This is a genomic window from Alcaligenes pakistanensis, assembly GCF_014652815.1.
GTDB classification, from domain to species: Bacteria; Pseudomonadota; Gammaproteobacteria; order Burkholderiales; family Burkholderiaceae_B; genus Alcaligenes; species Alcaligenes pakistanensis.
The window spans coordinates 729,464-786,365 of record NZ_BMZN01000002.1 but is presented as its reverse complement, the minus strand read 5'-3'; the positions used below and the strand labels follow the sequence as shown (position 1 = coordinate 786,365).

Below are 56,902 nucleotides of genomic sequence, written 5' to 3'. Positions count from 1 at the left end.
GCATTGTCCATGCCGAAATCATGTTCGACCCCCAAACCCATACGGCACGCGGTGTTGCCATGGAAACCGTCTTTGCCGGTCTGGCCCGCGCCGCTCGGCAGGCCAAGTCTGAACTGGGTATCAGCAGCTATTTTATTTTGAGCTTTCTGCGCCACCTGAGCGAGGCCGACGCCTTCGCCACGCTGGAAGCCGCCCTGCCCTTACGCGAGCAATATGCAGACCTGTGGATTGCTATTGGCCTGGACTCCTCGGAAAAGGGCAATCCACCAGCCAAGTTCGAGAAGATCTATGCCCGCTGTCGCGAGCTGGAATTCCGGCTGGTAGCCCACGCGGGTGAAGAAGGCCCGGCCAGCTATGTGCGTGACGCGCTTCAACTATTAAAAGTAGAACGCATCGACCATGGCGTGCGCAGCCAGGACGACCCGGCCTTGATGCAGTACCTGATCGACCACGCCATTTCCCTGACGGTCTGCCCCCTGTCCAATATCAAGCTTAAGGTCTTTGACAGCCTAGACGAACACAATCTGAAGCACTTGCTGGATCGCGGCCTGAACGTGTGCGTAAACTCGGACGACCCAGCTTATTTTGGCGGTTATCTGCTGGACAACTATATGCAGACAGCCCAAGCGCTAAACCTGCAAGCCTCGGACCTGCGCACCCTGGCAGCCAACAGCCTGCGTTCTTCCTTCCTGCCCAAAGCACAACAGCAAGCCTGGCTGAACAAGCTGGAGAATGTGCCCTCGAATGACTGAACCTGCGCTTTACCTGCCAAGAGCGTTTTTTGCCCGTGATCCGCGCTACGTCGCCCTGGAATTGCTGGGCAAAACCCTGGTTTTGAATGACGAACGCGGCCAGCGCTGCGCCACCATTGTCGAGACTGAAGCCTATCTGGGTCCGCAAGATCAGGCGGCACACAGCCGACGCGGCCTCACAGAGCGCACCAGGCTGATGTTCGGCCCGGCTGGCTATGCCTACGTGTATCTGATTTACGGCCTACATCACTGCATGAATATAGTCAGCGGCGTGGAAGGGGATGGCACAGCCGTACTGCTGCGGGCTGCGGAATGGGTCTTGCCACAAAGCGGGCCCTCTTTGTCCGGTCCGGGTCGCCTGTGCAAGGGGCTGGAAATCGACAAGGGCTATAACGGCGCAGATGCCTGCACCGCCAAGCTGCATTGGCTGGATGCCCCCGCCCTGCCCCAAGAGCAAATCCAGATCGGCCCGCGTATTGGTGTGGACTACGCAGGCGCCTGGGCCAAGGCTCCATTGCGCTATGCCATTACCCATCATCCAGAGGTATCGGCCAAGCCAGGCAAAGCTATCAAAAAAGGCCATGCAAAGGGCCTTAAACGCCCCGCCTAGAACAGGTATTATTAATCCTTCAAGCTGAATGCTTCCCAGCTGCTTTTAAGGATTTTCCATGCGACTCTCCGTTCTACTTAGCGTACTTCCCGCCGTTTTGCTGGCCGCGTGCACTGCCACAGGCAATAGCTCACAAACTGGCTCGACTTCTTCGTTCAGCAATTCCTCGGGTGGCGTATGCAATGCAGATGCCTTGAGCCCAGCCGGTCAGACAGCCAGCCAAAGCCAGGTCGAACGATTGGTCAAACAAGCTGGTGCTGCACAAGCCCGCATACTGGCTCCAGACCGCATGTACACCACCGACTACGACCCGACCCGCCTGAGCATTCGAGTCGATGAACAAAACCAGATTATCTCTGTTTACTGCGGCTGATCAGAACATGACCCACGAACAAGCTCAAAACCTGCTCGATACGCTCTTCGCCCCCTGGGTGCAAGCGCTGAAGTTGCGCGTAGAACAGATTGCAGAGGACGGCGTGGTGCTGCGTCTGCCTTTTTCTGATCAGCTCACCCATGTAGCCGGAGTAGTCTGCGGTCAGGTTTATATGGCTGCGGCCGATACGGCCATGGTGCTGGCCGTCAGCCAGAGCCTGGGTGAGTTTCGCCCCATGACCACCGTTTCACTGAATACCAGCTTTGTGCGCCCGGTCAGCCAGGGAGATGTATTGGTTCACGCCCAGGTTCTGAAACGCGGCAAAAGCATGGTGTTTGGCGACATCAAGCTACAAGACGAGCAAGGCCGACTCGCCGCCCACGCCACCACCACCTACGCCCTGCTACCCGGCTGATCTTGCCACAGCCTATTTCTGGCCCGGCCAAGACAGACTCTGACACAAAACAAATGGTCGGGCGGTTTGTCATAGCGGGCTTGCCCCGACTATCATCGTCGTAGCACGCTAGCCGCAGGCAGAGTCCTGGGGCAGCGGCCTCATCCGATTCCTTGTTGATCGCATTTCTGGAGTAAATCAAATGGCAAAAGTCCTGGTTCTCTATTATTCCGCCTACGGCCATGTTGAAAAAATGGCTCAAGCGGTTGCCGAAGGCGCGCAAAGCGCTGGCGCTACGGTAGACATCAAGCGTGTCCCCGAACTGGTCCCGGAAGCTGTGGCCCAGAAAGCGAACTTCAAGCTGGACCAAGCCGCGCCGGTGGCTACCATTGCAGATCTGGAAAACTACGACGCCATTATTGTCGGTACCGGCACTCGTTTCGGGCGCATCAGCTCGCAGATGGCCAGCTTCCTGGATCAGGCCGGAGGCCTGTGGGCACGCGGTGCTCTCAATGGCAAGGTGGGCGGTGCCTTTACCTCTACCGCCACCCAACACGGTGGGCAGGAGCTCACGCTGCTGTCCATTATTCATAACCTGATGCACTTTGGCTTGATCGTCGTCGGCCTGCCCTACAGCTTTGCCGGTCAGACGCTGATCAACGAAGTGACTGGCGGCAGCCCCTATGGCGCATCCACCATTGCCGGTGGCGACGGTTCACGTCAGCCCAGCCAGAACGAACTGGATGGCGCACGCTTCCAGGGCCGTCATATCGCTGAAATTGCAATCAAGCTGAAAGGCTAAACGGAGTACACAGATGGGCATGATGATAGATGGACAATGGCATAGCAAAGAGCCTGCCAGCAACACGGCGTCCGATACGTTTCAACGTGCCCAATCTGTGTTCCGGGACTGGATTACCGCCGATGGCGGCCCCGGTCCCGACGGCCAGACGGCTCAACCCGCCCAGGCCAATCGCTACCACCTGTATGTCTCACTAGCCTGCCCCTGGGCGCATCGCACCCTGATCATGCGCGAGCTGAAAGGGCTGCAAAAACTGATTTCAGTATCTGTGGTCAACCCCATCATGGGAGAGCAAGGCTGGACCTTTGAGCCTGCGCAAGGCGTGGTCGCCGACCCGGTCATGGACGCCCAGTTCTTGTATCAGCTCTACGCCAAGGCGGACCCACAATTCACCGGCCGGATTACGGTGCCCGTATTGTGGGATAAGCAGCGCGGCACGATTATCAATAATGAGTCCGCCGAGATTATCCGTATCTTCAATACAGCTTTTGACAGCTTGGGAGCCAATAAGGTGAACATGGCTCCGGCTGATTCTCTGGCGCAAATTGACCAGATCAATGCCCATATTTATGACACCGTGAACAACGGTGTTTATAAAGCCGGTTTTGCCCGCTCACAGGCAGCGTATGACAGTGCTGTCCACGCCTTATTCGACAGTCTGGATGGGCTGGAGTCCCGTTTAGCCCAGCAACGTTATCTGACGGGCACACAATTGACCGAGGCGGACTGGCGTCTGTTCACCACTTTGATTCGCTTTGATCCTGTTTATGTCGGCCATTTCAAATGCAATCTGCGCCGTCTGATTGACTACCCTAATCTGTGGAACTACATGCTGGAGCTATATCAAATACCCGGCGTGGCGAGCACAGTCAGTCTGGACCATATCAAGACCCACTATTACGTCAGCCACCGGCACCTGAACCCAAGCGGAATCGTCCCGGCTGGCCCTGTTCTGGATCTGAACGGGCCCCACGGGCGCGGTCACTTGCCCGCCCAGCCAGGGCCCCTGCATATCGGTCTTCAGTAACCGGGGCGGTCGAAAATATCGGGGTTCAGCAGAATCGAGCGGTCGACCTGATTGATATCAGTACGACCGCAAAAGGCCATAGAAACATCCAACTCGTTAGCCATCAACTTCAGCAAACGAGCGACACCGGCCTGCCCTGCGGTTCCCAATGCATACAAGAAAGCACGCCCGATCATGGAACCTTGCGCACCCAATGCGCGTGCCCGCAACACATCCTGACCGCTACGAATACCGCCATCCACCAGAACTTCAATCCGGTCGCCGACTGCTTTGCTAATCGCCGGCAAGCAAGAAATTGAGGAAGGCGCACCATCCAGCTGACGGCCTCCATGGTTGGACACAATCAGGGCATCCGCACCGCTATCAACGGCGTAGCGCGCATCGTCCGCATCCATAATGCCTTTAACGATCAACTTGCCGCCCCAGGCATTCTTGATCCATTCAATGTCTTTCCAGCTCAGGCTCGGATCAAACTGTTCCGCCGTCCAGGTAGACAGGGAACGCAAGTCCGATACACCTTTGGCATGGCCGACAATATTGCCAAAGCTGCGACGCTGTGTGCCCAACATCTTGCGGCACCAGTAAGGCTTGGTGGCCAGATTCAATAAATTGGGAATTGTCAGACGGGGAGGCGTGGTCAGGCCATTTTTAATGTCTTTGTGACGCTGGCCCAAAACCTGCAAATCCAGGGTCAATACCAGAGCCGAACAATTGGCGGCTTTAGCACGTGCGATCAGGTTTTCAATAAAACTGCGGTCGCGCATCACATACAGCTGAAACCAGAACGGCGCACGAGTCGCCTGGGCCACATCCTCCAACGAGCACACGCTCATGGTGGACAAGGTGAAAGGAATCCCGAAATCGCGCGCGGCCAAGGCGGCCAGCATTTCACCATCGGCGTGCTGCATGCCGGTCAAGCCTGTCGGTGCAATCGCCAAAGGCATGGCCACATCCTGGCCCAGGAGCGTAGTCCTTAAGCTACGGCGATCAATATCTACCGCGACGCGCTGTTTGAATTTCAGCTTATGAAAATCCTGCTCGTTCGCATGGTAAGTGCCCTGCGTCCAAGAGCCGGAGTCAGCGTAGTCATAAAACATCTTGGGCACGCGGCGTTTAGCTGCCAAGCGGAAATCTTCAGTGCAGGTAATTTTCGACAGATCCATTACATTGGGCTCCAAAACAATGGCGTAATAATGCGACTTTGTTCCTCGGGGGGCAAGTCATCCGGCAAGGACTGTTTGAGGATTCGGCAATAAACCCATCTTGGCCGGCTCGGAGACTAGGCCTTGAGACAGACAGTGCCCTTGTCACGATGCCGCACCATCCGGCCGTCACCCTACCCTCTTCCTAGAAAAAAACATCAAAAACGACGATTTAAATGAAATAGTGAGGTATTTGGGTGACAAGTAAAAATAGCCGTGCTATAGTTCTACTTCTTTAGCGGCTGTAGCTCAGTTGGATAGAGTACTTGGCTACGAACCAAGGGGTCGTGGGTTCGAATCCTGCCAGCCGCGCCATATTTAAGATTGTTCTGTACGCAGAATTTTCTTCAAGACTTAAGTCTTGGCAAGTAAAAGCCACAATGAAATTCATTGTGGCTTTTTTGTTTTCCGCCCACCTGTCTGGCAGTCACTCCAGGCTAGCCCTCCTGAAACAAGTCTCTCCGGCCCGCAACACAAAACCAGCACTCTGGGTTCCTAGCAGCCGACAGCATTTAGACGATGCCCTGATACAAAAACAGATCAGCATCAGGACAATAAAAAAAGGCGCTATATAAAAGCGCCCTGCTGCCCTTCGTTCATAACAGCTATTTAAAACCGGACCAGCACACTCACCATCACATTACGCGGCTGACCGTAGACCAGCTCGTTATAGAAGCCGAGCTTCCCACCGCACAAGCCACAATAAAGACATTACAAAGTGTCAGGTTGAATAGAGCATTCACAGAGCACAGTCCCCTTCACAGGCTCAAGCAGCGCCATTTTCTGGGTTGTTTTGCATTTATTTGAAGAAAAATGCTTTTCAGGCTTGTCATCCTAATAAATAGTCTGCTATAGTCTCACTTCTTTAGCGGCTGTAGCTCAGTTGGATAGAGTACTTGGCTACGAACCAAGGGGTCGTGGGTTCGAATCCTGCCAGCCGCGCCAGATATTGCAAAAAGCCACTTCTTCGGAAGTGGCTTTTTCGTTGGCCGCTCTCTTATTACTGACAGGCCCAGTACCCACGATATTTCAAGATATCCCAGGGCAGATCACTTGCTCTTGCAGCAGCATTCTCTCTCAGGCCCTCCGCAGTAAAGAGCCGGCCACTCCGGCGATGATGGAATCACCTGATCACCCCCACTCATCTCTTTAACGCAAGCATCATGAAACTATCAATAAAAACTCGATGGCTCTCCGTGCTCATTTTAGGTTTGGCAGGGTGTGCCCATCAGCCGGTCAATGTGAAACCGTCTTATGTTTTAAGTACGGATACCGCTCGACTGCGAGTCTTTTCCAGCACCGATAACATTTACTTGTCCCCAAACTCCACCTGCGCAGGGACTTCAAATGGCTCCGGGCTGGTCTTAACAAGTCAAGGGGCAACGGTAGAAAAAGGATTTACCAATCGGTTTGACAACCAGATCGGGCCTAAGATCGGTATGCCGGACGTGGATATGAGCTTCATCAAGAATGTCACTAACTATGTATCTGAAACCGAAATTAATGCGAACCAGCCAGTCTCGCTCTTCTTTGTAGGGACAGGGACAGGATTCCCCCTAAAAGGCTCCCAAGCTTATGGTGTGACCTTCACTCCCAAAAAAGGCGACGACTACCTGTTCATCATTCAAACTAGCAACTTCCGAAATCACGCGAATTACGGCCAAACCACTCAGTGGAGTTTGTATAACATTTCTGATGGTGAGCTAACAAAGCTGGATGCGCGCCCCACAAAAAGCTGCGTCAACGAAAAGTGGTGAGCATTGGGCACCTGGCAACAGAAAAACGGCGATAGCCACCTTCCTGGGTCGTACACTTAACACCATCAAAGACCGGGGCCTATAAAACCTGGCTTTTTACGTCACTCAACGGAACTCACCATGTTTCAGTATTCGAAAAGACTGCTCTCTATCGCTACCCTTTTACTGATCAGCACAAGCAGCCAAGCCCAGGACAGCGGCCCTGCTACTCAGCTGGCTCAAATGGGAGGTGCGATGCAAGCGGCGGCTGAAGTGTGTGGCGATCGCAGCGAGGCACAATTGCAAGAGATGAAAAGACAGCAGAAAGTCTCTATTCAAAGCATGGGTCTGAATGAAGAGGATTTTGATAAGGCCTTTGACCAAGGTCTTGAACGTGGTCGTCAGGATCTGGAGAAAGCCAGCCCCGAGCAACGCAGCAAGATGTGCGAACAACTGCGCTCCGGCCCCAAGTTCTAAGTACGCCCTAAAAACAAGAAAGCGCTCTGGCCCGCAAGGAACCAGAGCGCTTTTTACTGTCAGCGCGACTAATTTATAGCGCTTTGACCATATCCTCGATGGCCTTTTTGGCGTCGCCAAACACCATCATGGTCTTGTCCATATAGAACAGCTCATTATCCAGACCGGCATAACCCGCCGCCATGGAGCGCTTATTCACAATCACGGTCCTGGCCTTATAGGCTTCCAGAATCGGCATACCGGCAATAGGCGATGCCGGGTCGTTTTTCGCGGCCGGGTTAACCACGTCGTTCGCTCCCAGAACCAGCACCACATCGGTCTGAGCAAACTCGCTATTGATGTCGTCCATTTCAAAGACCTGCTCGTAAGGCATTTCCGCCTCAGCCAGCAAGACGTTCATGTGCCCTGGCATACGACCCGCCACTGGGTGAATAGCGTAGCGCACCGTCACGCCCTGGCTGGTCAACTTGTCCGACAGTTCTTTCAAAGCGTGCTGAGCACGCGCCACGGCCAGACCATAGCCCGGAACAATCACCACAGACTCGGCATTGCTCATCATGAATGCAGCATCTTCAGCACTGCCAGACTTCACCGAGCGATTGCCCTGATCTGCACCACCAGCCGATGCTCCCGGATTGGCACCAAAGCCGCCCAGAATCACATTGAAAAAGGCACGGTTCATGGCCTTGCACATGATGTAGGACAGAATGGCACCGGAGGAACCCACCAGCGAACCGGCAATGATCAGCATAGAGTTATTCAGGGAGAAGCCAATCCCCGCTGCCGCCCAACCCGAATAGCTGTTCAGCATGGACACCACCACCGGCATATCCGCGCCACCAATCGGGATGATCAGCATCACACCCAGCAGGAAGGACAAGGCCAGCAACACGCCAAACGCCCACCATGCCTGGGTCATCACGAAAATAACGCCGCACCCCAAGGCCAGCAGTCCCAACAGCAGATTCAACCAGTGCTGACCTTTAAAGGTCACAGGAGCGCCCTGGAACAGGCGGAACTTGTACTTGCCCGACAGCTTGCCAAAAGCAATGACCGAACCGGAGAAAGTAATGGCCCCGACCAATGCACCTAGAGCCAGCTCTACGCGGTTGCCCATGGGCAGCGCGAACTCGGCCGAGCCTATGCCAAAAGCCACCGGCTCCAGCACCACGGCAATCGCAATTGCCACGGCGGCCAGACCAATCATGCTGTGCATGAAGGCGACCAGTTCCGGCATCTTGGTCATCTCGACACGGCGAGCCATGAGGGTGCCCAAAATGCCACCGATCACCAGACCAATCAGAACCCGCAACAGACCGGACAGCTCTTTGCCCGCAGGCGCCAGGCTATAGATCAGTACGGCAGTCGTTGCGATGGCCAACGCCATACCCACCATGCCAAACAAATTGCCACGTCGCGAACTGGCTGGATGAGACAAGCCCTTCAAGGCCTGAATAAAACACACCGAGGCCAGCAAATAGCACAAGGTAACGGTATTCATGGAAATCATGACTGCCCTTCCTTGGGCGTATTTTTAGCGCCCTTCTTTTTGAACATTTCCAACATACGTCGGGTGACGAGAAATCCACCAAACACGTTTACCGAGGCTAGGGCCGTGGCAATAATGCCCATCGCCTGTGCCCAGGGGCTTTCCGTCAAGGCTGCCGCCAGCATCCCGCCCACAATAATAATGGCCGAAATCGCATTGGTCACCGCCATCAAGGGTGTATGCAAAGCGGGCGTCACTGTCCAGACCACGTGATAGCCCACGTAGATAGCCAGCACAAAGATGATCAGGTTAATGACCAGGGGAGAAATAATATCCATGACCTCAGGCTCCCTGCTGTGGAAAGAGTCGTTTGCCAGCCTGTACCACCCGGCTGGCATTCACAATGTCGTCGTCCGCAGGGATATGCAGCTCGTCAGACTGATCCTTAAGCATCAAGCCCAGGAACTGTTGAATATTGCGTGCATACAAAGCAGACGCATCGGCTGCCACACGGGCCGGGAAGTTGGTCTCGCCCACTAGCGTCACGCCATGTTTTTCCACAATCTGATCAGCTTCGGTCAGGGCGCAGTTACCACCCCGTGCCGCCGCCAGATCCACAATCACCGAGCCGGGACGCATGGAGCGCACGACTTCTTCAGCAATCAGACGCGGAGCGGGACGCCCTGGAATCAAGGCTGTGGTGATGATGACGTCGGCCTGCGCACAGCGTGCTGCCACTACGGCTGCCTGCCGTTGCAGCCAGGAAGCAGGCATGGGCCGGGCGTAACCGCCTACACCTTGGGCCGCCTCGCGCTCCTCGTCCGTTTCGTAGGGCACGTCGATAAACTTGCCGCCCAGGGACTCGATCTGCTCACGCGCTGCCGGACGCACGTCAGAAGCCTCAACCACCGCCCCCAGACGACGCGCCGTCGCAATTGCCTGCAAACCCGCCACCCCTGCACCCAGTACCACGACACGGGCCGCTTTGACGGTACCCGCCGCGGTCATCATCATGGGAAAAAATCGGGGATATAAGGTGGAGGCTTTCAGCACTGCGGCATAACCCGCGATATTGGCCTGCGAGGACAGAACGTCCATGCTTTGCGCCCGAGTGGTGCGCGGAATCAGTTCCAAGGAAAAGGCCTGGCAGCCCGTTGCGGCCAGCCTGTCCAGCCCCTCGCTCTCGTACGGATCCAGCAGCCCGACGACAACATGCTCGGCACGCAAGCGGGCCGGATCGACATCTGCAGGACCGACTACCAGCAAGACCGTGGCTTGATAAGGATCACCTATCGTGGCCCCTGCTGCCTCGTAATCCGCATCCGAACTGGCAATACCCTGCCCGGCTCCCGCCTCGATAATCAAATCATGGCCCACCTTGCGGTAAGCCCTGACGGTATCGGGCGTGGCCGCTACCCTCTTTTCCCCGGTCCCCCGGGGGCTTAATACACCTAGTCGCATCTTCAATCTCCAGTTAATTAACTAACTTCTACGATCTCTGACGACATGCATTACCCGGATGTGGGTGGGTCTATCAACGAAACAAGGCGCCACGCCTTAACGGATGGACTAGCCAGTGGCACCGATCGGATCTAACCCAACAACCACTCCGGCCCGGCGTGTGCATCATCACAACACCGGAACACCATCTACAAATTCGGATGCGCAAATACAGGCGTGTTACACGCCTGATTAAATCGGATAGAAAGCTACCCTTTTGTACCCCTCTCCCATTCCTGCGCTCTGCAAGAATCTATCATTCTTTTTTGAACCCACTCTAGGGGCCTTTATTTGACACAAGAAAACCCGATCCGCACTAGACCGCTTTCGACGAAAAAGCAAGACACATTACTACCACCTGATTATCGCAATATGATGCTTGTCTTACGGAATTTTTTTGAGTGCTAAGGAGACAAGACCGGCCAGCCAAGCCTTTGCGTTGGACTTAGACGCCTGATAATTAAAACTACAAGCATTGGCCTGCTGCTAAGATAGCAACTTCTTATAAAACTTGTCATTAACTTGTAATTATTGTTTGTGCCTACGCCACAGTGACGTTTGCGTCGCTCGAGGCGCCAGAGCCACTTCTTTTTTAAGCCTAGGCAACCGCCCCTTGATGCGCGGTTTACCTGCACTATTCAGTCCCAGGCTGATCTATCTCCATGGCAGAAATCCACATCGATCACGTAGTTAAACGCTACGGCAGCAATACCATCATCAATGAACTGAGCCTGCAAATCCGGCATGGCGAGTTCTTCACCTTATTAGGGCCCAGCGGCTGTGGCAAAACAACTTTGCTACGCATGATTGCCGGCTTCATCATCCCCGATGAAGGCCGCCTATTTCTGGACAAAGAGGACATCACCTACCTGCCCGCGCACAAGCGCGAAACGGGCATGGTGTTCCAGGACTACGCCCTGTTCCCTGATAAAACCGTATTTGACAATGTGGCTTACGGTTTGCGGGTACGCAAAGTCAGCAGCAGCGAAATCAAGAAAAAAGTCAGCTACATCCTGGAGCGGGTTGAACTGGGCGGCATGGCCGAGCGCTACCCCGCTGAGCTGTCCGGTGGCCAGCGTCAGCGTGTGGCCCTGGCCCGCGCCCTGGTGATCGAACCACGCGTTCTGCTGATGGACGAACCCCTGTCCAACCTGGATGCCAAGCTGCGTATTCAAATGCGCCAAGTGATTCGCGAGCTGCAACAAGAGTCCAATATCACCGCTATTTTCGTGACACATGACCAGGAAGAAGCCCTGTCCATGTCGGACCGCATTGCTTTGCTGCGCCAAGGCCGTATCGACCAGCTCGATACCCCCGAAGCCATGTACGCCACTCCGCGTACCGCCTATGCCGCTGACTTTATCGGTGCCGCTAACCTGATCGACACCTTGGGCGTGCATGTAGAAGCTGACCACACCACCGTCAGCATTGCAGGCGGACATATTATGGTGAACAACCCGCCACCAAGCGGGCAGGTCCTGCTGGCTGCGCGCCCTGAAAATATCACCCTGCATACCCAGGCCCAAGCAGGCAGCATTCCGGCCCAAGTAGTGGCCCGCCAATATTTGGGTACTAAAACGGCTTACAGCCTGAAGCTGAGCGATGGCAAACAAATTATTGCCGACGTTGCCGCTGCCCTGGACCCGCATCTGTCTGCCGGCAGCTCGGTCAACCTGAGCTTTAGCCCTGAATGTCGTCTGGTCGAGGCGTAAGACCCATGGCTATCGCTGCAAGACCCCTGGCCCTTCGCTCCCCCTGGTTTCTGCCCGCTCTGATTTGTCTGGCGGTGCTGTTCTTTTGGGTTGTCTGGCCACTCGCCTCCCTGTTCTATCAAAGCATCATCGACCCTGCCACTGGCCTGCCCAGCCTGCACGGCTTTGAGACTTTCTTTAGCGACCCGCGTTACGTTGAAGCTTTCTTCAACACCATCAAGCTGGGGCTGATCTCCACCATTGGCACGCTGTTGCTGGGTGCTCCGCTAGCCTATGTCGTGGCGCGCTACGATTTCCCCGGCAAAGCCATTGTGGCCATCCTGCCCCTGACCACGATCGTGCTGCCAGACATCATCGTCTCGCAAGCCTGGTTGATGTTGCTGGGCAATAACGGGGTAGTACGGCTGGCCCTGGAAAGCATTGGTATTGATCTGCCCAGCTTTTACGGCTGGTTTGGCATGTCCTATGTGCTGATCCTGAACGATTACACCTATGTGTATATCGGCATGCTGGCTGCGCTGAAAGCCATTGACGGCACATTGGAAGAAGCCGCTGTGAACCTGGGTGCCAGCACCTTCAAACGGGCGATGAGCGTCACCTTCCCGGTGCTGATGCCAGCCCTGCTGGTCAATGCCATGATTGTGTTCACGCTGGCCGTGGACAACTTTTCCATTCCCATGATTCTGGGCGGTCAGGTCGATGTGCTGTCTTCGCTGACCTACACCACCTTCCTGTCCGAGATGAGCGGCAACCCCACCATGCAAGGCGTGCTGGCGGTGGTCTCCGTCATTCTGGTCGGAGCGGTGCTGTTTATTCAGAAACGGGTACTGGAACGCAAGACCTTCCAGATGCAGCAAGGCCGTGCGCCGCGTCCCATCCGCGCACAAGGTCTGGGCGGTATTTTGCTGACTATTGGTGCTGTGCTGTTTGTGACCTTTTCGCTGATTCCGGCCTTTATTGTGCTGATCGGTGCCTTCACCAAAGCCAGCGGCCCGGTCATGCAATACGGCACTTTCACCCTGGACAATATGGAGCGTGCCCTGCGCTACGCGCCTGAGCCCATTCTGAACTCGCTGATGCTGGCCAGCGTGGCCACGATTGCAGGCACCTGCTTTGCGACAGTATGTAGTTACCTGATCGTGAAAAAACGCCTGTTCGTGGTGACCGCTCTGGACTATATGGTGATGCTGCCCCTGGCCATTTCCGGCACTGTGCTGGGTATTGCCCTGATCCAGACCTACAACAGCGGCATGCTGGTACTGACGGGAACCTGGGTGATCATGGCTGGTGCGTACTTTGTGCGTAAGGTGCCCTTCTCCATACGCTCGGCCTCGGCCTCGCTCTACAACATTCCCGACTCTATCGAAGAGGCCTCCATCAATCTGGGAGTCAGTCCCTTCCAGAGCTTCTTCAAAGTTGTCCTGCCCTTGATGAAACCCGCTATTTTGGGTGCTGCCATCTTGATGTGGGTAACGTCACTGGCCGAAATTTCCGCCACTATTGTGCTGTATTACGGTGGTATGGAGACCATGCCTATCCAGATGTTCCGTCAGATCGATGCCGGCTTTTTAGCGCGTGCCTCGGCCTACGGAGTGATTTTGATGGTCGTGATTCTGTTGCCGATTTATCTGGCTATTCGTTTTCTCAAGCTGGATCTGTTTTCCAGCCGCTAATCTAAAAAGGCTCATTATGCTGACTACACGTTTTCTGAAAACTGGTCTGGCACTCTCCCTCAGTGCCGGCGCCCTGTCTCTGTCCAGCGCCGCTCTGGCCGCCAATGCCGTGATGTACACCCCTAATAATGTACAAACCATTGATACGGCTTTGGAGATCGCCCGCAAGACGGCTTCCGATCTGTCCATTCAACAAGTGACCTCGGGCGCTGGTGCCTTGATGAAGCGTATCGAAGCCGAAGCTCAAAACCCGCTGGGCGATGTGGTCTGGGGCGCTGCCTACGGCACCATGGCTGCTTTCCAGCAGAACTTTGAAGCCTACGAATCGCCCGAGAACAAAGCGATTCCCGAAGCGTTCCACGGCAAAGACAGCCTGTGGACCAGCTCCAATGCCCACGTCATGGTCATCATGGCCAACGAGCGCCAACTGAAAGGTCAGACGGCTCCCAAGACTTGGTCCGACCTGTTCGATCCGCAGTGGAAAGGCAAGGTCATTATTGGTGACCCCGCCTCTTCGGGCAGCGCTTACGACCAGGTTTACGGCATATACCAACTGTACGGCGCTGAAGGCCTGCAGAAATTGGCGGCCAACGTAATCGTGTCCAAGAGTTCGGGCCAGGTCTACAAAAGCGTAGCCAATGGTGAGTACCCACTGGGCGTCACCATGGAATACGCGGCTTACGCCTACGTGGCCGGCGGTCAGAAAGGGATCGAACTGATCTACCCTGAAGACGGCACGTTCATTGCCCCCGAAGGCGTGGCTGTGATCAAGAACCCCAAGAACGGTCAGGAAGCCGCCCGCAAGCTGGTGGATGTTCTGCTGTCCAAGGAAGTTCAGGAAGCCGAGCTGGTAGAAAACTTCCGCCGCCCCACTCGCAGCGACATCAATGTGGCCGAGCTGACCAAGTTGCCTAACCTGGATCAGATCAAAGTAGCCAACATTGATCCGTTGAAAGCAGCTGCAGAATACGAAACCGTGATCGCCGCCTGGAAACAAGCCTTGGCAACGGTTGGCAAGTAAGCGAATTAACGGCCTAGCCGTGGGCATTAGCTAGTGAGCCGTACCGGCCAGCCTGCCCAGAAAAACCCCTTGATGTCGGGAGATAATCCCGGTGCCTAGGGGTTTTTTTATAGGCCAGCCCCTCTTTGCTGCACACTCGGGAGCAAGAGTTATCATAGAACGCCCAAGCCCCACCGATGCAAAGCTGCTGCGCAATCAAGCCGCTGAAAAGCAGCCCATGTCTGTCCCGCCTCTTCTAAAGAACCATGACGAACAAAATCACTTGTATTCTTGCGGCGCTGTTAATGACGGGATGCTCTACGTACTCCGATCCCAGAATTTCCACTACCAAGCCAGCCTCAGGCTTGCTCCAAGGTCAAAGCAGCTATTTCTGCCAGCACGGCAGCTATGCAACTGAAGACAGCGTCTACCGGGGTGGCTACGTACTCTCGCATCTTCTTGGTTTCTGGACGGCACGAGAGGTAGAACTGGTCAGGTTCAAGGTCTTGTCCAAAGACGAATTCGCCAGCGAGTATCTGGACAAAAACCTGAATATCACGGGCTCCCGCCATTACTTGCGTGGACAAGACTATCAAGTAGGCAACGATGGGGCTCTGGAGATCAAAAGCGCCTCACAATGCGGCAGCAATGACAGCCCCGGCGTGGGCTGCTCCTGGGGTGGGATTAAGCTATTTCTGGATCAGACGGGCAATCTGGCTGTTATACAGACAAACAGTGGCGCGGGGCTGATCGGCATTGTTCCTGTCGCAAGCGGCTCAAAATATCTTTCCTTATTCCCACCTGTCGCAGGCTCGGCTGGCTCCTTGTCGGCGGGCCTGGCTCAGTGCCCCGAAAGCCATGCAGCACAAAGGCAAAGAGAAGCGGCAAAACAAAAAGTCCTGCCTAGCTTTGCGGTGGGGGATATCGTCACCCCATATCGCCACTATGACGCCACCCAGAAAGAGTTTTTACCGGGCCCCTATATCAGCGTGAAAGATACGCGCTGGCGGGTCAAAGAAATCACCGACCAGTATGTCAGGCTGGAGCTGATCGAAGGCGAGTACAAGCCAAGCTCCTCTAAAGCTCCCGTCTACAAAGCAGGGGAGTTCTCCACGACTTTCTTTTCCTCAGGCAACTACAAGGCCGCCCATCCCTACGCCGGTGGCCCTGGGCAGATATTTGAAGAGTTTAAAAAAGTGGAATAGTTGGGGCGGCTAGGCTCAGCCCCCAGCCACTACAGAAGAAAAGCTGGAACGGCAGGCTAACCGGGCCTGCACAAGCACGCCCGACCCAGACAAGCCAGCCGCGGCTCTTGCTTGTTTAGCCAAGAAGCCTAAGTCAAAGCCGCTTTAATAATTCTGTTTAAGCCCGTACACCATTAATCCACTGGATAGATTTGATCCTCACGCAGGCGCGGTCGATCTGCTTCAACTTCGGTCAAGGGCTCTACGCGCTGCATGGTTGCCAGCGAACGCTGCGCCAAGCGCTGATACATGCGAGTACCGAAGAATTTGCCATCAATGGCTTTCTGATCCAGCTCTTTGACCACCGTGGCCGGAGACCCTGCCACCAGACTGCGCGGTGGCACTTGCATGCCTTTTTTCACAAAAGCCATGGCACCAATAATGCTGTCTGCACCGATGTCCGCCGCATCCATCACCACCGCGTTCATTCCCACCAGCACGTTGCGTCCAATGACACAGCCATGCAAAACGGCACCATGCCCAACGTGCCCATCTTCATGCACGATCGTGTCCTGATAAGGCGTACCGTGGATGACACAGGTATCTTGAATATTGGAGCCAGCCTTCATGATGATGCGACCAAAATCGCCCCGCAAACTGGCCAGGGGGCCGATGTACACGCCCTCGCCAATAATGACGTCACCAATCAGTACAGCGGTAGGATGGACATAGGCCGTGGGATGAACCACCGGCACCACACCATCAATAGAATAAATATTTTGCATACCTGCCTCGTACAAAGCCTGCACCCAGCCGACCAAACGCCCGGCCAAAAATACGATCATAGCTGCTACAGACCGATATAATGCGCCGTCCTCTTTCTTTTTGCATCCTATGAGCATGTTGTATTACTGGCTGGCTTTTGCCCTGGGCATGGTGTTCTACGCTGCCTACCTGTCCCAGTCTTCTTTACTGTCGCAAGGCATGATCTACATGAAAGAAAAAGATCAGTCGCCTCCTTTATTCTGGCTGTTCACCCGCCTGATCAGCTTTATCCTGCGCGCTATTCCTGGCTTGCTGATGAGACCTGTGCCCCTGATTTTGTGGGTCGTCGGCATGGGCCTGACGGTGCAATATAGTTTTTCCCTGCCTCAAGCCTGACGCAAACACGTTTTCCTTCCTGCCGCGGCAAAATGCGGGTTTAAGTCGTGCCCTTAAATCCCGCCGCTTGCGTCTCCCAGTCAAAGACTCTGCGCCTGCCAGTCAATTCATTAGCCATTTACCCTCCTACACTGACACAAACCAAGAAAACCGGGCCCTCGAATAGGCGCGGACTCATGTGCAGGATCGCGGATACCGCGACAAGGAGGATATATGGGGACAAGGAAAATCGTCAGAGCCGCCGCCGTACAAGCGGCCTCTCCTAACTACGATCTGGCCGTCGGCGTAGATAAAACCATTGAGCTGGCACGCCAGGCTCGCGATGAGGGTTGTGACCTGATCGTGTTTGGAGAAACCTGGTTACCCGGCTATCCCTTTCATGTCTGGCTGGGTGCTCCCGCCTGGTCCCTGAAATACAGCGCACGCTACTTTGCCAACTCCTTATCGCTGGACAGCGCAGAATATCGACGCATTGCCGAAGCCGCACGCAGCTTGGGTATTTTTATCGCGCTCGGTTATAGCGAACGCAGCGGCGGCAGCCTGTATCTAGGGCAATGTCTGATCAGCGATAAAGGCGAGCTGCTATGGTCACGCCGCAAACTCAAACCCACGCATGTGGAGCGCACCGTTTTCGGTGAAGGCTATGCCCGTGACCTGATTGTGTCCGAGACCGATCTGGGTCGAGTCGGCGCCTTGTGCTGCTGGGAACACCTCTCGCCGTTAAGCAAGTACGCGCTGTACTCCCAGCATGAGGCTATCCACATCGCCGCCTGGCCCTCTTTTTCCCTGTATAGCGAGCAAGCCCACGCCCTGAGCGCCAAGGTTAATATGGCCGCGTCACAAATCTACTCGGTTGAGGGGCAGTGCTTTACCATCGCCGCCAGCAGTATCGTGACACAAGAGACGCTGGATATGCTGGAGGTCGGCGAACACAATGCATCTTTGCTGAAAGTAGGCGGTGGCAGTTCCATGATTTTTGCGCCGGACGGACGCACGCTAGCTCCCTACCTGCCACATGATGCTGAAGGCTTAGTCATCGCCGACTTGAACATGGAAGAGATCGCCTACGCCAAGGCTATCAATGACCCGGTTGGTCACTATTCCAAACCCGAAGCGACACGATTGGTTCTGGACTTCGGCCATCGTGAACCCATGACACGGGTACATTCAGAGAGCAAATACGTACAAGAAACACTAGACCAGCCTCTGCGAAACAAGGGCGTTCAAGCGCTGACGAATCCAGCTCAAGAAACGGAGAAATCGCTGCTGCAGGAACCGTCCTAAGTATCAAGATCGACAATGCCCTGGCGCTCGGTCAGTTCCAGGGCCGCTCTCTTTATTGCTCCACCGACACAGGACTTTTGCCCTGTTTTTCTGGTCGGAAAATATCATAGTTTGTCGTGCTTTCTGGTCTGGCCCAAACAATCGATCATGCCTGATACTTAGCCAATTCGGCGGACTGCAGGCCCTGCAATCCGCCTTCGGATCTGAGATGGAGAGCGTATCGATGGAGCAATGGTCAACCACGGCAATCCCCGCTATCCGGCGAGCCCCCTACTGGATAGAGGCCGTTAATCAGGCCTATGTGCAACTGGAATGTGCCGTACCCACTCGCTCCACAGATACCTTCTTTGGCGCAATTACCCGTCGTGAACTGGCAGAGGTGAACCTCTCACACATCAGCTCGACGGCGCAAACCGTGCTGCGTACCCCGCAGCAGATCTCTAAAGCATCAGAAGATGTCTTTCTACTCAGCATTCAAGTAGCTGGGGCCGGGCAACTGATTCAGGATGACAAGTCCGCCTATTTACGGGCCGGTGATCTTGCCCTGTACGACTCCACACGTCCTTATGAGCTCTTGTTTGACCAACATTTTGAGCAGTACGTGATTTCATTGCCCGGCTCTGTGTTACGCAAACGATTACGCAATGCGGAAGACATGACGGCCTGCAAGATTGCAACGGCGCAATCGGGAACAGCACGCCTGCTATCGCGCATGGTTACAGAGCTGATGATTAGCCCGCCGGCAGGTGGGCCGGTGGTGGACATGACGGTTGCCGACAGCCTGGTTGGCATTCTGGTGGCGGCGCTGGCAGAAAACCTGGGCAACTTATCCTTGAAGGATGATACGGCCTCACTGCGCTACGACAGGGTCAAAGCCTATGTGCTGGAGAACCTGCGCGATCCAGAGCTGAGTATTGGCAAAATATCTCAGCGTCTGGGTATCACGGCCAGCACGTTGCATCGTGTCTGGGAACACGAGTCCGACTCTCTCACTAACTGGATATGGGCGATGCGGCTAAAAGGGGCAGAGCAGGATCTGCGCCGTCTTGCCTGCACCAGCACGACTATTACAGAAATTGCCTATCACTGGGGATTTAGCAGCTCAGCCCACTTCAGCCGAACATTCCGACAACACTTTGGTGTCCCGCCCAAGGAGGCACGCGCAAGGATGCGGGTGCTTCCTCAGCCGGATACAAGGCTGACGTAATCAGGCAATCGGTTTGCCATCATTGACGGCGAGCAGCCCTTTGATCAAACGGTACAGGATCCAGACGCCGACAATTGCGATGGTCACAAAACCGACCAGAATGGTCATCAGGAGAAAGGACAGGCAAACCCCGACCAACCCCCACCAAAAGGTGCGAATTTGCCAGTCAAAGTGAGACTCCAGATACGTTCCCTTTACCTCGTCCCGTTTGACGTAGTTGATGATGATGGCCACCAAAGCGGTAATACCACCGAACAGGGACAGGATGTACAGCCCGTAAGTGATCAGAGTCAGGTTGCGCAGGTTCACCAGCTGATTTGTACCGCCGCCTTGTGGAACAGGGGTCAGATCGTCATTCATCCGTATTACTCCTTGGAAAAACAAACGGTAGCGTTACGTGTGCCATAACGCTACCGAAAAAAACCTGCTCAGGCCAGAGAATTAACGCAGCCCGATAAATGGCATGGCCGAACCAGGAACCAAGCTTTCTGGCAGCTTGCCGTCCCACTTCTCCACGGCATTCAAATTGACCAGGTTGGTATTTTGGGCAAGTGCCTGTGCCTTGGCGGAAATAGCTTTGGCTTCGGCTTCACCACGCAGACGAATACCGTCGGCCTCAGCCATGTAACGTTCGCGCTGGGCGCGGGCTTCGGCTTCAGCCTGAACCACCTGGATTTCAGCCTGGATGGAAGCCGTTTCTTTTTGTTGGCGGGTGGTTTCAATTTGAACCTGGGCCAACATACGGTTTTCAATCGATTGCTCGTAAGCTTTAGAGAACGACACCTCTTCAACCTGCACGCCCATCATTTGCAAAGGGGCGGATTCCAGGGTCACTCGCATGGCTTCGTTAATATCGGCACCCAGTTTTTCACGATTCTGAATAGACTGAGCCGCCGTATATTTACCAAACACGTTTTTGATGACGTCCAAGGCTTTACGTTCCAGCAAACGGGCCTCCAGCGCTTCCAGTGAACCATATTCCGAATACAGCTGGGCGACATCGGTTTCAGGAACACGGTATGTCACCGAGGCCACCATGGAGGCGGACTGCTGGTCGAAACTATACGCTTCCAGCTGCATGCGAACCGTGTGATCTCGTACCGAAATTTTGCGCACCGTATCAAAGAACGGCACTTTAAAATCCAGACCGGGTTCAGCCACACGGACCAATTTACCGTTACGCAGCACAACGCCACGCTCGCCCTGGTCTACCTGCAAAAACGAGCCCATCGAGGCCACGATCAGGATCAGGAAAATAATTACGGCACCACCCAAGAACGCGAGTCCTTTGGAAAAACCCGCGCCACCCTCTCGCTTGGTTCCTGTGGTCAGTTTGGTAATTGTGTTTTTATCAATGCTCATCACGGCTTCCTTTGCGTGGCTGTTGCGTCTCGTCTTTCCGTTGACGACGTTCAACCATCAGTTGCCGTATGCCTTTAGCAATCAAGTAGGCCAATACTGCGGCCCCCAACAAAATCAAGATGATACGCATGACGCTTCAGTCTTCCCACTAGATTTCAATTAGAGGGCAATTATCACCGATTCCTTCTGTCACGCTTTAAAAAGAAACGTCAAAACATCGCAAATGGACAGAATTGCTGGTAACAAATAATGAACAGACGCCATTGCAGCACCTGATACAACTGAAGGTCCTCTTTGCCGCTATTCCAGGGTTGCTATCGCCGCATCCAGGTCGCCTAAATGCGCTTGTACCGGAGGCACATCGCTACGGGTCGCAATCAAGCGCAAGATATGCGTTTTGCTCTCTTGAAAAGTGCGCAACAATTGTTCGAGCTCCGCCGTGGAATATTGACGTGTGTTATCCCGTAAAGCCACTTCCAAGGCATCCAGCTGCTCGTAGACCATATCGAGATCTTCCCGCTCTTGTATGTAAAGGCGGGTGAGCCAGATGTGCTGGCCCAGAGCATTCCATTGCTCCAGCCCCGCAAAGCCGTATTTCTGAGTCAAGTTGTTCAGTTGGCGATACAGCTCCGAGCCGCGTTCGACTTGGGCTAATTCCAGCAAGGGCGGCAGGCCATCAGCCAAGGCCCCATCCCAAACTGGTTCACTGCGCTCCACGGTTTGCAGAACAGGCAAGATCTCGCGCAGGCTTTGCACGTAACGAGTCACGACTTGCTCATCCAATGCCAGCTCAGACGAAGACGCCAAAAAAGGCAAGCCCATCAAGGCCATGCCGCAGATACAGAGGACTCGTTTAATCATCGCTCGCCCTAAAAAACAAGACTACCCGTCTTGAACGACGCAAAACACACGCTTCGATTGTAAGCACTAGGCTAACCAGATTTCTGGGGCTGTGCCAAAAACAACACAGCCTTTTCAATCCTCAACAGTCTTGAATTGAAAAGCCTTGCACTCTAGCAAATGAGTACGGTTAAAACTCACCTGAGCCGCTTGGCAGCACGCTCAAATCCAGCTGAGATGAGCGCTAATAAAGTAACAATTATTTATTTTATTCTGGTACTTGGAGCGGCACAGTCCCTATCCTGATGCCTCTCTGTGCCGATTTATTCATCAAACAAACAAGGCACGGATCATGAACGCTAGGTAGTGAACTCTATTCACAATGCGATAGGCAATAAAAAAGCCCTTGAAAGACAAGGGCTTAATTATTTCCAGCTGGCGGAGACGGAGGGATTCGAACCCTCGATACGGGTATAAGCCGTATGCTCCCTTAGCAGGGGAGTACCTTCAACCTCTCGGCCACGTCTCCAGCTCTAGGAAAGAAGCTACTATAGCATTTATAAAAAACCAATGCAAATAGCTAAATGGATTATTTTTCCTGATCCAGCTCGAAAGTCTTGTGCAGGGCACGTACAGCCAATTCCATGTACTTGTCCGCAATAATGACCGAGGTCTTGATCTCGCTGGTGCTGATCATCTGGATGTTGATGCCCTCTTCGGACAAGGCACGGAACATAGAGCTGGCAATACCAGCGTGGTTACGCATGCCAATGCCAACGATGGACACTTTACACACGGCTTCGTCAAAGACGATTTCGCCAGCGCCAACAGCCGGGCCCACCTGGTTCATCAACAATTCCTTGGTACGCAGCGCATCGTTGCGGCTGACGGTGAAGGAAAAGTCTGTGGTGCCTTGAACCGACAGGTTCTGCAAAATCATGTCGACTTCGATATTGGCCGCTGCGATGGGGCCCAGAATGGAATACGCCACACCGGGGGTGTCAGGTACGGCACGCAGGGTGAATTTGGCTTCATCACGGCTGAAGGCGATGCCAGAGACAACGGCAGCTTCCATTTTTTGATCTTCCTCGAAAGTAATCAGCGTGCCCGAAGACATTTCTTCTTCGAGCGGAATCATGGGGTCGGTCATAGAGGACAAGACACGGACAGGAACCCGGTACTTGCCTGCAAATTCTACGGACCGGATTTGAAGAACCTTGGAACCCAAAGAGGCCATTTCCAGCATTTCTTCAAAGGACAGCACTTTCATGCGGCGCGCTTCTGGCACCACACGCGGGTCGGTGGTGTAGACACCATCCACATCGGTGTAAATCAGGCATTCGCTGGCCTTCATGGCCGCTGCCACAGCCACCGCGGAGGTGTCCGAGCCGCCACGACCCAGGGTCGTGATGTTGCCTTCTTCATCCACACCTTGGAAACCGGTCACAACGACCACACGGCCTGCGTCCAGATCCTGGCGAATACGGGTGTCATCAATAGAACGAATGCGGGCACGGGTGTAGGCATTGTCGGTCTGCACAGGAACTTGCCAACCGGCATAGCTGCGGGCGGGAACGCCTTGGGCAGCCAAGGCCATCGCCAGCAAGGCGCTGCTGGCTTGTTCGCCAGTGGCAGCCAGCATATCCAGCTCGCGCGGATCAGGCTGAATACTCAGTTCTTTTGCCAGGCCTAACAAACGGTTGGTTTCGCCGGACATGGCCGAAGGAACTACCACCACTTGGTGCCCGGCGGCATGCCATTTGGCAACCCGACGCGCCACATTCTGGATGCGCTCGATCGAGCCCATCGACGTGCCGCCATATTTATGTACGATCAGGGACATCTTTTACTCTGCATCAAAGGGCTAAGGTCTGGGATAGACACAAAACCCAACTATTCTAACGACTTTCTGCGCCCCAAACGCAGGCTCAAACCTATGCCAGCGCAAAAAAACACATACTTTGTCGACTCAACACCATAGCCCACGCTCCTGCCACAGGCCACCCCAAACTACTCACTTGCTTGATCGGCTTTGAAGCCGTCGTTCTGATTGAGCAAATCTACAGGCTCAATCTGCACCCGACCACGCACACAGCGGATCAGATGCGGTCCATGTTTCCAGATCAAATTTCTGTCGTGCCCTTGGGCATGCACGCCGCGCAGCTGGCGCAAAAGCTCTGCCAGACGTGCCTGGGTCGGTAAGCCGGCATCCTGCTTTTGCAGCCAATAACGGATCACCATGCTTTGACGGGCCGGTTCCAGCTGACGCCAGGCGCTCAGACTAAAACTACGCCCTGCCTCATCCGACTCCAGCGTCTGCCAATCCTGGCTGGCCACACTGTCCAATACTTCCTGTGTTTCCCGGCTTAGCTGAGCCTGACGTTGCAGGAGACTCTGCCATCCCGGCCAGCGGGCATCCAGCACAGGCGTGAGCAGATCGCGCACAGCGCCACGGGTGTAATCGGGATTGATATTGGTGGGGTCTTGCACCGCGTGCCACGCCGTGGCGGCCGCAAACTCATCACTGGCTTGAAGAATACGAGCCCGGGGCTGATCCAGCCAAGGTCGCCAATAATTGAGATGATCGCGCTGCATATGGGGCGCCATCGCACCCAGGCCGGTAGTGCCCGTGCCGCGCAGCAAACGCATCAAGACAGTTTCAGCCTGATCATCCTGGTGATGAGCCAGCAGCACATGCTGCAAACCGACAAACTGCGCCAGTTGGGCCAGACCTTGATAGCGGGCATCACGCGCTGCCGATTCCATGCCATCGGCACTTAAGCTGCGTGGCTGAACCTGTACCCGCAAGCTATGACAGGGCCGCTGCAAACGAACCGCCAGATCATGCACGTGCTGCTGCCATTGATCGGCAATCGCTTGCAGGCCGTGATGAATATGAAAAAAATGAAGTGTGACTTGGCGGCGGCTGGCCCAGATATGGGCATGTACCGCCAGCATCGCCGAGTCCGCACCACCACTTAAGGCAATAGCGACGCTATCGCCGCTTTTAAAACTTAGGTGATGGTTAAGCGCCTCCAGCAGCGGGGGTGAGGGGCTAAAGCCCCCCAGCTGACTGGAAGGCAGAGGATCAGGCACGAACTTCCTGGTAGCGACCGTGGGCCAAGAGGCGGTCCATACGCCGCGCCAGCAGTTGCTCGGTAGTCAGGCCTGCGACCTGACGCAGGGCGTCAGCCAGCGCACGACCGAGCTGACGTGCCATCATGGTGGGGTCGCGATGCGCGCCACCGATGGGTTCATTGATAACGCGATCAACCAGACCCAGCTCGATCAGACGTGGGGCGGTAATAGCCAGCGCTTCCGCCGCCACAGGCGCTTTATCTGCACTGCGCCACAGGATCGAGGCACAACCTTCTGGCGAAATTACGGCGTAGGTGGAATATTGCAGCATGGAGACTACGTCGCCTACGGCAATCGCCAACGCACCGCCCGAACCGCCTTCACCAATAATGGTGGAGATGATAGGCACACGCAGCTTGGCCATGGCAAACAGGTTGTGGCCAATGGCTTCAGACTGACCGCGCTCTTCAGCACCAATGCCTGGGTAGGCGCCGGGGGTGTCCACAAAGGTAAAGACGGGGATACCGAATTTTTCGGCCAGACGCATCAAACGCAAGGCTTTACGATAGCCTTCGGGACGTGGCATACCGAAGTTGCGGCGAGCACGCTCTTTGGTATCACGGCCTTTTTGATGACCAATGATCATGCAGGGCGTGCCGTTGAAACGGGCCAGACCACCCACAATCGCCAGGTCGTCCGCATACATGCGATCGCCATGCAGCTCGTGGAAGTCCGAGAAAATCTGGTTTACATAGTCCAGTGTGTATGGACGTTGTGGATGACGAGCAACCAGAGCCGTTTGCCAAGGAGTCAGCTTGGCATAAATATTTTTAGCCAGAGTCTGACTTTTCTGCTGCAGACGGCTGAGTTCCTCTGAAATATCCACAGCGGAATCAGATTGCACATAGCGGAGCTCTTCGATTTTGCCTTCGAGCTCGGCCAAAGGCTGCTCAAATTCCAGGAATGTATTTCGCATGTTGGTTCTTAAGGGTTTAGGCCTAATTTAATATCGTACCGCAACTGTGTTCAGACTGCGCCACAGATGCCAGGTAGCCACCGTGCACCACGGTGCCCACGCTTGAGCAACTTCCCGCGCCTCGAACCGGGATACCGGCTCACCGCTGAAATAGTGCTGAGAGATTGCCTTGAGCAGGCCCGCATCATCCAAAGGGAGAACATCGGGTCTGTGCAAGTTGAAAATCAGAAACATATCTGCCGTCCAGCGACCCACGCCACGAATGGCGCACAAGTCAGCAATCACGGCTTCGTCAGACAGGGACTGCCATGCCTGGGGGTCAATTTTACGGGCATCAAAGTGTGCCGCCAAATCAACTATATATTCGGCCTTGCGTTTAGGCAGGCCCAGACCATTCAAGGCCTCGTAACCCAGCTCTAAAATAAGTTCAGGCGACAAGGCTTGCCCGCAACCCTCCAGCAGCTTGGTCCAGAGCAGATCTGCGGTACGCGACGCCAATTGCTGACCCACGATGGAGCGCACCAGGGTAGTGAAAGCGGGTGACTGGTGTTGCAGCCAATAATCACCGTGCCGGGGAATCAGCTTACGCAGGATACGATCGCGCTTCATCAGCTGGGCGCACGCGTCGTCCCAGTAATCAGGCTTGCCCACCAAACGTACTTGAGGGCCGGATTGAACGCCGCTTAGGCCCTGCGCCATTGTGTCGCTCCACCTGGCCGATCTTCCAGCTCAACGCCCTGCTCTTTAAGCTGCACACGGATGGCATCGGCGCGTGCAAAGTCGCGGTTCTGTTTGGCCTGGCCGCGTTCAGCCAGCAGTTCGTCAATCTGGGCGTCGCTCAGGGAGTCAGCCCCGGCCACGCTGACAGCCTGACCGAAGCGGGTGCTGGCACGCCAATAGACAGCGGGGTCCACTTGCAAGAGGCCGATGACCCCACCCAAGGCACGCATCAAACCGGCAGCCTGAGCGTCTTTGTCACGGTTGGCTTGGCCAGCCAGCTCAAATAAAACAGCAACCGCACCGGCAGTATTGAAATCATCGTCCATAGCCTGGGCAAATGCCAGAGCCGGGCCTTGAGTCCAGTCGATCTGAACATCAGCTGCAGAAACGTTCTGCAAAGTCTGGTACAGACGATCCAAGGCTTGCTGAGCATCGCGCAGATTGTCGGGCGCGTAGTTCTGCAAGCTGCGGTAATGGTTGCGCACAATAAAGAAGCGCAGCATTTCAGCTTCACGCGGATTAGCGGTATAGCTGCTTTCTTCGTCGGCCAAACCGTCGGGCGCGACGGTATCGCGGATGCGACGGAAATTACCCAGGGACTTGGACATTTTTTCCGAGTCCACCATCAGGGGGCCGCAGTGCATCCAGACATTGGCCATCTGGCCGCCAAAGGCACCTTCCGTTTGGGCGATTTCGTTTTCGTGGTGGGGGAACTTCAAATCCGGACCACCACCGTGAATATCCAAAGGCAGACCCAAGAGGGCCTTGCTCATGGCCGAGCACTCAATATGCCAGCCCGGGCGACCCAGGCCGTAAGAGGACTCCCATTTGGATTCGGTAGGCTCTTCATCTTTAGCCGATTTCCACAGCACAAAGTCCAGAGGGTCGCGCTTGGCGGAATTCAGGGCGACACGCTCGCCTGCACGCAGATCGTCCAGGGAGCGGCCCGACAGTTTGCCGTAGCCGGGGAACTGACGCACCGCGTAGTTCACATCACCGTCTTCGGACTGATAGGCCAGGCCGTTTTCTTCCAGCTTGGCAATAATGCCCAACATATCGGGCACGTGCTGCGTGGCACGAGGCTCCGAATCGGGGCTTTGCACACCCAATGCCTTTTCGTCGGCATGCATGGCATCAATATAGAAGTCAGTAACTTCAGACATGAGCTGCCCGCGCTCAACGGCACGGCGGATGATTTTGTCGTCAATATCCGTAATGTTGCGTACATAAGAGACGCCGTACCCGCTCGCTCGCAACCAGCGTTGAACAATGTCAAAGCTGACCAGCATACGGGCGTGTCCCAGGTGACAGAAGTCGTAGACCGTCATGCCGCAGACGTACATACGTACGTGGCCCGGTTCAACCGGAGAAAACACCTCTTTAGAGCGTGATAACGAGTTATAAATGCGCAACATGGCCTGTAATCGTCATAAAATCGGAACATTGCGCCAGAACGATTGCCCCTGGCTTATGTTCCGTATTTCCCGCCTGGCAAGAGGCAAGGTTAGAATGATGGTCAATAAGTATAGCAAGCAGACCTCGTTAAAGGCAGCAATCTACCAACCTTCCTGGTCTTCAAGCCAGATTTTATAGGCGCCCCCTCTGTGTTCAGTACACCTAGACGGACTCGGTTTCTCGCTCCTTGCACCTTGGCCCTTTTGCTGGCCCTCGGTCAAAACGTGAGTGCTCAATCCCTGCCCGATTTGCCCCCACCCAGTGCGCGGGTAAATGATCCGCTGTTGGATATTGCCCCCGAACCTGAACGCGGCTGGAAAGGTCTGGCCCGTGCGTTGGATGTGCTGGCCCCCAGTGCCGATACGTCTTTGCCGCTTAGCGCCGCTCAAGTCAGCCAGCGTATCAGCACCTTGATTGCCCAGGGCCGTCATGCTGATGCTTTGCAAGCGATCGACAAGCAGCTGGAGCAACGCAAGAACAGGGGCGAGCCCGGTGCGAATGTACAGTTGCTGTTTTTGAAAGCACGCGCATTAGCAGCCAGTGGTGACCACAATGGCGCCATCGGCATTTATCAAGACATGACCATGTATTATCCTGAGCTTCCTGAGCCCTGGAATAATCTGGCGGCTGAATACATTGCGCAAGACAAGCTGGATCTGGCTTTGGAGGCTTTGAAAATGGCCCTGACGGCAGATCCTTCTTATGCCTTGGCACGCGCCAATATGGGTGAAGTGCAACTGATGCTGGCTAATGACACGTACCGTCAAGCCGCCGCCAGCGGTGTGCCTAAAGCCGCCCAGCGTGCACAACAAACCGGCCAAATTCTGCAACAATAAGATTTTTCTTTGACGGGATTGCCCCTATCTTATGTTTGCAAGCACATTTCAATGGTGTGATCAGGCTCGCAGCTTGCGCACCCTGCTTATTGCTGCCTGTATGGCTATGCCTATGATGAGCAGCCCAGCTATGGCAGCAGATTCTTCCACTTCTTCTGAAGGCACTTCTATGAGCACCTCTCCACGCGTCCAACTGCAAACTAACCATGGCACGATCCTGGTTGAACTGAATGCAGAAAAAGCCCCTAACACCGTGGCCAACTTTGTAGACTACGTGTCCAGCGGCTTTTATGACGGCACCGTATTTCACCGTGTGATCAATAACTTCATGGTCCAGGGCGGCGGTTTTGAGGCCGACATGAAGCAAAAATCCACCAATGCTCCTGTCAAAAACGAAGCCGACAATGGCTTGAAGAACGAAAAGTACACGCTGGCTATGGCCCGCACGTCCGACCCACACTCGGCGACTGCCCAGTTCTTCATCAACGTGGCTGACAACGATTTCCTGAACTTCACAGCTCCTACGGCCAACGGCTGGGGCTACGCTGTGTTTGGCCGCGTGATCGAAGGCATGGATGTGGTCGACAAGATCCGTACCGTGCGCACGGGCAACAAGGGCTTCCACCAGGACGTTCCTGTTGAGGACGTCATTTTGGAAAAAGCGACGCTTGTCACCGAATAAGCTCACGCTTTCGGGCAATGTCTGGATTGCGGCGGACCTGCATTTGGGTCCCGACAATCCAGACACCGTCCAGGATTTTTTGCAGTTTCTGCACTCCGCCCAGCATCAAGCTCATAACTTGATTCTGGGCGGTGATATTTTCAATGCCTGGATTGGTGACGATCAAATCGCCCGCCCTGCTCCCTGGCTTACTCAAGTCAGCGAGGCTTTGCGGGCATTTTCGTCCTGTCATTCTTTATATCTGATGCGCGGTAATCGCGACTTTTTGCTGGGCGAGACTTACGCCCACCATGTCCATGCCACGCTCTTGCCTGATTACGTTGTACTCGATACGTCTGCCGGTTTAATTTTGATGTCTCATGGCGACGAGTACTGTCTGGATGATCTGGCTTATCAGCGTTTTCGCTATTGGGTACGCAAGCCCTGGCTGCAGAAGTTATATCTGGCCTGCCCCTTAAGTTTGCGTCAGCGTATTGCCGACTCTGCCCGTGCGGGTAGCCAGCGCGGCAAACAGTACAAGTCCACGGACATTATGGATGTGCAGCCAGCGGCTATTGTTGCGGCCTGCGAGGCACACTCTGTGCGGGCGATGGTGCATGGTCATACGCACCGACCTGCGGTACATGACATTCCTGGCTTTGATTCGATACGTCGTTGGGTGTTGCCTGATTGGGATTCTGAATCTTCTGACGGGGTTCGTCGCGGCGGCTATATCAGTATTGAAGGTGTGCAACTGTGCTTGCACCAGTGGGGGCAAGAGGATCAGTGTCAAGACACTGGGCGCTACATAAACTTGGCTTCTTCTTGAGGCTGACGGGATGGGCTGTGATCGACTCACATGGTCATTTCTCTGTAGCTAACTTCGCGATGTTGAGCGTCGACTGCTCATCATGATCAGTGCAGGGGTCAGCGGGGCTGCATAAGCATTTTTGAGGGGGCGGGAGTGGTCGACTTGTCGGGTCTCCGGCCCGCGCTGCGCACGGGTTCCCTGGTCTCTTGAAACATCCAGGCGCCCTGTGAACTCGCCGGGTACTTGGTCCCGCGGACCAAGTGCAAGCGTCCGGCTCAAACAGCACAGGGCTTGCATTCTGGATGTTTCAAGAGCCTGCGGCCAGAGCCCTGACTCGCCCCGTCGACCACTCCCGCCCCCTCAAAAACGCAAACGAGACAGTGGCTCTTGCCAACACAATATCCCAGCCATATTCCTCATCTACAGAAGATAAAACGAAGGTAGCTCGGCAGCGCGCTTGCCCTGTCCTCAACTTGAGCCTCTCGGTTGCTCTGCCCCGGTATCTGGGCGATTCAGACTGCTTGCCGCGGTCGGTGTTTTGAGCCGGGGTGCAAGCACTCTGCTGTTCGAGCCCGACGCTTGTGGTTTGTCCGGGGGACAAACCACCGGGCGAGTTCAGAGTGCGCCCGGATCAAGACACCGACAAGGGCACCGGTGCGCAGCACCGGCAAGTAGTCAGCCCGGATACCGGGGCAGAGCAATCGAGAGGCGTCTCAACAGAGCCCAACCCTGCTCCTAACAAAGCGCTTCCCCAACCTTTCGGCTCCTCACCTGCTTAAACAAACACATCACCAAGCCCTCATTAAATAAACTGGAACAAACGAGCAGATCCCATAGGCAGCAGACAAGAAAAATCCCCGCTGGCACAACAAAGTCCAAGCGGGGATTCCAAAACCTCTGGATGAGCAGAAAACTAGGTCATCAACCAAACAAACAATACCGCCCCCAAAGCAATTCGATACCAGGCGAAGGGCCGATACGTACGGCTGGAAACAAAACGCAGCACCGCCTTCACCAAGAACAGAGCACTGAAGAAGGCCGCTACAAAGCCGACAATAATCGCCGTGCCTTGATCGGCACTTAAAGACGCGCCATTGCGATACAAATCATAAACCGTTGCCGCTAACATCGTTGGCATCGCCAGAAAGAAAGAAAACTCCGTCGCTGTCTTACGCTGAATACCGGCCAGCATGCCGCCGATAATCGTCGCTCCCGAACGCGAAGTGCCTGGCACCATCGCAACACACTGGGCAAAGCCAACCACCAAAGCCTGCTTCCAGGTGATCTCCTCCAAAGCAAAAGCCGTGGCCTTTTGCGAAGTCGCCGTTTCTCCCTGATTAGCCTCAGACGTATTCTTCGCATATTGCGGCTTGCGCTCCACCCACAGCATCAGCAAACCACCCAGGATCAGCGTGAACACAAACACAATCTGATGATGAAACAGAGCTTTGACATACTGAATCGTCAAAGCACCAATCACCGCAGCGGGCAAAAAGGCGATCAGCAGATTACGAGTAAACATCATCTCGGTGCGATCACCCCGCAAGGTTCCCATGATCAGTTGAATCAAGCGGGCACGGAAAATCCAGACCACAGCCAAGATCGACCCGAACTGAATCACGACCTCAAACACCTTGGCATCACCCGAGGAAAAATCAATCCAGGAGCCTAGAATCAGCAAGTGTGCCGTGCTGGAGACCGGAATAAACTCCGTAATACCTTCGATAATCCCCAAAAACAGGGCCTTCAACAGATAGATAGTTTGCTCAGTCATGTTGCGTGAATCAAAGCCAATAAAAATTAAGATGCCAGGAACGGATCAATTTGTTCATCATCGTTGGGCACGCGCTCCAGGCTGACCTGGGAAATGCGACGCCCTTCCAGCTCTTCAACCTTGAAGCGATAAACCGCATCACTCTGTTCAAGAACACAGACATCACCTACCTTGGGCAACTGACCGAAACGCGTCAGCAGATAGCCTGCCAAGGTGGCATATTCTTCATCTTCATCCACCAGACCATCCACCCCCAGCATTTGCTCCAGGTGATGTAGGTCGGTAGAGCCGTCCAATAGCCAGTGGTCCTGGGACTCTTGGACAATATCGGGGGTTTCGTCCTCGCTGGGGAAGTCGCCGGCAATCGCCTCAAAAATATCCAGGGGCGTAACCAGTCCTTCAATCGTGCCAAACTCGTCGGTCACCATCACCAACTGTCCACGGCTTTGCTTGATGGTCTCCATCAAGTTCAGAATTTCAATGGACTCGTACACAAACACCGGCTGACGCAATTGGTCCAGACGGACATGACCATGAATCAGCAAATCTGCCAGTAACTCTTTGCTTCGACCAATGCCAATAACCTCATCGAGCGAACCGCGACACACGGGCACCATACTATGAGGTTCATGAGTCATCTTTTCGAGCAGAACCTCGGGCTCATCCTGAATATTGAGCCAGGTAATGGCATTGCGCGGCGTCATCACCGAATGCACAGTGCGTTCGGACAACGTCAGCACGCCACTGACCATATTGCGCTCTTCCTGACCAAACACCATTTGCGCACCACCACCGGGCAGATCAGGGCCAATCGCTGCGGCACCCGAAGCAGGACTCTTGCCCAACATGCGCAACACCGCCTCGGCCGTGCGTTCGCGCATAGGACGCCCCGCCTGCAAAAGCCGCAATTTGCGCCGCGCCAGCTGGTTGAACATTTCGATCAGGATGGAGAAAGAAATTGCCGCATACAGATAGCCCTTGGGCACATGCACACCAAAGCCTTCCACCAGCAAAGAAAAACCGATCATCAACAAAAAGCCCAGGCACAGGATCACCACCGTGGGCCGGCTGTTGATGTAAAGAGTCAGAGGTTTGGACGCCACCAGCATGATGCCAATAGCAATGACCACCGCCGCCATCATGATGGGCAGATGCTCCACCATACCCACGGCAGTAATCACCGCGTCGATGGAGAACACCGCATCGAGCACCACAATCTGCGCCACGATGACCCAGAAGCTGGCGTACATGCGAGAACCAGACGCGTGTGCGCTACGGTTCTCAATGCGTTCGTGCAGTTCCAGCGTGCCTTTGAACAGCAAGAAGAAACCACCCACGATCATGATCAGATCGCGGCCTGAAAAATCCAGGCTAAGGACAGACACCAAAGGATCGGTCAACTGCACCAAAAAGGACATGACCGTTAACAGGCCAAGGCGCATCAGCAGGGCCAAAGACAAGCCCAGCACCCGAGCCCGGTCACGCTGCGCCGGAGGCAGCTTGTCGACCAAAATTGCAATGAACACCAGATTGTCGATGCCCAACACAATTTCCAGAACAACCAGTGTGAGTAACCCAACCCAGGCGGTCGGGTCCATCAACCACTCCATCTCAGCTCCTTGGCGCTGTCATTAAAAGAACACCCCGGCGGTGCCGGGGTCTAGGTTCTTAATCTTGCATGTGCGACAACATCTGGATAAAGATCTTCGGACTGGCAGCAAGCACATTGCCCGTTTCTTTCCAGGTCTGCTCGCCTTCAAAGTCGCCCACCAGACCACCGGCTTCGGTAACCAGCAAAGTGCCGGCAGCCAAATCCCAAGGCTTCAGGCCAACCGCGCAGAAACCGTCCAAACGACCGCTGGCCACATAAGCCAGATCCAGAACCGTTGCACCGACGCGACGAACAGCCGCGCATTCGGACAGCATATCGGCAAAAGGAGAGGTGGTTTTCACGCCAGCGCCCGAATCAGGCACGTGAGCACCGATCAAAGCGTCGTGGTAACGGGTCTGACCCGAAACACGCATACGACGATCATTCAGGAAGGCACCGCCTCCACGGCTGGCTGTGAACAGCTCGTTACGCGTTGTGTCGTAAATAACCGCATGGGCGGTTTGGCCACGGTGCAACAGGGCGATGGAAATCGCATAGCAAGGAAAACCGTGAATAAAGTTGGTGGTGCCATCAAGCGGATCAATAACCCACTGGTACTCAGGGGTACCTTCACCTGCGGGCTCCAGCGGGGGACGCTCGCCGGTTTCCTCTCCAATGAAGCCATGGTCGGGATAGGCTTCGCTCAACACTTCAATAATGGCTTCCTCTGCTGCGCGATCCACTTCCGTGACATAATCTTTAGGGCCTTTACGCGCAACCGACAGGTGCTGGAGGTCTAGGCTGGCGCGAGAGATAATGGTGCCGGCACGGCGAGCCGCCTTGATGGCGGTATTGAGCATCGGGTGCATGGAAATTCCGTTTTTTTAACAATAATTGAGCCTGCCTGGCGTGCCCTGTTGCAGGGCAAAATCGCGTGAGCAGACACAGGAAGCGTAGCTTCAAAGTAGCTATTTTAAATGACTCAGACGCAAGCATCGGCATTTGATGATAATTTTCACCGGGTTCGCTTCATTATGGTGCAACCCAGCCACCCTGGAAACGTGGGCGCAGCCGCGCGAGCGATCAAAACCATGGGCTTTGGCGACTTATGTCTGGTCGACCCGCTGGACCCGGACGTTGCACAAAACCCTCAAGCGATCTCGCTGGCCAGCGGCGCAGTGGACGTTTTGGAGCGTGCAACGATTGTTCCCACGCTGGCACACGCGCTGGAACCCGTCACGCTGGCCTTTGCCCTGACCGCCCGCCCCCGCTACCTGGGGCCTCCTGCTGCCGATATACGACAGACGGCCGAACTCAGCCGCGTTCACCTGCGCGAACAGACCGGCACAGTCGCGATTGTGCTGGGCACAGAACGCGTGGGACTGACTAACGAGCACATCAGCCAGTGCCAGTATCTCTGCCATATTCCGGCCAACCCTGAATACAGCTCCCTGAATGTGGCCCAGGCCCTGCAACTGGCCGCCTGGGAACTGCGCTACGCCCTGCTGGCCGAAAGCGGTGCCAGCTTGCTGCCCAATACCGAGGGCAAAGCCGACCCTGGCAAAGAGCTGGCTCCACAAGCCAAGGTCAAAGCCTTGCTGCAGCACTGGGAACAGGCCATTGAAAGCGTCAAATTTCTGGACCCCAAGCACCCCAAAAAACTGGTGCCCCGCATGCAGCACCTGCTGGGACGCGCCCAGCTCAGTCTGGACGAAGTCGATATGCTGCGCGGTCTGTGTACCGCCATGATCAAGACCGCAAAGACCGCAGGCCACCCCATTCCTGAGCAACGCCAGGACGACTCGGCAGGTCCTGAGCGCCATTAAAGCGTGCCACCATCAAGCCTATGCCCCCGGCTCGCCACAGCCAACGGGCATTCGAGCTTGATGAGCGATCACAGAGTGGACACTTTGACGGCTGGCGTATATTCTTACTGAGTTACTTTTCGGTAAGCATTAGCTGTTTTCAAGCATGAACACTCCCGAGACCGTAGAACCGCAGGATCAGGCTGGGCCGCGTACATTGCAACGCGGCCTGCTGGTGCTCAAGACTTTGCAGAATCACCAAGGCAAAGGATTGAGTGTGACTGACCTGTCGCGCGCCACCCAGTTGCAGCGCCCCACTATCTATCGCCTGCTGGCCGCCCTAATCGATCACGGTCTGGTCCAGAACAGCAGCCATAGTCGCCGCTACAGCGCAACGCGCCAGGATCAGGGCCTGTTTGGACTGGACCCGCGTGTCACCACCATGCAACCCATCATGCAAGAGCTGGCGCAGCTAACTGGTGATGCGGTCTTTCTGGTGGGACGCGACGGCGACGACTCCATTAGCCTGTGGCGCGAGATCGGCCCCTATCCGGTACAGATTCTGGCCACCTATGTGGGCAAGCGCCAGCCTTTGGGCGTGGGCTCCGGTGGCATGGCTTATCTGGCCACGCTGGGTGACGAAGCCATCGAACAGATTATCGAGCGCAATGCGAATCAGCTGGATCAGTACGGCGGCATGACTCAGCGTGAAATGCGCCAGCTGGTGAGCAATACCCGTATTCGCGGCTATTCAGTCGTCGGCAACTACGCGGTGCGTGGTGCCCTGGGTGTAGGCTGCGCCCTATGTGATCACAAAGGCCGTCCTATTCTGGCCATGAGTGTCACGGCAATCACCGAACGCATGCCTGCTCCTCGTCAAAAAGAAATTGCCGGCTTGCTACGTGATGCACTGGATTCGGTAGCCGATAAGTTTTAAGTCTGGGCAATCGTCCGGCCCGGCTCTCTGCACTCAAACGACCCTGAAAACCCGCTAAAGCACACAGAATTTTCTGTGTGCTTTTTTGCGTCTCGGGCGATTGCCCACTCTTTCTTCCCATCCTTTACCCGTTAACTCAGGTCGAGCGACGAGCACCAGCCTACTAAGACTAAAACGACGATCCAACCATCGCCCGGTCCTCTACCAGTTCCACGTCTCAAAATCCTCTGATAGAAACCAAGTCCCCATTTTCAAACCGCGCCTTATCCCTGACTCGGACTGTTTCCCGAATCAGTTCGTTTTAGATAAATTCCCCCATCACTTAAAAACAGCCCGCTTTATATCTAAAGCCGCCGGTACACATGCCTGCACGCCCGTCTTCTCCTAGGGTTAACGCGCCATCGTTTCGCCCGGCGTAAATGAACACACATTTGCTTTATTGATCTGTGCCCGAGCCTATCGCTATCTTGTGGGCACAACGATAAGCCCACTAACGGCACACCATAAAAACAAGGAAGGCGAGATACAGGCAACAGTCATAACCGAGGAGTGCGCGCTAGCGGGACTGTGTATCCAGCATCCGAACCCAGAAGCCGACCCACTAGCCAGGTCGGGGAGACAAAAACAAGGATAAGTTCATTATGAACACCACTGCTACCATCACGGCCAAACCCAGGCCAAACTTGTTGACTCGTTTTACCAATATCTGCGTGCGTTACGTAGAAAAGTGGATGCCCGACCCCTATCTCTTTGCGGTCATCCTCAGTTTGCTGGTTGTTGGAATGATTGCCCTGTTCGTGGACGGCGCCACCCCCGGAGGAATGGTGGATGCCTGGTATCGCGGCGTATGGGGACCTAAAAGCATTTTCACCTTTGCCTTGCAAATGGTGCTGATTTTGGTGACAGGCTACACCCTGGCCGAAGCCCCCCCATTAAAACGCGCCATTATCTGGCTGGCGTCCCGCGCTCGTACTCAAGTTGAAGGTGCCCTGCTGTGCTTTGCCGTAGGGGCCATTTTCTGCTTGCTGAACTGGGGCCTGGGGCTGGTTGCCGGGGCCTTAGTCGCCCGTCAAGTGGCTCGCCGTCTGCCCAATGTGCATTTTGGTTATCTGATTGCCTCGGGCTATATGGGCTATCTGCTCTGGACTCAGGGCCTGTCCAGCTCCATTGCCCTGGCCAACACCGACCCCACCAGCCCCATCAACGTCATCCACCAACTGACCGGCATGACAATCCCTTTTAGCCTGACTATTTTCCAGCCTTATAGCTGGATACCGGTCGTGGCCCTGATCATTCTGCTGTTTCTGACCATCTGGCGCATGGAGCCGGACTACGCCCTGCCACCCGACCCTGCCGTCTTTGCCGATATTGAAAAAGACCTGCCCAAAAACAAGCCCACCACCCCGGCCGAAAAGCTGGAAAACCTGTGGATTCTGAATGTGCTGTTCTTTGCTGCGGGTATGTACTACTTCGTGCGCAGCGGCTTTGCACTGAACATCTCATCCATGATCATGCTGTTCACCGTCACCGGTGCCCTGCTGCACTGGACTCCTATCCGCTTTATCAAAGCCTTTGTCGAGTCGGCCAAGACCGCTGGTCCGCTGATTCTGCAATATCCGCTGTACGGCGGCATTATGGGTTTGCTGGCCTACATCCCCATGGATGGCGGCCGTGCACTGGAAGAAATTCTGTCCTCTGCGCTGGTCACTGGGGCCAATGAATACACCCTGCCCTTTTTGACCTTTATCGCGTCCATCATCATCTCGCTGTTCGTGCCTTCGGGGGGCGGACATTGGGGAGTGCAAGGCCCTATCGCTGTGCAGTCGGCTCTGGCGATAGGCCAAAACAGCCCTGCCTATCTGGGCCTGATGTCCATGGCGGTGGCCTTTGGCGAAGCAGTTGCCAATATGATCCAGCCCTTCTGGCTCCTGCCCGTGCTAGCCATTGCGCGCCTGAATGTGCGGCAGGTAATGGGCTTTACCGTTGTGGCCTTCCTGATTGGTACCGCCGTGTTGACGATTGCTATTTTTATTGCACCCTTCACGCTCTAAGGACCCACCATGTCTATGACTGATTTCGCCGCCCGAAACAAGACATCCAGCCAAGCGGCCGCAGAAGCCGCGCTTGCCCGCTACGAGCAAACTGAGGATCTGATTCAGGCCTTTGCCCATCTGGACAAAGAGCAAGTGCGGCGCGTCGCCAAAGATCAAGAGCAGAGCACCGGCCCCTTGAAGGGGCTGGTGGTTGGCATCAAAGACTTGATCAATACCGCTGATGCGCCAGCCACCTATGGCTCGCCCATTTATCAGGACAACCGTCCCACGCAGGATGCGGCCATTGTGCAGGCGCTGCGTGCGGCGGGTGCCGTCCCTTTCGGCAAAACCGTGACGACGGAATTTGCATTATTCAGCCCGCCCAAAACCCGTAACCCCTGGAACCTGGAACATACGCCGGGTGGTTCCTCCTCGGGGTCCGCTGCTGCCGTGGCCGCAAATGTGGTTCCCGTGGCCCTGGGTACCCAAACTGCCGGTTCAGTCGTGCGCCCGGCTACTTTTTGCGGCATTTATGGCTTCAAACCCAGCTTCGGCGCTCTGCCCACAGAGGGGCTGAAAACCATCAGCCCCTCTTTAGATACCTTGGGCATTCTGGGCCAACGTCTGGAGGACATACGCCACGTTTTCAATGCCCTGCGTACGACACCAGAAGTGCCGCACATCTTGCTGCAAGCGCCCTTGCGCCTGAGCTTTTTGCACACACCCTGGTGGCCAGACATTGCGACCGATTTACGTGATCGGCTGGAAACCGCCGTGGCCCATCTGCAAGCAGACAGCAGCCAGTTTGAAGTGGAAACCAGCGACAAGGACAACGCATTCGGTGCCCTGACTCATGCCCAACAGGCTGTGATGGGCGCTGAAGTTCTGGCCCACTTAAGCCAAGAGCGTCAACACCACGCCGCCCAGCTCTCACCCGTTTTACAGACTTATCTGGACAAGTGCGCCCAGACCAACCCAGCCGAACTGATCCAGGCGCAAAGCACCATCGATCACGTCAAGCGCCAACCTGATCTGCTCTTTGGAAATGCGGACCTGATTCTAAGCGCGGCGGCCCTGGGCGAGGCCCCCACACGCGACACCACTGGCGATCCGGTCTTGTGCCGGGCCTGGACTGCGCTGGGTATTCCATGCATCAACTTACCCATTGGCTTTGGCAGCCACGGCCTTCCCTTAGGACTGCAAGTCGCCGCCCGCCCTGGACAGGACGACCTGCTGCTGGAGGCCGCTACCCGCATCGCCCATCGCCTGGGCACACTCACTATCGCGCTGCCTGAACTCCGATCCTGACGCATCGGGCAGCTTATTAACGGATCACATCGACAGAGGTATGACAGGGAACCCAATGACGGACAGCAACTGGAATCTTAAGAATCAAGCCCGCCAGCAAAGACTGCAACGTGCCAGCCGCGCACTGGGAGACGCTTTGCAAGGCAAAATATGCAGCACGGATAAGGCAAGCACCCTGCTGGAGGCCGTTTTACAAGTGGGAGATCGAGTGTGTCTGGAAGGCAATAACCAGAAGCAGGCCGACTTCCTGGCCGATGCGCTGCTGGGTGTTGATCCGGCGCAGATTCACGACCTGCACATGGTGCAATCCGTGTTGGCTTTGCCCCAGCATCTGGATGTGTTTGAAAAAGGCATTGCCAGCCGCCTGGACTTCAGCTTCTCCGGCCCGCAGGGCGCACGCCTGGCCAGATTGGCCTCAGCAGGACGGCTGAATATCGGTGCCATTCATACTTATCTGGAATTGTTTGCCCGCTACTTTGTCGATTTGACCCCGAATGTCGCCCTTATCGCAGCCCAGGCTGCCGATGAGCACGGCAATCTGTACACCGGCCCCAATACGGAGGACACCCCGGCCATTGTGGAAGCCACCGCCTTTTCCGGCGGCATTGTGATCGCCCAGGTGAATGAGCTGGTCGACAGCAAGACCACTCGCCTGCCGCGCGTAGATATTCCTGCCGACTGGGTGAACTTTGTAGTGCCTGCCTCGCGCCCGCACTTTATCGAGCCGTTATTTACTCGTGACCCGGCTCAGATCAGTGAAATCCAGGTCTTGATGGCCATGATGGCGATCAAAGGAATTTATGCGGAATACGGTGTGCAACGCCTGAACCACGGCATTGGTTTCGATACCGCTGCTATTGAATTACTTCTACCTACTTATGGTGAATCGCTGGGCCTGAAAGGCAAAATCTGCCAGCACTGGGCCTTGAATCCCCACCCCGCCTTGATCCCTGCCATTGAAGCAGGCTGGGTGCAATCGGTGCACTCTTTTGGTTCCGAGCTGGGCATGGAGAACTATTTACGTGCCCGCCCCGATGTGTTCTTTACCGGCCCTGATGGCAGCATGCGCAGCAACCGTGCTTTTTGTCAGGCTGCGGGTCACTACGCCTGCGATCTGTTCATCGGCTCTACCTTGCAGATTGATCTGCATGGCAACAGTTCCACCGCCACACTGGGCCGCATTGCCGGTTTTGGTGGTGCACCCAATATGGGGGCCGATGCCCGTGGCCGTCGCCATGCCAGCCCCGCCTGGTTAAAGGCCGGACAGCAGGCCCGTGCAGGACGTCAAGGCGTTTCTGGTACGCCGCGTGGTCAAAAACTGGTGGTGCAAATTATGGAAACGTTCCGCGAACACATGACCCCAGCCTTTGTGGACACCTTGGATGCTTGGACCCTGCAAGAGCAGACCGGCATGGATCTGCCGCCCATCATGGTGTATGGCGACGACGTCACCCACATTCTGACGGAAGAAGGTATTGCCAATCTGTTGCTGTGCCGTACCGACGAGGAACGCGAGCAAGCCATACGCGGCGTTGCGGGCTATACGCAAGTGGGCCTGGACCGCGATGTCCGTATGGTGGAAAACCTACGCGACCGCGGCATTATCCGTCGCCCCCAGGATCTGGGCATAGACCCACGCCAAGCCACCCGCAACCTACTGGCCGCACGCAGCATGCGCGATCTGGTTCAAGCCTCCGGTGGGCTGTATCAACCCCCGGCACGCTTCCGTAACTGGTAATGGCCCGCACAGCGAATTGCATTAGGAGATCACGATGACAAACATTCCTCACGGCCTGGAAACCCTAGCCTACAGTTTCAAAGGACACGCGCCCATCGGCACTTTCCAGCCCGTGCTGGTTGGCGTGGTGGGTTCGGGAAATCTGGAGGTTCTGGCCGAACCCACAGACAGCCCCGAATGCACCATCCACATCCACACCTCGGCACGCGGTTTCTCCACGATCTGGGACGCGGTGGTGCGGGACTTTCACCAACGCCATCCGCTGGCAGGTATCCACTTTGACATTAACGATATGGGCGCCACCCCTGCCGTGGTCAGCCTGCGTCTGGATCAGGCCGCTATCGAGGCCCTGGCCCGCAGCCAAGCACAAGGAACACCGTCATGAGCAGTTATCTGGAGTGTTCTGCCCGCCAGCGCGTCCAGGCCTTGTTTGACGCCCACAGCTTTCACGAATGGCTGCCTCCTGCGCAACGCTTGAGCAGCCCGCATCTGGCTCAACTGGGTGTGCCCTCGTCCTTTGATGATGGCGTGGCCATCGGCCAGGCTTTGCTGGATGGGCAGACTGTTTATATAGCCGCCCAGGAAGGCGAATTCATGGGCGGTGGGGTGGGCGAAGTTCACGGAGCCAAGCTGGTGGGTCTGTTACGTCGCGCCATGATCGACCGCCCTGCTGGCGTCATCTTGCTGCTGGAGTCCGGCGGTGTGCGCTTGCACGAAGCCAATGCCGGTTTGATCGCCGTATCCGAGGTCATGCGTGCCCTGCTGGACACGCGCAACGCAGATGTCCCCGTGATTGCCTTGGTCGGCGGACAAAATGGCTGTTTTGGAGGCATGGGCATTGTGGCCCGCTGCACCAACCACCTGATTATGAGCGACGTAGGCCGACTGGCCATGTCCGGTCCCGAAGTGATTGAAGCCTCGCATGGTGTTGAAGAATACGACTCCCAAGACCGCGCCTTGGTCTGGCAAACCAGTGGTGGCAAACACCGTTGGCTAACGGCGGATTGCGACGATCTGGTGTCCGACACCGTGGCTGCTTTCCGTGCTGCTGCGCTGCGCGGTTTAAAGAGGCCAGCTCGTGGTCCGGTCACCCTGGAAGAACTGGAACAAGAACATAGGCTGCTGGCTCAGCGGGCCGCCCTGCTGCCTGTCGAGCAATGGGAGCAAACCGACAATCAGGCCCAAACCTTGTGGCAAGCACTCGGCGTAAAACAAACAGATCAAGTTGGGCAGATGGATGCGACGGCTGTCAAAGCATTGCGCAGCCAGGAGGTGCTGTCATGAAATGGGAAACGCTGGTGCAATCGCTGTTCGACCAACAGCACACCATTACCGAACAGGATTTATTTTTGCAAGGTAATGCCGAGTTTGATGGCCAGACCTTAGCAGTCATCGGCACGACGGAACACGCCCCCATCGGCGTGGCCTTGGCGCTGATGCAGGCGCAGGCGGTGCTGGATACGATCAAGAACCATCCGGGTCGCAGCCTGTTGCTGTTGGTGGATACCCAAGGCCAGCAACTGCGTCGCCGCGACGAGTTGCTGGGCATTAACCGAGCTATGGCCCACCTGGGTATGTGCCTGGATCTGGCCCGACGCCAAGGCCACAAGGTCATTGGTCTGGTCTATGAACAGGCTTTATCGGGTGGCTTTATTACCTCCGGACTGATTGCGGATGCCTGCTATGCCGTACCTGAAGCCGAGATCCGCGTGATGCGTATTCCTGCCATGGCACGCGTCACCAAACTGCCGGAAGCCATGCTAGAAGAACTGGCGCAATCCAACCCGGTATTTGCCCCCGGTGTCGACAATTACGTGGCCATGGGTGGCATTCAGTCTGTGTGGGACAACAACTCGCCCGAACAGCTACGCGCGTCTCTGCGTGCTGCCTTGGCTCAATCCAATAATCGTGATCGCCGCGCCAGTGATGGAGCGGAGCGCGGTGGCCGTCGTATGGCTGCACAGATCATTGAGCAAGTCTTGCAGGCGTCCTGATGAACGCCCCGCTGCCCGCCCGACGTCATCACCTGATCACGCTGGAAAGCACCGCATGGGATCAAGTGCTGGCTGATCTGGAACCTGCCAGTCATGCCTATCAGTGCTTGCGCAGATGGCATGCCAAAGGGTGGCCGCTGGTAGTCAGCCGTCAGCCGGGCGAACTGAGCAGCGGGCAGCTGCAAGTGGGGATTCCTTTGCCCACGGATTGGGGACGGCAGCGTCTGTCCCTGATCATTCCCCACGCTTTAAGCCTGACGTGGGGAGGTTTTCCTCCCGCCCATGAGGCCCAGACTTTATTGCCCGTTTTCCTGGCACAAGACTGGCTGAGTTTGTGCCAGCAATTGCAGGCACAAGGCTGCAAAGCACAAATCTACGGTAGCTACGGCTGGGAATTAATCACCGGGCAGGGCTATGTACGAGAAGGCTCGGATCTGGATTTGATGCTGCCCGTACAAAGCGCAACGCAGGCAGATCTGCTGGTCAAAGTATTGAATGAAGCCGGGGACATCAAGGGCCTGCCCCGCTTGGATGGCGAGTTGCTGTTTCCCAACGACGACGCCATCGCCTGGCGCGAGTGGCAGCAATGGCGCAGCGGTGCCAGCAGCAAAGTGATGATCAAGCGCACTGATGGTTTACGCATTCAGGCGCACTCGGACTGGTCCGAACACACCTCTACCTTGGAGTCTTCTCATGCGACTTGATGTCATTGAACAGGCGGCCTTGGCCAATCTGCCCCAGGCTCAAGACGCCACCAATTCATGCCATTCCTGGAGCTGCGCGGCCATAGGCCGAGCTGCCGTTCTGGCGCTGTACGACGAACTGATTCTATCTCCAAAGCCGGGGCTGGTTTCCTTACTCGACAGCGGTAGTCACAAGGATATGGATGCCCGTACCTTTTATCGAAGTCTATTTGCCTTGCGCCACTATTTCATCGATATGGCGGCCCTGGGCCAACAGCGTGTTTCATTCAGCCAGCTGCAAACTCGCGGGATTGCAGCGGAGGCTCGCATGCAGGCAGCCACTGGGGGAATCAATACCCACAGAGGCGCCATTTTCATGCTGGGCCTGCTGTGCGCAGCTGCAGGCGCTTGCCTTCCTTTTCGCACCCTGACTCCCGCCACGATTCGGGACCAACTTCAAACATTATGGGGGGCCGCTTTACAGGCGCGCAGCCTGCAAGTGTCGTCCGCTCTGCCGGGCGGACGGGCGGTACGCCGCTATGGCTTGCAAGGCGCAAACCAGGAAGCAGCCCAAGGTTTTCCCACCTTGTTTGAAACGGCCTGGCCCGCCTGGCAAGTCGCTGTCAAAACTTTGTCTCCGCACAGCACACCAGTGGCAGAACAGAAATTGCAAACCGTGGGTTTGCATACCTTCTTTTCTGTTATGGCGGTCTTGGACGATAGTAATCTGGCCCATCGTGGCGGACTGGAGGGGCTGCACTATGCGCGCCGCTGCGCCACACACTACCTGCAAGCGGGCAGTGCGTTTACCCCCGATGCGGTGCAACGAGCGCAAACCGTGCATCAGGCCTTTATGGAACGGCGCTTATCCCCCGGAGGCGCAGCCGATACCTTATCGGCCTGCTGCTGGCTGGACCGTTTGCAAGCATATGCACCCGGTTGCGCCAGCCAGCGCCGCCCTACTGGAGCCTGGCTATGAAAATCGCCCTGCTGTTCTCCGGGCAGGGTATGCAGCACGCTGAGATGCTGCCCTGGATCACTCCGGCGCATCCCTTGCTGCTGCAAATGCAGGAACAATTGCATGTTCCCGATTGGCGAGCCGCCATGTGCGATGCTAACTGGGCCAGTACCAACGCGAATGCTCAGGTCGTGCTGACGGCGTGCGCACTGGCGGTCTGGCAGGAGCTGCAAGAACATATACCCGCCCTTCAAGCTCCTGCTCAAACCTTGGTGGCAGTAGCAGGCTATAGCATTGGCGAGTTGGCCGCCGCTTCCGTGGCCGGTGTTCTATCAGCCAGCGACACCGTCAAACTGGCTGGACTGCGTGCCGCCTTGATGGACCAGGCTGGAGCTGGACAAGACAGTGGCATGCTGGCGATCAGCGGAGTTTCGATTCGGACGATTGAGCAATGGTGCGAGGCGCAGGGCGCGGCATTAGCGATACGCAATGGTCCCGATAGCGCCGTGTGTGCAGGGCCCCGTAGCAAGCTTGCCGCCTTGGAGAAATTTGCTCAAGAACAAGGAGCTCGTTGCACGCCATTGGCCGTGAATATAGCTTCCCATACCCATTGGATGAGTAGCGCAGCCCAAGCCTTTCAAGAGCATCTGGAGCAAAGCAAGCTGAGCACTCCCCGCCTGCCCTGGCCTACGAATGCCGGCGTGTGGGTGCATAACGCAGCCACGGCAGCACAGGCTTTATCGGCACAGATGATGCTAACCATGCAATGGGACTCCTGCATGGAGCAGATTGAAGAACGACAGCCAAATTTGGTGCTGGAAATCGGGCCAGGGCGCAGTTTGGCGACCATGTGGAATCAACGCTATCCCGAGATTCCGGCGCGTAGTGTGGATGAGTTTCAAACCCTGGACGGTTTGCAGCGCTGGTTGTCACGCTGGGCGGGATAGGTAGGCATCTACACGCTGGGTGAGCGGAAGGCCAGTCAGGACAGCATGGTTGGGAGTCGTTCGTCTCCCCGAAAAACAGGCAAATAAACATCCAAAAACCGTCCTACTTCAAGCCGACTTCTGCGCTTCCTTCTCCAATTGAGTTCGCACGATCCGACACGCCCGCAACAGGCTCAAGACATTTGGGCTGCGTTCACGCGACTTCATGCAGACCAGACCAATACGCTGCGAATGCTGGTACTGAGGTTCCAGGCTTAACCACTGAATCTTGTCAGAGAAAACATCCTTCGCGCGGGCGGGCAATAAGGAACACCCCACCCCACCGCTGACCAGACTCATCAAGGAAAAGATATCCCCAGTACGCATCACAATATCGGCTTCAAAACCCGCCTTGGCCAACATGCGCTGCATATCTCGCCCGGTCGCAAAGTCGTCGGTTAGCGATACAAACCGTTCCTTGGAGCAGCGCTCCAAATCCACGACAGACGACGTCGAGCCCTGCCAATCCATGGGAGCGGCAAACAAGAGTTCATCATCAAAAATTGGCAGCACTTCAAGGTCATCAGGCTGCACCTGTGGCAGCTCGATCAGGGCGGCATCGATATGACCGCTGCGCAGCTTGTGCAGCAGCTTCTCGTTGGAATCCAGCACCAGATCAATCTGCAATAAAGGCTTGTGGACCTTCAACTCCACCAGCAGGCGCGGCACCAGACGAATCGTCAGCGAATACATGGAACCAATACGCAATTGATCCGAGGAATAGCCGCCGGCTTCGCGGGCTGCATCAATGCCATGCTGCAAGGTGCGTATGGTTTCTTTCGCAGCCTCGGCCAGCTCGCGGGCCGATTCCTGCGGAACCAGATTGCGTCCCTCTTGCAAGAACAAAGGACAACGCAGCCCTTCTTCCAGACTTTTCAATGCCCGATGCACGCTAACCGCACTGGTGCCCAATTGCTCAGCGGCACGAGCAATCGTGCCGGCTTCCAAAAAGGCCAGCAGAACTTCCAGGCGTCTTACCGTGATTTTTTCGTCAATCAGAAACATCGTGGGGGCAGGTAGAAAACAGCGGTGAAGCAAAGAATACAGTATGGGGGAAGCCTCAACGAAGGCCAATGCAGGCTAACCCGAAAAAAATGCCCCAAGCCGCTAAAAGCAAGGCTTGGGGCATTTCTATTTTAGATCAGAACGGCCAGCTCCTGAACCTGGCACGATCGCGCTCAAGCTCTGAAAGCCAGAGCGCAAACCACGGCTTAAGCGGCTTTTTTCTCACCACTCGCTTGCACGATTTCGCGCACAGGGACTGGCGTCTGCAAACCAGCCTCATTCAATACTTGAACTGCACGGCGGAACAAGTCAAAGCGCGCATCCCAGAAATCTGCCGCATTGATCCAGGCTCGCAGGTTTACGGTGATCACACTGTCTTTGTATTCCATGACCATAACGAGCGGTGCTGGGTCCTTCAATACCTTGGCGTGTTCATCCAGCAGCTTTTGCAATAGCTGGATGGCCAGTTCCAGATCATCGCCATAACGGACGCCCACGCCAAAATCCAAACGACGGGTCGCATTACGGCTGTAATTGATGATGGGGTTGCCCCAGATCAGGCTATTGGGCAAGGTGAACTGAATCCCGTCCACTTGCTCAAAGCGGGTCAGGAACAAACCGACTTCCTGCACGGTACCGTCGCCTTTACCGACTACCGACACAAACTCACCGGCACGCAAGGGACGCAGCATCAGCAACATAATGCCGGCTGCGATATTTTGCAGTGTGTTCTGCAAGGCCAGGCCCACGGCCAAACCGGCAGCACCCAAAACCGCAATAATGCTGGCTGTCTGTACGCCAAAACGCGCCAGTACGGCGATCAGCACAAAGATGCGAATCGTCCAGACCGTAACGGACTGGGCCATAGGCACAATAGTCGGGTCCACTCGGGGGGAGCCGGCCGCCATCCGCTTAATGGCACGACCAGCCACGGCAGATAGCCACCAGCCAATAATCAGAATCAACAAAGCGATCACGACATTAAGCGCAATCGCGACAACGGCGGGGAACTCCGTCATCCAGGCTTGCAATTTTTCCACGTTTCAATCTCCTCAATAAAATGACAAAGAACCGAAGGGACTGGCCGCTAAGGGTAGACATTGCTAGTGCGCATCATAGCCTTGGGACACACTTGAACCCAAGTTGGGCAAGCGCTCCATCTTATCCCCGAAAACTGTGGATAGCTCATAGGAAAAACTGGGCAAATCACAAAAACTGCCTGCAGTATCAGCGACTTAAAAAGGGCGAACAGAAAACAGCCAAACCGGAAAATAAGCGCCACCTTATCCCCGTAAAATGTGGACAAGTCACAGGATAAGCCGTGAATCACTGCATTTAACACAATGCAATCAATGACTTAAAACAGCTGATCAGAGAATCGACAATTCTTTACCATTTTTTTCTCTGAACCGAGCCCAAGTGGCCGGAAACAGGCTTATCCACAAAAGATGTGCATAAAAATAGGGAAAACCCCTGTATTAACAATAAATCCCTTTATAAAACAAACCTCTAAGTAGGCAGGTCAGCAATTCACCATTTTGCTCATTCTGAGCCCGTCACTCGCCACAGCGAAGCCAGCCAATGTTGCTCCTGTGGCGGCTTGTCCGTAGGGCGATAAAAGTGGTCTATATAGTCAAAGCCTGCCTGTTCCAGACGCTGCGACCACTGCTCCCAACTGTAGTAACAGCCATAGCGCTGACCATGCCAACCCTCTTGTCCCTGCCCGCGCGGATTGGAGGCAAACAGGACACCACCGGCTCGCAAGCTGTGCCGTAATGCAGCGAGCACACCCGGTAAGTCGGCGCTAGGGATATGAAATAAGACTGCATTGGCAAATACCCCGTCAAAGGCTGCAGCAGGCAACTTCAAATCCAGAAAGTCTTGATGCAGGACGGTCAGGCCTGTTTGCTTGCGGGCCATCTCTACAAAAGCAGCACAGCCATCCAAGCCCACCGGGCGGTGGCCCAGCGCCTGAAACGCCACCAGATCCCGTCCAGGCCCACAGCCCAGATCCAGAATATCCACAGGCCCCTGCGTCGCGATGGCTGACAACAAGGCTTGCCGGTTCTGGCTGACGTCGTGATCCCAGGTGCCATTCCGATAGGCCTGCGCATGGTCCTGGTAATGATTGACGGTGCGACGACTGGTTTCTTTCATCTGAACATCCTTGCCTATGTTATGGGTTTACTTGACGCTGCCTAACGATGGATCGACTATATCCTGAGTCCAATTTGAATCTAATGCCATGAAGCCAAGCTATCCACTCTCCGTCCTAGACCTATCCCCTATTGTTCAGGGTTCCACTCCGGCCCAGTCTTTTCGCTGTTCGGCGGACATTGCCCGTCATGCCGAACAGTGGGGCTATCACCGTTACTGGCTGGCCGAACACCACGGCATGCCCGGTATTGCCAGCGCCGCCACTTCGGTGCTGATCGGGCACATTGCCAGCCAAACCAGCCGCATTCGTGTGGGGGCCGGCGGCATTATGCTGCCCAACCACTCGCCGTTGGTTATTGCCGAGCAATTCGGAACACTAGCCTCCCTGTACCCCGGCCGCATTGACCTGGGCCTAGGCCGCGCACCCGGTTCCGACCAGGAAACGGCCCGCGCTTTGCGCCGCAATCTCAGCAGCGACCCGGACCAATTTCCACGCGATGTGCTGGAGTTGATGGACTATATGTCCGATGAGCCCCGCAACCGCATCATGGCCGTGCCTGGCCGTGGCCTGAACGTACCGGTCTGGATTCTGGGTTCCAGCTTGTTCGGCGCTCAACTGGCTGCCGCCTTGGGCCTGCCCTATGCCTTTGCCTCGCATTTTGCGCCTGCTCAGTTGATGGATGCTATTGAGGTTTACCGCCGTCAGTTCCAACCCTCCGTGCATCTGGAAAAGCCCTACGTCATGTTGGGCTACAACGTCTTTGCCGCCGATACGCAAGACGAAGCCAAGCTGCTGGCCTCGTCCTGGCAGCAATCCTTTGTGAACCTGCGCAGCGGCCGTCCCGGCCAACTGCCGCCACCGGTTCTGGACTATTACGAGCAATGCAGTCCACCAGCCCAACACCTGCTGGACTCTTTGCTTAGCTGTACGGCCATTGGCAATCCGGAACAAGTGCTTGAACAGATGAAGGGCTTCATCCAGCTCACCGGCGCGAACGAGCTGATGCTGAACGCCAATATTTTTGACCACAAGAAGCGCCTGCGCTCCTACGAGATTGCCGCCGAGCTGCGCGGCAGTCTGGTATGAACCCACGTCATCTTCAAGAAACCGCACTGCGCTACTTCCAGGAAGTAGCGCGTTGTGGTTCTATCTCGCAGGCAGCCAGCAATTTGCATGTCGCTACCTCGGCCATCAGCCGCCAGATCAGCGGCTTGGAGGAAAACCTGGGCATGGCTTTGTTCGAACGCCATGCCCGTGGCATGAACCTGACTGCAGCAGGCGAACTGTTATTAGCCCACGCCCGTCGCAGCGCTCTGGATGCCGAGCGTACTTTGCACGATATTGCCGCCCTGCAAGGGCTGCAAACCGGCCTAATCCGCATTGCCTCGTCTGAAGGTCTGGCTGCTCAGTTGCTGCCCCAATGTATTGCCCAATTCCGTCAAAAGAACCAGGGCATACGCTTTCAGCTGGATGTATTGCCGCCTCACCAAATCACCATGCTCTTATTAAGCGGGCAGATTGATATAGGCATCAAATTTACCCAGACAGCGGAAAAAGACATCAAGACCTTGTTTCGGCGCGACGCCCCCGTCATGGCACTGGCCGTTCCCGGCCATCCCGTCACCCGCACCGAGCGCATCAGCCTTAAAAGTCTGTTAGCCCATCCACTGGCCTTGCCCGGTGCGGACACCACCGTGCGACAAATGATGGATGTGGCCTGCAGTGCGCAGAACCTAAGTCTGGCCCCGGTATTTAGCAGCAACCATATGCAGTCCTTGCATCAGTTCGCTTTATCCGGTGCCGGAGTGACGGTCTCTGCCTTATTGTCCGCCCGCCATTTGATTGAACAAGGTTTGCTGCAAGCCAGCTTCATCCATGAGCGAGGTTTATTGAACCGCCAAATTGAAGTACAGGCCTTGGCTGGCCGCCGCTTACCCTCTATTGTTCGCCGCTTTCTGGACGATCTCTTGCCCCAGCTGGAAATCGACCCACAAGCCTTGCCGTAATAGCAACGCTGATCTGCTTATTTGTTGCTGGTTCGGCATCACCGCCTTTCCTATCATCTCTTGATTGAGGAGATAGCCATGACCCGTCCATATAAAGCCCTGAGCACAGAGCAGCCCCTTTCGACACGCCCAAGCTGGCGTCGTCTGGCCCAAACCCTGGTGGGTGCCGTACTGGCCGCCAGCACTCTGGCTACCCAAGCCGCCGAATGGCCGGATCGCCCCATTCGCCTGATCGTTCCCTTCCCCACCGGCGGGGCAACCGATGTGATTAGCCGACTGATTGCCGAAAGCGCTTCCAAAGCGCTAAATACCAGCATTATTGTGGACAACCGCACAGGCGCAGGCGGCACGATTGGCTCGGCCGAAGTGGCACGCAGCAAAGCGGATGGCTACACCTTATTGTTCAGCACCAGCAGCACCCACGCGATTGCACCGCATCTGTATAAATCCCTGCCCTACGATGCCGAAAAAGACTTCACGCCCATCGCCCACTTAGGTGATGCGGCCAGCGTCCTGCTGGTGAACCCCAGCGTTCCCGCACAAACCTTGCCGGAACTGATTGAATACGCGCGCGCCCACCCCGATGAACTGAACTACGCCAGCAGCGGCAATGGCACCATCGTGCATCTGGGCACCGAGGCCTTTTTGAATCAGGCCAATATCGTGATGTCCCACGTTCCGTACCGAGGAACCGGCCAGGCCATTAACGATATGCTGGGTGGTTCTATCCATGTGTTGCTGGACGCTATTCCTACCGGCATGCCGTATGTAAATAGTGGCCAATTGCGAGCCCTGGGCGTGACGGGCCAACAGCGCTCCCCCCTGGCTCCCGATCTACCCACTTTTCAAGAATCCGGCTTGCCGGGCTATGAATCAGTAACATGGTTTGGCCTGTACGCTCCTGCAGGTCTGCCTGACGAGATCCGTGACAAAGCTTATGCTGCTTTTTCACACGCCATTCAGGACCCCAAAGTACGCGAACGCCTGCAAACATTGGGCGTGGACCAACCCCGCAGCACCAGTCGTGAAGAATTTATTTCTCTGGTTCGCGAGGACAGCGCACGTTGGCAAGGCCTGATCAAACTGACTGGAATACAGATTCAATGAACAAGACTGACACCTGTATGGACTGGAACAACCCCTACCCGTCCGCCCGCTCTGCAGTACTTGGCCAAAACATGGTCAGTACCTCCCACCCTTTGGCGGCCCAAGCAGGCCTGCGCATGCTGCATGCGGGTGGCAATGCCGTTGATGCGGCCTTGGCTGCTGCGATCGCGCTGACCGTCGTCGAACCGACTGGTTGCGGCATAGGCAGCGATGCCTTTGCCATCGTCTGGGACGGCAAAGAGCTGCATGGCCTGAACGCATCGGGGCGCTCGCCTCGCGGCTGGTCGCCCGACCGTTTCAAAGGACATGAGGCCATCCCCGACAAGGGCTGGGAAAGTGTGTCTGTTCCCGGTGCCGTCTCCGCCTGGGCCGAGCTATCCAGCAAGCTGGGCCGTTTAAGTCTGGAACAAGTGGCTGCCCCTGCGATTCATTACGCACGGGAAGGCTTTCCGGTATCGCCCGTCATTGCTCGTCTGTGGGAATTGGGCCGTCAGCGCCTGGGCAATCAACCCGGTTTTGCCGAAGCCTTTTTACGGGATGGCAAAGCCCCCGTGGCGGGTCAGTGGTATCAAAATCAGGACCAAGCCAATACCTTGGAGCGCATTGCCGCCACACAAGGTCAAGATTTCTACACAGGCGAATTGGCCAGGCGCATTGCCGACTTCTCCCGCCAGCACGGTGGCGCGATGGACGAGCAGGATCTGGCCGATCATCGTGCTCACTGGTGCGGCACGATCAGCCATCCCTTCGCACAATCTGTCATCCATGAAATTCCACCCAATGGTCAGGGCCTGGCCGCCCTGATGGCACTGGGCATCATGGAGCAAGCCGGTGTAGGCCAGCAGCCGCTAGATCACGTTGATACCGTGCATTTGAGCATCGAGGCCATGAAACTGGCGTTTGCAGATCTGTACGAGCATCACGCCGATCTGGAACACATGATTCATCAGCCCGAGCATTTGCTGGACCCCGCTTACCTGCGCGAGCGGGCAGCCCTGATCACTATGGACAAGGCAGGCGATCCACAACACGGTCTGCCCGGTCCATCGGGCACGGTGTATGTCACGGCAGCCGACGCCAGCGGCATGATGGTGTCCTTGATCCAATCGAACTATATGGGCTTTGGTTCAGGCGTTGTTGTCCCCGGTACGGGCATCAGCATGCAAAACCGCGGCCACGGCTTTACCCTGCGTCCCGGTCATGTCAATGAAGTGGCTGGTGGCAAGCGCCCTTCGCACACCATTATTCCGGCCTTTGCCATGAATGCAGATGGCACTCCGCAAATGTCTTTTGGTGTGATGGGTGGCCCCTTCCAGTCTCAAGGCCATATGCAGATGGCTCTGCGTGTGCTGCTTTACGGCCAAAACCCACAAGCGGCAGCCGATGCGCCACGCTGGCGTGTCACAGGCGGGCGTGGCGTCGCGGTAGAACCCACCTTCGACCCTGCGCTCATCCAGGCCCTGCGCGGACGCGGCCATGAGGTTCTGGTTGAACCTGGCAGCGGCGTGTTCGCCTTTGGTGGTGCGCAACTAATTCTGCGCCAAGGTAATCATTACGTGGGCGGCTCCGACCCACGTAAAGATGGGCAGGTGGCGGCTTACTAAGCCTGGGCATCATCCAAAATCGCTTGATGTTTTGAGCGGGCTTTACACCCCCCCTCAAATCACACACCAGTGCCGTCCTTCACGTCGATGAAGGACGGCACTGCTACATTCAAAACGTACACTCGGGTCAAAAACTGACGCTTCCACGACACAAAAGCTGTGTTTTTATCAGGTTTCTTATAGCCAAACCAAGCGGCTGCGGTACCATCAAAAATTGCCGCTCTCTTACCCCAGAAACGGTTTTTTATCTGTCTAAACGGCCCTGTCATCCTTAGGGCCGTCCGCTGGAGCCCATTTGGTGCTGTCATTTTTTGAACGTCGATTAAACCCCTATCCCGAACAAGATGTAGAAACCCCGCCCAAGGGCTTTTTCGCCTTTATCTGGGCGTGCACGAAAAATTCGCGCGGCTGGATTGGCTTGATGACGCTGACCTCAATTGGCCTGTCGGCCTACGAGGCCATGCTGTTTGCCCTGCTCAGCTTTATCGTCGACTGGCTGCCTTCCATTGAGCCTGCTCAATTTTGGGGCCAGCATGGCAACACGCTATTGGCGATTACCGGTATTTTGCTAGGCAGTGTGGTCTTGATTGGACTGCATACGCTGGTGATGCACCAGGTAATGGCGATTAACTTTCCCATGCGCCTGCGCTGGTTGTTTCACAAGTTGATGCTGAACCAGAGCATGTCCTTTTATGCGGACGAGTTTGCGGGCCGCATCACCACCAAGATCATGCAAACCGCCTTGGCGGTGCGTGAAACCCTGTTCATGGCCGTAGAAGTGGTCGTGGGCATGAGCGCCTACCTGATCGGCATTCTGATTCTGGCGGGCAGTTTTGACCTTCTGCTCATCCTGCCTTTCCTGTTCTGGCTGCTAGGCTATGCCCTGGCGTGCGTCTACTTTGTGCCGCGTCTGGGCAAAGTCGGTGCAGCCCAAGCCGATGCGCGCGCCTTGATGACGGGCCGCATCACGGACGCATATACCAATATCAACACCGTCAAACTGTTTGCCCACACGCGCCGTGAAGCAGACCATGCCAAGAATGCAATGCGCCGCTTCCAGGAAACTGGCCACGCCCAGATGCGTTTGATCAGCATGTTTGAGGTGGCCAACCATGTGCTGGCTACGCTCTTGTTGATCAGCTCGGCAGGCCTGGCCTTGTATCTGTGGTCCATTGGCCAGACAACGGGCGGGGTCGTCGCCGCCGTCATCGCCATGGCGCTGCGCCTGTCCGGCCACTCCCATTGGCTGATGTGGGAGCTGACCAATCTGTTCGAGAACGTAGGCACGATTGAAGACGGTATCAACACCTTGACGCAAAAGCCCACGGTGATTGATGCGCCAGAGGCCAAGCCGCTGCAAATCGAGCAAGGCCGTATCGAGTTTCAGGACGTCAGCTTTGCCTACCGCGATAAAAGCCGTCAGGTTATCGACAAGCTCAATCTGGTGATCAAACCCGGCGAACGCATCGGTCTGATTGGACGCTCAGGCGCCGGTAAATCCACCCTGGTCAATCTGCTGCTGCGTTTCCATGATGTGGATAGCGGCACCATCCGTATTGATGGTCAGGACATTGCCCATGTCACGCAAGACAGTTTGCGTGCCGCCATCGGCATGGTGACGCAGGATACTTCCCTGCTGCACCGCTCCATGCGCGACAACATTCTGTATGGTCGCCCCGACGCCAACGACGAGCTGCTGCATATGGCCGTTGAGCGTGCGGCAGCAGCGGAATTCATCCCGCAACTGCACGACCGTCAAGGCCGTGAAGGGCTGGATGCTCACGTGGGCGAACGCGGCGTGAAGCTGTCTGGCGGTCAACGCCAGCGTGTCGCCATTGCCCGCGTCATGCTGAAAGATGCGCCTATCTTGCTCCTGGATGAAGCCACCAGCGCCCTGGATTCCGAAGTGGAAGCTGCTATTCAGGAAAGCCTGAACACCTTGATGCACGGCAAAACCGTTATTGCGATTGCCCACCGCCTGTCTACCATTGCGGCACTGGATCGCTTGATTGTGCTGGACCAAGGCCGCATTATCGAACAGGGCAGCCACCAGGAACTGTTGGAGCAAGGTGGTCTGTATGCGCGTCTGTGGGCGCGCCAAAGTGGTGGGTTCCTGGGTGAAACCGGCAAGCAAAGTGACTAATAGGTGTCACTTGCTTGCAAAAAAAAACTGACGTTACCTCTTTGTCCCATTAGAATTTCGAAAGATCAAACTTCGCCGTGTTCGCGGCGAAGTTTTTTTTCAACTCATTTCAGTCCATGCGAACAATAAGATTATGTTTTTAGTCTTCCCCGATTCCACCGCCATTGCTGCCCACCTGAGCGCCCGTCTCCAGGACATTATTCGTCAGGATCCACAAGCGACACTGGGTCTGGCAACGGGGGGGACCATGGAACCCATTTACGCCCGTTTCGTACAGGACGTACGTGCGAATGGACTGGATGTGTCCAAGATCAACAGCTTCAATCTGGATGAGTATGTAGGCCTGTCCGGCCAGCACGAACAAAGCTATGCGCACTACATGCAGCAGCACTTGTTCAGCCAGTTGCCTTTTGAAGCCGCACACTTGCACCTGCCCAATGGCTTGACCACAGAGCTGGAACAACACTGTCAGGAATATTCGGCAGCGATTGCGGCCTGCGGTGGCGTGGCCCTGCAATTGTTGGGCGTAGGCACCAATGGTCATATCGGCTTTAACGAACCCGGTACGCCTTTTGACAGCGGCACGCACGTCGTTGCCCTGTCCGAGCGTACCCGTATCGATAACAGCCGCTTTTTTGATTCCATGGACGAAGTGCCTGCCTCGGCCATTACCATGGGTATTGCGGATATTTTGAGTGCGCGTGAAATTGCCCTGGTTGTGACGGGCGAGCACAAGGCCCGCACCATGCT

The 56,902-nt window shown here is 55.7% G+C and carries 55 protein-coding genes and 3 tRNA genes (2 of these 58 cut by a window edge); 37 read left to right on the top strand and 21 right to left on the bottom strand.

The genetic code is table 11. From position 1 onward, the window contains the following. The 6 genes from IE156_RS08555 to IE156_RS08530 all read left to right on the top strand — a co-directional run. A protein-coding gene (locus IE156_RS08555; protein ID WP_189392083.1) for an adenosine deaminase crosses the window boundary here: on the top strand, positions 1–752 show its 3' portion. 286 nt of this gene lie to the left of the window's left edge; the window shows 752 of its 1,038 coding nt (coding positions 287–1,038); its start codon lies beyond the left edge, outside the window; the stop codon is at positions 750–752. After that, complete coding sequence (locus tag IE156_RS08550; RefSeq protein WP_189392082.1) at positions 745–1,362, top strand: DNA-3-methyladenine glycosylase; 618 nt, start codon at positions 745–747, stop codon at positions 1,360–1,362. The genes IE156_RS08555 and IE156_RS08550 overlap by 8 nt, the downstream gene beginning before the upstream one ends. Before the next feature lie 58 nt (positions 1,363–1,420). After that, positions 1,421–1,735: an I78 family peptidase inhibitor gene (locus IE156_RS08545; protein ID WP_189392081.1), complete on the top strand. Its 315-nt coding sequence runs from the start codon at positions 1,421–1,423 to the stop codon at positions 1,733–1,735. A 7-nt stretch (positions 1,736–1,742) separates the two neighbouring features. Continuing rightward, positions 1,743–2,150 carry a PaaI family thioesterase gene (locus IE156_RS08540; RefSeq protein WP_189392080.1) on the top strand — a complete coding sequence of 136 codons (408 nt, stop codon included), beginning with the start codon at positions 1,743–1,745 and terminating at the stop codon, positions 2,148–2,150. A gap of 181 nt (positions 2,151–2,331) precedes the next feature. Continuing rightward, positions 2,332–2,931: an NAD(P)H:quinone oxidoreductase gene (gene wrbA, locus IE156_RS08535; protein ID WP_189392079.1), complete on the top strand. Its 600-nt coding sequence runs from the start codon at positions 2,332–2,334 to the stop codon at positions 2,929–2,931. Positions 2,932–2,944: 13 nt separating this feature from the next. After that, positions 2,945–3,958: a glutathione S-transferase family protein gene (locus IE156_RS08530; RefSeq protein WP_189392078.1), complete on the top strand. Its 1,014-nt coding sequence runs from the start codon at positions 2,945–2,947 to the stop codon at positions 3,956–3,958. Here the strand turns inward: IE156_RS08530 and IE156_RS08525 are convergent. Continuing rightward, positions 3,952–5,121, bottom strand: coding sequence for an alpha-hydroxy acid oxidase (locus IE156_RS08525; protein WP_189392077.1), 1,170 nt, complete (start codon positions 5,119–5,121; stop codon positions 3,952–3,954). The genes IE156_RS08530 and IE156_RS08525 overlap by 7 nt on opposite strands. Before the next feature lie 277 nt (positions 5,122–5,398). Here IE156_RS08525 and IE156_RS08520 point away from each other — a divergent pair. The 4 genes from IE156_RS08520 to IE156_RS08505 all read left to right on the top strand — a co-directional run bounded on the left by IE156_RS08520 (position 5,399) and on the right by IE156_RS08505 (position 7,373). After that, positions 5,399–5,475, top strand: a tRNA-Arg gene (locus IE156_RS08520). A gap of 553 nt (positions 5,476–6,028) precedes the next feature. Then, positions 6,029–6,105 (top strand) — tRNA-Arg (locus tag IE156_RS08515). A 218-nt stretch (positions 6,106–6,323) separates the two neighbouring features. Then, positions 6,324–6,917: a hypothetical protein gene (locus tag IE156_RS08510; protein ID WP_189392076.1), complete on the top strand. Its 594-nt coding sequence runs from the start codon at positions 6,324–6,326 to the stop codon at positions 6,915–6,917. 120 nt (positions 6,918–7,037) lie between these two features. Beyond that, complete coding sequence (locus IE156_RS08505) at positions 7,038–7,373, top strand: hypothetical protein (RefSeq protein ID WP_189392075.1); 336 nt, start codon at positions 7,038–7,040, stop codon at positions 7,371–7,373. A 73-nt stretch (positions 7,374–7,446) separates the two neighbouring features. Here IE156_RS08505 and IE156_RS08500 read toward each other — a convergent pair whose 3' ends face one another. The 3 genes from IE156_RS08500 to IE156_RS08490 are packed head-to-tail and all read right to left on the bottom strand — an operon-like array spanning position 7,447 to position 10,323. Next, the gene (locus IE156_RS08500) at positions 7,447–8,883 is read right to left on the bottom strand and encodes an NAD(P)(+) transhydrogenase (Re/Si-specific) subunit beta (protein WP_229841131.1); all 1,437 of its coding nucleotides are present in this window, start codon (positions 8,881–8,883) and stop codon (positions 7,447–7,449) included. Further along, entirely contained in the window at positions 8,880–9,200 is a 321-nt protein-coding gene (locus tag IE156_RS08495) for an NAD(P) transhydrogenase subunit alpha part 2 (RefSeq protein ID WP_009457776.1), read from the bottom strand. The genes IE156_RS08500 and IE156_RS08495 overlap by 4 nt, the downstream gene beginning before the upstream one ends. A gap of 4 nt (positions 9,201–9,204) precedes the next feature. Next, on the bottom strand, positions 9,205–10,323 hold the full coding sequence (locus tag IE156_RS08490) for an NAD(P) transhydrogenase subunit alpha (RefSeq protein ID WP_189392074.1): 1,119 nt from the start codon (positions 10,321–10,323) through the stop codon (positions 9,205–9,207). A 701-nt stretch (positions 10,324–11,024) separates the two neighbouring features. Here IE156_RS08490 and IE156_RS08485 point away from each other — a divergent pair. From IE156_RS08485 to IE156_RS08470, 4 genes are all read left to right on the top strand, one after another. Then, positions 11,025–12,074, top strand: a complete 1,050-nt coding sequence (locus IE156_RS08485) for an ABC transporter ATP-binding protein (protein ID WP_189392073.1) — start codon at positions 11,025–11,027, stop codon at positions 12,072–12,074. Positions 12,075–12,079: 5 nt separating this feature from the next. After that, the gene (locus IE156_RS08480) at positions 12,080–13,747 is read left to right on the top strand and encodes an ABC transporter permease (RefSeq protein WP_189392072.1); all 1,668 of its coding nucleotides are present in this window, start codon (positions 12,080–12,082) and stop codon (positions 13,745–13,747) included. A 16-nt stretch (positions 13,748–13,763) separates the two neighbouring features. Continuing rightward, a complete protein-coding gene (locus IE156_RS08475) occupies positions 13,764–14,768 on the top strand; it encodes an extracellular solute-binding protein (RefSeq protein WP_189392071.1) in 1,005 nt (334 codons plus the stop codon). Between the two features lie 284 nt (positions 14,769–15,052). Then, positions 15,053–15,952 (top strand): hypothetical protein, encoded by a 900-nt coding sequence (locus IE156_RS08470; protein WP_189392070.1) that lies wholly within the window; start codon positions 15,053–15,055, stop codon positions 15,950–15,952. Positions 15,953–16,125: 173 nt separating this feature from the next. On the opposite strand, the gene IE156_RS08465 is transcribed toward IE156_RS08470, so the two are convergent. Beyond that, positions 16,126–16,716, bottom strand: coding sequence for a phenylacetic acid degradation protein PaaY (locus IE156_RS08465; RefSeq protein ID WP_189392258.1), 591 nt, complete (start codon positions 16,714–16,716; stop codon positions 16,126–16,128). A 109-nt stretch (positions 16,717–16,825) separates the two neighbouring features. Between IE156_RS08465 and IE156_RS08460 the strand changes: the two genes are divergently transcribed. The 3 genes from IE156_RS08460 (at position 16,826) to IE156_RS08450 (ending at position 19,583) form a co-directional block, all read left to right on the top strand. Then, positions 16,826–17,092, top strand: a complete 267-nt coding sequence (locus IE156_RS08460; RefSeq protein WP_189392069.1) for a hypothetical protein — start codon at positions 16,826–16,828, stop codon at positions 17,090–17,092. A gap of 213 nt (positions 17,093–17,305) precedes the next feature. Beyond that, positions 17,306–18,376: a nitrilase gene (locus IE156_RS08455; RefSeq protein WP_229841129.1), complete on the top strand. Its 1,071-nt coding sequence runs from the start codon at positions 17,306–17,308 to the stop codon at positions 18,374–18,376. A gap of 208 nt (positions 18,377–18,584) precedes the next feature. Further along, complete coding sequence (locus tag IE156_RS08450) at positions 18,585–19,583, top strand: AraC-like ligand-binding domain-containing protein (RefSeq protein WP_229841127.1); 999 nt, start codon at positions 18,585–18,587, stop codon at positions 19,581–19,583. Here the strand turns inward: IE156_RS08450 and IE156_RS08445 are convergent, their stop codons facing one another. From IE156_RS08445 to cysS, 10 genes are all read right to left on the bottom strand, one after another. Next, positions 19,584–19,943 (bottom strand): DUF4870 family protein, encoded by a 360-nt coding sequence (locus tag IE156_RS08445; protein WP_189392068.1) that lies wholly within the window; start codon positions 19,941–19,943, stop codon positions 19,584–19,586. A gap of 81 nt (positions 19,944–20,024) precedes the next feature. Further along, positions 20,025–20,945: a prohibitin family protein gene (locus IE156_RS08440; RefSeq protein WP_229841125.1), complete on the bottom strand. Its 921-nt coding sequence runs from the start codon at positions 20,943–20,945 to the stop codon at positions 20,025–20,027. Then, positions 20,935–21,075 carry a hypothetical protein gene (locus IE156_RS08435; RefSeq protein ID WP_189392067.1) on the bottom strand — a complete coding sequence of 47 codons (141 nt, stop codon included), beginning with the start codon at positions 21,073–21,075 and terminating at the stop codon, positions 20,935–20,937. The genes IE156_RS08440 and IE156_RS08435 overlap by 11 nt, the downstream gene beginning before the upstream one ends. A 170-nt stretch (positions 21,076–21,245) precedes the next feature. Further along, positions 21,246–21,806: a hypothetical protein gene (locus IE156_RS08430; protein WP_229841123.1), complete on the bottom strand. Its 561-nt coding sequence runs from the start codon at positions 21,804–21,806 to the stop codon at positions 21,246–21,248. Positions 21,807–22,221: 415 nt separating this feature from the next. Next, positions 22,222–22,314: transfer RNA gene (locus IE156_RS08425), tRNA-Ser, on the bottom strand. Positions 22,315–22,374: 60 nt separating this feature from the next. Further along, a complete protein-coding gene (locus IE156_RS08420) occupies positions 22,375–23,628 on the bottom strand; it encodes an aspartate kinase (RefSeq protein WP_189392066.1) in 1,254 nt (417 codons plus the stop codon). Positions 23,629–23,795: 167 nt separating this feature from the next. Then, positions 23,796–24,743, bottom strand: a complete 948-nt coding sequence (gene tilS / locus IE156_RS08415) for a tRNA lysidine(34) synthetase TilS (protein WP_373296511.1) — start codon at positions 24,741–24,743, stop codon at positions 23,796–23,798. A gap of 130 nt (positions 24,744–24,873) precedes the next feature. Further along, on the bottom strand, positions 24,874–25,839 hold the full coding sequence (locus tag IE156_RS08410) for an acetyl-CoA carboxylase carboxyltransferase subunit alpha (protein WP_189392065.1): 966 nt from the start codon (positions 25,837–25,839) through the stop codon (positions 24,874–24,876). Positions 25,840–25,866: 27 nt separating this feature from the next. Beyond that, positions 25,867–26,538, bottom strand: a complete 672-nt coding sequence (locus IE156_RS08405; protein ID WP_189392064.1) for a DNA-3-methyladenine glycosylase family protein — start codon at positions 26,536–26,538, stop codon at positions 25,867–25,869. Next, complete coding sequence (gene cysS / locus IE156_RS08400; RefSeq protein ID WP_189392063.1) at positions 26,523–27,974, bottom strand: cysteine--tRNA ligase; 1,452 nt, start codon at positions 27,972–27,974, stop codon at positions 26,523–26,525. Before cysS ends, IE156_RS08405 begins: the two co-directional genes overlap by 16 nt. A gap of 264 nt (positions 27,975–28,238) precedes the next feature. On the opposite strand from cysS, the gene IE156_RS08395 reads away from it, so the two are divergent. From IE156_RS08395 to IE156_RS08385, 3 genes are all read left to right on the top strand, one after another. Further along, the gene (locus IE156_RS08395) at positions 28,239–28,850 is read left to right on the top strand and encodes a tetratricopeptide repeat protein (RefSeq protein ID WP_229841119.1); all 612 of its coding nucleotides are present in this window, start codon (positions 28,239–28,241) and stop codon (positions 28,848–28,850) included. A 169-nt stretch (positions 28,851–29,019) separates the two neighbouring features. After that, positions 29,020–29,532, top strand: a complete 513-nt coding sequence (locus IE156_RS08390; protein ID WP_189392062.1) for a peptidylprolyl isomerase — start codon at positions 29,020–29,022, stop codon at positions 29,530–29,532. Further along, positions 29,519–30,340 (top strand): UDP-2,3-diacylglucosamine diphosphatase, encoded by an 822-nt coding sequence (locus tag IE156_RS08385; protein ID WP_189392061.1) that lies wholly within the window; start codon positions 29,519–29,521, stop codon positions 30,338–30,340. The genes IE156_RS08390 and IE156_RS08385 overlap by 14 nt, the downstream gene beginning before the upstream one ends. An 895-nt stretch (positions 30,341–31,235) precedes the next feature. Here the strand turns inward: IE156_RS08385 and IE156_RS08380 are convergent. Genes IE156_RS08380 through IE156_RS08370 form a run of 3 tightly spaced genes read right to left on the bottom strand, consistent with a single transcriptional unit; the run spans position 31,236 to position 34,556 of the window. Continuing rightward, entirely contained in the window at positions 31,236–32,096 is an 861-nt protein-coding gene (locus IE156_RS08380; RefSeq protein ID WP_189392060.1) for an undecaprenyl-diphosphate phosphatase, read from the bottom strand. Positions 32,097–32,122: 26 nt separating this feature from the next. Further along, positions 32,123–33,706, bottom strand: coding sequence for a TerC family protein (locus IE156_RS08375; RefSeq protein WP_189392059.1), 1,584 nt, complete (start codon positions 33,704–33,706; stop codon positions 32,123–32,125). Between the two features lie 58 nt (positions 33,707–33,764). Further along, a complete protein-coding gene (locus tag IE156_RS08370; protein ID WP_189392058.1) occupies positions 33,765–34,556 on the bottom strand; it encodes an inositol monophosphatase family protein in 792 nt (263 codons plus the stop codon). 108 nt (positions 34,557–34,664) lie between these two features. Between IE156_RS08370 and IE156_RS08365 the strand changes: the two genes are divergently transcribed. The 11 genes from IE156_RS08365 to IE156_RS08315 all read left to right on the top strand — a co-directional run bounded on the left by IE156_RS08365 (position 34,665) and on the right by IE156_RS08315 (position 46,090). Beyond that, positions 34,665–35,513: an RNA methyltransferase gene (locus tag IE156_RS08365; protein WP_189392057.1), complete on the top strand. Its 849-nt coding sequence runs from the start codon at positions 34,665–34,667 to the stop codon at positions 35,511–35,513. Positions 35,514–35,658: 145 nt separating this feature from the next. Then, positions 35,659–36,429 carry an IclR family transcriptional regulator gene (locus IE156_RS08360; protein ID WP_189392056.1) on the top strand — a complete coding sequence of 257 codons (771 nt, stop codon included), beginning with the start codon at positions 35,659–35,661 and terminating at the stop codon, positions 36,427–36,429. Between the two features lie 641 nt (positions 36,430–37,070). After that, positions 37,071–38,480: a short-chain fatty acid transporter gene (locus tag IE156_RS08355; RefSeq protein WP_189392055.1), complete on the top strand. Its 1,410-nt coding sequence runs from the start codon at positions 37,071–37,073 to the stop codon at positions 38,478–38,480. A 9-nt stretch (positions 38,481–38,489) separates the two neighbouring features. Continuing rightward, a complete protein-coding gene (locus IE156_RS08350) occupies positions 38,490–39,770 on the top strand; it encodes an amidase (RefSeq protein WP_189392054.1) in 1,281 nt (426 codons plus the stop codon). Positions 39,771–39,825: 55 nt separating this feature from the next. Next, positions 39,826–41,508: a malonate decarboxylase subunit alpha gene (mdcA, locus tag IE156_RS08345; RefSeq protein WP_189392053.1), complete on the top strand. Its 1,683-nt coding sequence runs from the start codon at positions 39,826–39,828 to the stop codon at positions 41,506–41,508. Between the two features lie 34 nt (positions 41,509–41,542). Beyond that, positions 41,543–41,893, top strand: a complete 351-nt coding sequence (gene mdcC / locus IE156_RS08340; RefSeq protein WP_189392052.1) for a malonate decarboxylase acyl carrier protein — start codon at positions 41,543–41,545, stop codon at positions 41,891–41,893. Further along, entirely contained in the window at positions 41,890–42,792 is a 903-nt protein-coding gene (locus IE156_RS08335) for a biotin-independent malonate decarboxylase subunit beta (RefSeq protein WP_189392051.1), read from the top strand. Before mdcC ends, IE156_RS08335 begins: the two co-directional genes overlap by 4 nt. Then, positions 42,789–43,502, top strand: coding sequence for a biotin-independent malonate decarboxylase subunit gamma (gene mdcE / locus IE156_RS08330; RefSeq protein WP_189392050.1), 714 nt, complete (start codon positions 42,789–42,791; stop codon positions 43,500–43,502). The genes IE156_RS08335 and mdcE overlap by 4 nt, the downstream gene beginning before the upstream one ends. Continuing rightward, entirely contained in the window at positions 43,502–44,206 is a 705-nt protein-coding gene (gene mdcG / locus IE156_RS08325; protein ID WP_189392049.1) for a malonate decarboxylase holo-[acyl-carrier-protein] synthase, read from the top strand. Before mdcE ends, mdcG begins: the two co-directional genes overlap by 1 nt. Beyond that, complete coding sequence (locus IE156_RS08320) at positions 44,196–45,164, top strand: triphosphoribosyl-dephospho-CoA synthase (RefSeq protein WP_189392048.1); 969 nt, start codon at positions 44,196–44,198, stop codon at positions 45,162–45,164. Before mdcG ends, IE156_RS08320 begins: the two co-directional genes overlap by 11 nt. Further along, positions 45,161–46,090 carry an acyltransferase domain-containing protein gene (locus IE156_RS08315; protein ID WP_189392047.1) on the top strand — a complete coding sequence of 310 codons (930 nt, stop codon included), beginning with the start codon at positions 45,161–45,163 and terminating at the stop codon, positions 46,088–46,090. Before IE156_RS08320 ends, IE156_RS08315 begins: the two co-directional genes overlap by 4 nt. A gap of 108 nt (positions 46,091–46,198) precedes the next feature. Here the strand turns inward: IE156_RS08315 and IE156_RS08310 are convergent, their stop codons facing one another. From IE156_RS08310 to IE156_RS08300, 3 genes are all read right to left on the bottom strand, one after another. Beyond that, positions 46,199–47,134: a LysR family transcriptional regulator gene (locus IE156_RS08310; protein ID WP_189392046.1), complete on the bottom strand. Its 936-nt coding sequence runs from the start codon at positions 47,132–47,134 to the stop codon at positions 46,199–46,201. Between the two features lie 206 nt (positions 47,135–47,340). After that, positions 47,341–48,153 carry a mechanosensitive ion channel family protein gene (locus IE156_RS08305; protein WP_189392252.1) on the bottom strand — a complete coding sequence of 271 codons (813 nt, stop codon included), beginning with the start codon at positions 48,151–48,153 and terminating at the stop codon, positions 47,341–47,343. A 523-nt stretch (positions 48,154–48,676) separates the two neighbouring features. Continuing rightward, positions 48,677–49,291 (bottom strand): class I SAM-dependent DNA methyltransferase, encoded by a 615-nt coding sequence (locus IE156_RS08300; RefSeq protein ID WP_189392045.1) that lies wholly within the window; start codon positions 49,289–49,291, stop codon positions 48,677–48,679. Between the two features lie 88 nt (positions 49,292–49,379). Here IE156_RS08300 and IE156_RS08295 point away from each other — a divergent pair, with 88 nt between their 5' ends. The 6 genes from IE156_RS08295 to IE156_RS08270 form a co-directional block, all read left to right on the top strand. Further along, positions 49,380–50,378 (top strand): LLM class flavin-dependent oxidoreductase, encoded by a 999-nt coding sequence (locus IE156_RS08295; protein ID WP_189392044.1) that lies wholly within the window; start codon positions 49,380–49,382, stop codon positions 50,376–50,378. Further along, positions 50,375–51,298, top strand: a complete 924-nt coding sequence (locus tag IE156_RS08290; protein ID WP_189392043.1) for a LysR substrate-binding domain-containing protein — start codon at positions 50,375–50,377, stop codon at positions 51,296–51,298. Before IE156_RS08295 ends, IE156_RS08290 begins: the two co-directional genes overlap by 4 nt. Positions 51,299–51,376: 78 nt before the next feature. Beyond that, positions 51,377–52,405, top strand: coding sequence for a Bug family tripartite tricarboxylate transporter substrate binding protein (locus tag IE156_RS08285; RefSeq protein WP_189392042.1), 1,029 nt, complete (start codon positions 51,377–51,379; stop codon positions 52,403–52,405). Then, positions 52,402–54,009 carry a gamma-glutamyltransferase family protein gene (locus tag IE156_RS08280; protein WP_189392041.1) on the top strand — a complete coding sequence of 536 codons (1,608 nt, stop codon included), beginning with the start codon at positions 52,402–52,404 and terminating at the stop codon, positions 54,007–54,009. Before IE156_RS08285 ends, IE156_RS08280 begins: the two co-directional genes overlap by 4 nt. Positions 54,010–54,307: 298 nt before the next feature. Beyond that, the gene (locus IE156_RS08275) at positions 54,308–56,152 is read left to right on the top strand and encodes an ABC transporter ATP-binding protein (RefSeq protein WP_189392040.1); all 1,845 of its coding nucleotides are present in this window, start codon (positions 54,308–54,310) and stop codon (positions 56,150–56,152) included. A 133-nt stretch (positions 56,153–56,285) separates the two neighbouring features. Continuing rightward, positions 56,286–56,902, top strand: the 5' portion of a protein-coding gene (locus tag IE156_RS08270) for a glucosamine-6-phosphate deaminase (protein WP_189392039.1). 148 nt of this gene lie beyond the right edge of the window; the window shows 617 of its 765 coding nt (coding positions 1–617); it begins with the start codon at positions 56,286–56,288; the stop codon falls past the right edge of the window.

What these genes read in the sequence shown, in the direction of transcription:
- IE156_RS08300 (WP_189392045.1), bottom strand. Translation starts at nt 49,291, where the DNA reads ATGAAAGAAACCAGTCGTCGCACCGTCAATCATTACCAGGACCATGCG.
- IE156_RS08285 (WP_189392042.1), top strand. Translation starts at nt 51,377, where the DNA reads ATGACCCGTCCATATAAAGCCCTGAGCACAGAGCAGCCCCTTTCGACA.
- mdcC (WP_189392052.1), top strand. Translation starts at nt 41,543, where the DNA reads ATGACAAACATTCCTCACGGCCTGGAAACCCTAGCCTACAGTTTCAAA.
- IE156_RS08540 (WP_189392080.1), top strand. Translation starts at nt 1,743, where the DNA reads ATGACCCACGAACAAGCTCAAAACCTGCTCGATACGCTCTTCGCCCCC.
- IE156_RS08375 (WP_189392059.1), bottom strand. Translation starts at nt 33,706, where the DNA reads ATGGAGTGGTTGATGGACCCGACCGCCTGGGTTGGGTTACTCACACTG.
- IE156_RS08365 (WP_189392057.1), top strand. Translation starts at nt 34,665, where the DNA reads ATGACTCAGACGCAAGCATCGGCATTTGATGATAATTTTCACCGGGTT.
- IE156_RS08445 (WP_189392068.1), bottom strand. Translation starts at nt 19,943, where the DNA reads ATGAATGACGATCTGACCCCTGTTCCACAAGGCGGCGGTACAAATCAG.
- IE156_RS08450 (WP_229841127.1), top strand. Translation starts at nt 18,585, where the DNA reads ATGGAGAGCGTATCGATGGAGCAATGGTCAACCACGGCAATCCCCGCT.
- IE156_RS08460 (WP_189392069.1), top strand. Translation starts at nt 16,826, where the DNA reads ATGAGCATGTTGTATTACTGGCTGGCTTTTGCCCTGGGCATGGTGTTC.
- IE156_RS08420 (WP_189392066.1), bottom strand. Translation starts at nt 23,628, where the DNA reads ATGTCCCTGATCGTACATAAATATGGCGGCACGTCGATGGGCTCGATC.
- IE156_RS08410 (WP_189392065.1), bottom strand. Translation starts at nt 25,839, where the DNA reads ATGCGAAATACATTCCTGGAATTTGAGCAGCCTTTGGCCGAGCTCGAA.
- IE156_RS08440 (WP_229841125.1), bottom strand. Translation starts at nt 20,945, where the DNA reads ATGAGCATTGATAAAAACACAATTACCAAACTGACCACAGGAACCAAG.
- IE156_RS08465 (WP_189392258.1), bottom strand. Translation starts at nt 16,716, where the DNA reads ATGCAAAATATTTATTCTATTGATGGTGTGGTGCCGGTGGTTCATCCC.
- IE156_RS08485 (WP_189392073.1), top strand. Translation starts at nt 11,025, where the DNA reads ATGGCAGAAATCCACATCGATCACGTAGTTAAACGCTACGGCAGCAAT.
- IE156_RS08380 (WP_189392060.1), bottom strand. Translation starts at nt 32,096, where the DNA reads ATGACTGAGCAAACTATCTATCTGTTGAAGGCCCTGTTTTTGGGGATT.
- IE156_RS08295 (WP_189392044.1), top strand. Translation starts at nt 49,380, where the DNA reads ATGAAGCCAAGCTATCCACTCTCCGTCCTAGACCTATCCCCTATTGTT.
- IE156_RS08475 (WP_189392071.1), top strand. Translation starts at nt 13,764, where the DNA reads ATGCTGACTACACGTTTTCTGAAAACTGGTCTGGCACTCTCCCTCAGT.
- IE156_RS08490 (WP_189392074.1), bottom strand. Translation starts at nt 10,323, where the DNA reads ATGCGACTAGGTGTATTAAGCCCCCGGGGGACCGGGGAAAAGAGGGTA.
- IE156_RS08505 (WP_189392075.1), top strand. Translation starts at nt 7,038, where the DNA reads ATGTTTCAGTATTCGAAAAGACTGCTCTCTATCGCTACCCTTTTACTG.
- wrbA (WP_189392079.1), top strand. Translation starts at nt 2,332, where the DNA reads ATGGCAAAAGTCCTGGTTCTCTATTATTCCGCCTACGGCCATGTTGAA.
- IE156_RS08315 (WP_189392047.1), top strand. Translation starts at nt 45,161, where the DNA reads ATGAAAATCGCCCTGCTGTTCTCCGGGCAGGGTATGCAGCACGCTGAG.
- IE156_RS08310 (WP_189392046.1), bottom strand. Translation starts at nt 47,134, where the DNA reads ATGTTTCTGATTGACGAAAAAATCACGGTAAGACGCCTGGAAGTTCTG.
- IE156_RS08470 (WP_189392070.1), top strand. Translation starts at nt 15,053, where the DNA reads ATGACGGGATGCTCTACGTACTCCGATCCCAGAATTTCCACTACCAAG.
- cysS (WP_189392063.1), bottom strand. Translation starts at nt 27,974, where the DNA reads ATGTTGCGCATTTATAACTCGTTATCACGCTCTAAAGAGGTGTTTTCT.
- IE156_RS08455 (WP_229841129.1), top strand. Translation starts at nt 17,306, where the DNA reads ATGGGGACAAGGAAAATCGTCAGAGCCGCCGCCGTACAAGCGGCCTCT.
- IE156_RS08390 (WP_189392062.1), top strand. Translation starts at nt 29,020, where the DNA reads ATGAGCACCTCTCCACGCGTCCAACTGCAAACTAACCATGGCACGATC.
- IE156_RS08430 (WP_229841123.1), bottom strand. Translation starts at nt 21,806, where the DNA reads ATGATTAAACGAGTCCTCTGTATCTGCGGCATGGCCTTGATGGGCTTG.
- IE156_RS08495 (WP_009457776.1), bottom strand. Translation starts at nt 9,200, where the DNA reads ATGGATATTATTTCTCCCCTGGTCATTAACCTGATCATCTTTGTGCTG.
- IE156_RS08550 (WP_189392082.1), top strand. Translation starts at nt 745, where the DNA reads ATGACTGAACCTGCGCTTTACCTGCCAAGAGCGTTTTTTGCCCGTGAT.
- IE156_RS08320 (WP_189392048.1), top strand. Translation starts at nt 44,196, where the DNA reads ATGCGACTTGATGTCATTGAACAGGCGGCCTTGGCCAATCTGCCCCAG.
- IE156_RS08480 (WP_189392072.1), top strand. Translation starts at nt 12,080, where the DNA reads ATGGCTATCGCTGCAAGACCCCTGGCCCTTCGCTCCCCCTGGTTTCTG.
- IE156_RS08500 (WP_229841131.1), bottom strand. Translation starts at nt 8,883, where the DNA reads ATGATTTCCATGAATACCGTTACCTTGTGCTATTTGCTGGCCTCGGTG.
- IE156_RS08290 (WP_189392043.1), top strand. Translation starts at nt 50,375, where the DNA reads ATGAACCCACGTCATCTTCAAGAAACCGCACTGCGCTACTTCCAGGAA.
- IE156_RS08545 (WP_189392081.1), top strand. Translation starts at nt 1,421, where the DNA reads ATGCGACTCTCCGTTCTACTTAGCGTACTTCCCGCCGTTTTGCTGGCC.
- IE156_RS08525 (WP_189392077.1), bottom strand. Translation starts at nt 5,121, where the DNA reads ATGGATCTGTCGAAAATTACCTGCACTGAAGATTTCCGCTTGGCAGCT.
- IE156_RS08350 (WP_189392054.1), top strand. Translation starts at nt 38,490, where the DNA reads ATGTCTATGACTGATTTCGCCGCCCGAAACAAGACATCCAGCCAAGCG.
- IE156_RS08370 (WP_189392058.1), bottom strand. Translation starts at nt 34,556, where the DNA reads ATGCACCCGATGCTCAATACCGCCATCAAGGCGGCTCGCCGTGCCGGC.
- IE156_RS08360 (WP_189392056.1), top strand. Translation starts at nt 35,659, where the DNA reads ATGAACACTCCCGAGACCGTAGAACCGCAGGATCAGGCTGGGCCGCGT.
- IE156_RS08510 (WP_189392076.1), top strand. Translation starts at nt 6,324, where the DNA reads ATGAAACTATCAATAAAAACTCGATGGCTCTCCGTGCTCATTTTAGGT.
- mdcG (WP_189392049.1), top strand. Translation starts at nt 43,502, where the DNA reads ATGAACGCCCCGCTGCCCGCCCGACGTCATCACCTGATCACGCTGGAA.
- mdcA (WP_189392053.1), top strand. Translation starts at nt 39,826, where the DNA reads ATGACGGACAGCAACTGGAATCTTAAGAATCAAGCCCGCCAGCAAAGA.
- tilS (WP_373296511.1), bottom strand. Translation starts at nt 24,743, where the DNA reads ATGCTGGCGGTACATGCCCATATCTGGGCCAGCCGCCGCCAAGTCACA.
- IE156_RS08530 (WP_189392078.1), top strand. Translation starts at nt 2,945, where the DNA reads ATGGGCATGATGATAGATGGACAATGGCATAGCAAAGAGCCTGCCAGC.
- IE156_RS08335 (WP_189392051.1), top strand. Translation starts at nt 41,890, where the DNA reads ATGAGCAGTTATCTGGAGTGTTCTGCCCGCCAGCGCGTCCAGGCCTTG.
- IE156_RS08355 (WP_189392055.1), top strand. Translation starts at nt 37,071, where the DNA reads ATGAACACCACTGCTACCATCACGGCCAAACCCAGGCCAAACTTGTTG.
- IE156_RS08305 (WP_189392252.1), bottom strand. Translation starts at nt 48,153, where the DNA reads ATGACGGAGTTCCCCGCCGTTGTCGCGATTGCGCTTAATGTCGTGATC.
- mdcE (WP_189392050.1), top strand. Translation starts at nt 42,789, where the DNA reads ATGAAATGGGAAACGCTGGTGCAATCGCTGTTCGACCAACAGCACACC.
- IE156_RS08405 (WP_189392064.1), bottom strand. Translation starts at nt 26,538, where the DNA reads ATGGCGCAGGGCCTAAGCGGCGTTCAATCCGGCCCTCAAGTACGTTTG.
- IE156_RS08280 (WP_189392041.1), top strand. Translation starts at nt 52,402, where the DNA reads ATGAACAAGACTGACACCTGTATGGACTGGAACAACCCCTACCCGTCC.
- IE156_RS08435 (WP_189392067.1), bottom strand. Translation starts at nt 21,075, where the DNA reads ATGCGTATCATCTTGATTTTGTTGGGGGCCGCAGTATTGGCCTACTTG.